We start from the raw sequence: 57671 nt of genomic DNA, 5'->3' as shown, positions 1-57671 counted from the left end.
GCCCCAAACATTTAAAATCTTGGAGTTTAATACTTCTGCATATTGAAAACAGGCCGATACGGGAATTCCCTCTTGCTTAGTTGATGCTATATGGATTCCTTGCCCGTAAAACTCCTTTACAATAACATTATTCACGTGTGCTTGGTTTTTATCGTAAATAAGCAGCGCAGCAGACCAATCCGCTTTGTTGATTTTTGGATGAGTATTGCTAAAAGGTACATTTTTTCCAATAAGCGTGATGTTTCTGATTTTGAATATACTTATAGAATTTTCAAACAAATAGCCACGGGCAACCAGAATGTCTGTTAAAGAACTTGAAACAAATGTAGGGTTGGTTTTATTCCGTTGTTCACCAATTATTTCCTTGATACCCTCAACGTAATTCAATACCAAAGCCTTATGCAATTTGTATTGACCATAAGGGACAACTACCTTAGCGTTTAAGCTTTTCACGGCTACGTCAAAACATTTTTGTATGGCTTCCGTATCATCAGCAATACCATCACCTTTAGCGCCAAAACTTTTAATATTATATGTTTTGATGTTTTGCGTTTGTGCACATCCTAAGTGGGTGATATTAAAAATAAAAAAAATGATAAAAAAGCTCTTTAGCATACATAATCATTATCAAAGTTTAAATTCAAGCACCATTAGCGATTTTTGTCTTTAGTAAGGTACATCAAATCGGCAAGCGATTTTGCCAAACGCGACCGCAATGTTTGCTTAAATGGTACCGTAATTCTGGTCACGGCATATCGTTCAAATCTATAAAAATTAACCATCGCCTTTAGTTTCTGCGTAGCAGGTATATCATAATTTGCCAATTCCCCATAACACATACAGGTGTTAATCGGGCTATTCTTTCTTACTTTAAAAATATTAGCAGTTAATCCCTCTGGCTGATATTCGCACATATAAATATTTTTGTTGATATATCGAAGATTATATTTTTCCAACCGATTAAAGAAGAGGGCTTCAGGACAGAATTTTTCTCCTAAGGTTTCCGGAAAAGGATATTTTTCAAAAATGGATGTTCTGATAATCTCGGCTTTATCTCCTTTTTCGTTATATTTATACCTAAAATCTAAAGTGCTACAGTCCATTTGTGTATACTGCGGATTTCCGTTAGCATTACCATCTAAGGTACACTTATTAAATACAATGCCACCCATAGCCGGATTCTTATCAATTTCCGCCCAGTGTGTTTTTATCGTTTCCACGGCATCTATCGTAAGATAGTCATCAGAGTCTACAATAAAAAAAAGAGGGGTTTGAGCTAGTTTTACTCCTTCGTTTATCGCAATATGTTTCCCCGCATTTTCTTTCTTATGATACACAAGTTTAAAAGGCAGTGTTAACTTTCGCAAGTCATCAAAAAACAAATCCGTGCCATCTGTACTTCCATCGTCCACAACAACCCATTCGAACTGATGGTTTGTCTGTTCCAAGAGACTTTTGTACAATCTTTCAATCAATTGCCTGCGATTATAGGCAGGGGTAAAAATAGTTACGTACATGTTAGTTGATAGTTTTGCGCATAATGGTCTTAAAAACAAGTGCTAAGATACTGCCATAAATACTGAATCTATGTTGCAAAAGGAGCTTTATCTTGGTATACAAATTACCAGATGTTGCAAATGCAAAGTATGCTCTGTACAAATTCTTTTGCTCTTCATTAAGTTTATCTTGATAGGTTGCGTAGAAAGACCTAGTTGCCTCGAAATGTTTGCGGTCAATTACTGGTATCTCACTTTTAAATAGTGATTTTATTTTTGCAACCTTATCATAATTTATATTTGAAGTAGCTTTATTACTATGAAACTGCCTATATAGCATTAAAGACTTTTCTACACTTTCTAATTTCGCAAAGGTGATGGCACCGAGTGTAATAAAATGATCATGCATCACAATTTCTGCTGGTATATGTTCAAGTTTTCTTCTTAGTTGTTGGTTAAACATCAAAGAACACCCCTGTATTCCTCCATTAAGGAACAATTGCTCCCTTAGGTTTTTCGGGTATGAGTTAGTAATCCTGTCTGCAATTATTCCTCGATCATGCGTGTAAGCATAACCATTGGCAAAGCAGGCCATCGGATCACTTACCCCTTGAAATTTAGCCACTAACAAGGAAAGTTTATTTTCAAACCAGATATCGTCCTGATCGCAAAAAATAGTCAGATCAGCAGTTGACAGTTTAAATAAATGTATAAAGTTGGCGGCAGCCCCACCGCAAACGATGCCATCTTCTATTAAAAAGATACGCTCATCTAAGCTCATGTACCTTTTTATAATGGTTATTGTATTGTCGCTAGAACCATCGTCATGAATCTTCAGTTTCCAATCTCTGAAGGTCTGACCAATAAGCGACAATAGTTGGTTTTCTAAGTATTGACCTCCATTGTAGGTTGCCATTAAAATATCTAATTGTGCCATAAAAATCAAAAATAAGGACGAATAAGTGCTGGATCAATTAGTTTAATACCATAATACAGAAAGAATACAAGAAAAATGATGTGTAGGGTAAAGTAGTAGTATCGTTTTTCTCCTGTTTGAAGCGTAGACAACATATTTGGCAAAAGTAAAATGCCAAACTGGAATAAGAGATATGAAAACCTTTGTAATATTGATGTTTGGTAAAAGAATAAACTTAGCGCCAAACCGGATGCAAAAATCCTGTAATACAGCGAATAACTTAAATCTTTATTCCCATTCAAATAGCTAGAGTTTATGAAATAAACTGCCATAATTAAAAATCCCAACGCAGCCACTGCTAGTCCGCCTCCACTTTCCTCTTCTAAATAAATTTGCATATGCTCCGGTATCCCGCCCAACGTTAATACCACCGAGAAGAAATTATAAAATATACCAACAACAGATATTACAACCAATATTGGATAAAAGTATTTATTCTTCACAGAAAAGCAAAGGATTAGTACAGGTATCAATATAAATGCACTATTATGAAAAAGTAGTGAAGTGGCAAATAAAAGCAAAGCCTTGAAGTATTTAAACTGCGCGAGAGCATGTATACACCAAAAAACTAATGCACAACTTAGACCATATCTAATTTGTGTAAAATCACGATAAAGCAAAAAGAAACTTAAATAAAACAACAATGATGTAAAAGGAAAATTGGAATTTTTATAAAAAAAAGTGTAATTTAAAATGCCTGTTGCAGATGCTACTAAAATAAACAGTATCCTTTCATCACCACCCAAAACGAGAATAAGCTTATTGAGTAACATATACCCTCGTTCGGTATTTTCTGAATAGTCTCCTTTAAAAATTTCCAAAAACGTATAGTTATCTGCCTGTTTTAACATCTCTACGTAGTTTATACTATCGTTATCTAGTCCTATAGCTCTAAAGCCTACTAATGTTATGAGGGACAGGCAAAATAGAACATAAATACTCACTTTTAAATAAACTTTATCTGTAAAGTCTAAGGCACAAAAAAGAAAAGACAAGACAAATACCAGATAGTATATTAACATAATACTGTGTATTTAAAAATAACTGCATTTACAACAGGTAAAACCTTTCCCAAAAACGTACAATCCCTACTACAGGAATGAATGCATCCTACTTTAACGTCGAATTTTACTTTTTCCCATTCGAGCAAAAACCATTTTGCGTTATAAAAACCTAAATTTTTTAACATAATAGAATATTACTAAAAAAATAACAGTTTCTACAGTTAACATGCTATAAATAGCTCCGTTTATCTGGTAATAAAAAATAGCTAAAACACTGCATGGGACACTTAAAAATCCGGTAATTAAATAAATTGAAGAGAATTTCCTTTTATGCATTTCATTACCTAATGCCAGCAAGCCTAGTTGCCCACCTACACCACCTAAAGCAATTGGAAAAATCATGGTCATGAAGAGTAGTAACAAATAACTTGCATTACGATCAAATCCGATTAAAAATTTGGAGACAATCCAACTTTCAAAGAAAATGAAGCTCAAAAATGACACTGTCATTATCACGGTAACGCCGAGTAATACCATTTTAAATATCTTTTTTGCTTTTGCAAAATCTGTTTGTTTCAATCTCGCCAGTAAGGGGAAACATGCTTGATTAATGGGGCCTAGTACGCCAAAACAAATAACCCTCACAATACGTTCAATTGCCGCGAAAAGACCGACATTATAGGGCGTGGAGAAAAAACCTAAAAGTAATGTTAGACTATTAGTATATAAACTTATTGCAGAATTAGATAGAAATATTGGCCATGATCCTTTTATTTCATCCATATAATTGCGTGGATGTGTCGAAAAAGAAAAATTTATAAAATAGTATCTATAATTTTTATATACATAAGCTATAGAGATTAAGCCCGCTAGCAGAATAGCTAACGACTGAATAAAAATAGCCATTCCTGAATCTTCTTTGTCCTTAACCAAAATAAATATTAAAGGATACGATAACAGTTTAGAGCATGCATTGATTAAGCTCAGGGCTTTCATCTTATTCAATCCCTGAAACCACCAGATGGGAAACAAAACAGTGCCTAAAACCATGGTCAAAGAAATCCAAATACCTTCTCGGTATTCAAATAGTTTATCTATAAATAAGGTAGCGATAATGGTAACCAGTGCAGCCATCAAGAAGAAAACAAATTTGATTATCAATATATTCCAAAAAATATCCTTTACTTGATGCTCATTATCAACATTTTCTGCTATCTTTTTTGTAGCAGTTAAGTTAAACCCAAAATCAACAAATAATATTATAAATTGCGAAAATGCGAATGCGTAACTATACTTACCAAATGACTCCGTGGAAAGGGTAAGCAATAAGTAGGGGAGTGTTAATAGAGGCAAAAGATAATTTAATCCTTGGATCAAATATAAATAAAGGGAATTACCAAGAATAATTTTGAGCTCGCTCTTCATCAATCATTTTCGTCTAATTATACCTATCTGACAATAATTTAACCAGAAAATTCTGTCGTCTTTAAATTTCATCATGCCTAGCACTGAATATTCGGTCGTGGTTTTACCTAACAGCATCCAAATAAATTTTCCTAATTATTAAAATTATAAAAGCTAAAACTCCAAATAGCACGCCCGTAATAATTGCACATTTCGCTTTACTTGTCTTTTCAATTTCTAATGGTAATGTTGGTGTATCTATCAGTTGAATGAGTGGCGTTTCCTTTAACAAGGTCATTTTTGTAATCTCTAAGTTTTTAACCATTTCACTAAGTACTGCTTTATTTGTTTCTGCAGAAAACTGCGCCTTTTGCGCAGGTGCGGCGCGCTGCACCTGTCTGGTAGGGTTTAAGTTGGGGGTAGCATCGGCAACTTGAACTGCTGCATAAATGGCACCATTCATAACCGCCCTTACCGAGTCTGTTTTATGTTGCAAAACAGCAACATTCCCTGCGGATCTCTTGGTTTTAGTTTTCACATAAAAGTCGTTCACAGCAGCAACAAGCTGTTCTGAAAAAGCCTTAGCAAAAAGCTCGTCACGGCATTTAACCTCTACCTTAATTTTGCTTAGCTTTTTATCGGGCTTTCCAACACTCAAATAGTTTTCATTAATATTTTTAACCACTTCTCTGAGAATACTATCTTTTAGAACAGAAGGCTGGTTAAAAGAATTAAAATTAACCTTTGACCAATCTGTTTGCTTCCATTTCGATTTTAAGCTATTTATTGCTATAAACTGATCTATCAACAAAACCGGTTTACCGCTTACGTCAACGGACGTTAACAATGCTTTTTGAATCATCAATCGGGACTTATATAGCTCAATGATATTATCACCCTGAAAAACCCCTCCGCCGCCACCAATGTCAATACCTGCAATCGAGGCTAGGCTACCTAAATTTGCTAATCCGCCTGTTTTCTCACCATCTTCTAACACAAACGTGGTTGCAGCAGTGTATATTGGTTTTTTATAGAATGCATAAGCTAAACCAAGGGTAGCACCCAACAAACAGAAAACTAAGATGATAACCCATTTTGAAAATAGGTAAATTTTCCATTCTCGCATGATAATAATGAGCTCTCTTAAAGATACCTTACTATTTGCTATTTGCATTTTCTGACTTTCTGTTGTCATTTCTATGTTGTTAGTTTTTCTTTGCCTATTTAACATATTATGTGATCACGACTATTGCCTACACTTTTACACGGATTTCTATTCGTTTATCCAGAAGGGAATCTTCAAGCTTACGTATATTATTCTAGTCCAGAAAATAATATACGTGCTAAGTCTCCTCTACTATCAATTACAAACTAGGTGTTATCGTAATAAACTAACTACAACAGCTGCCAAAGACGCAACGGCTGTTCCAATCCCGATCCAGCTTTGTGCAGTCATACGTTCTCTTTCTGCTCTTTTTGGAACTAATATCTCTGCACCAGGCTTGACAACAGGATAATTGCTGAAAAACAAAAATTTGCTCACTGCTGCCGCAGAGCCGTTGGCATATTTAATATAGGTTCCACCTTTTCTGGCATTCGAGGTAAAGCCACCCGCACCATTGATATATTGCCTCAAACTCTTTCCAGGCAGATAAACAATGCTATTGGGATTGAGTACTTCACCAGTAATCCGCACAGTTTGCAAGGTACGTGGAACACGGATAACATCGCCGTCCTCCACAATAAGGTCGTATTTCCCCAATGGTTTTTCCATTATACGCTCCAGATTGATACCCACCAGATCACTTTGAATCAGTTTCTGCTCCACTTCTGCTGCCAGCGTATCTTTAGCACCGGCTTCCTGTGCGCGTTTTAAGCTGAGGTATTTTTTCTCCTCTTCTTCTTTATTGTTAATTGCATTCTTATCTGCCGGATTTACTTTTTCAGCGCCAGGTCGTTTCAAACTTGCCCCCTCGGTATAGGCATAAGAAGTGAGCCCCCCTGCCCTTTTGATTACATCAGAAATACGTTCATTTTTATTGGTGATGGTATATACACCAGGATAAAGAACCTCTCCCTCCAACTTCACCTGTTTCTGAATGGAATAACCCTCCGAATTTCTGATCGAAACAATATCAAAAGGCTGCAAAACAAAAGTAGGACCCTCAATTTTCAGGTTCTGGTCAACCGAAAGGGTGAATACTTCAGCCGTCCGCGAGGTTTTACCTACTGTATCTGCACTTTTAACTCTCCTGGAGATTTCGATCCGGCTGGGTGTAGCACCTTCTTTGAAACCGCCCGCCATTTGGATCAAAGCTTCCACACTCATGTTATCCGCATAATCAAATGTGCCTGGCTGCCTAACCTCTCCCTGGATACTAAGCTTATATTCATCTCTCAAGTCAAACAAAGACGATATTGTTACCTTGTCTTCTCTTTGAAGCGGAATGTCAGCCTGCACGCCAGACATGATCTTAGCCACATCAAAAGAAATCAAACTGGCGGTATTGTCGAAATTCAAGCGGTTAATATAACCTCTATTTAAAAAAGCATCTTCTTTCAAACCGTCGGCTTTGGTAATCAAGCCTTTCAAAGTGGTGCCATCTTCTAGCGAATACATCCCAGGACGGAAAACAGCTCCATCAATTTCCACCTTATTGGCAAAACGGTCTAAAATCGTATCCACAATAAACTTATCTCCATTCTGGGGAGTATAGCTATTGAATTGCGTGCTGGAAACATCAATGATCTTCCGTTCTCTATTGGTATTTTGCAATACTTTAATATTAGAACTATAAGCCTCCGTAGAAAAACCACCTGCAAAGCGCAGAAGATCGGCAAGACTTTCACCAGACACCACTTCAAATAGTGCCGGCCTTTTAACCTCTCCTGACATTTCTACCCGCTTTTCATAAACCGGAATGTTTATCACATCCTGATCTTGTAATCGGATATTACCTTTTTGAACGCCATTTAGCAGGAAGTTATACACATCAATAGTAGATACGATAGTGTTTCCCCTGATTACCTGTATTTTACGGAATGATCCGTTTTCATTCGGTCCTCCAGAAGCGTTTAATGCATTAAACACAGTAGAAAGGGAAGAAAGGGAATAGGAGCCTGGTTTTACTACCTCTCCAACAAGCGTAATTTTAATCGTACGGATATTGCCCAGGTTTACAGCTACCGTAGTTCTGCCCGTTCTTAGTGAAGGATAAGTGGATGCAAGACCCGACCGGATTTTACTGATGGCCTGCTCAATGGTCAGACCACCTACTGCTATATTTCCAACGTACTGTAAACGTATTAAGCCATCAGGGCTAACTTTTAGTTTATAACTGGCTTCATTATCTCCACTTAAATCTACCAAAAGTTCATCATCCGGCCCAATTACATATCCTTTTGGAGTAGCCATTCGGAGATTGGGTTCAAATGTGAGGCTACTGCTGGCAAAAAGTTCTTTTCCAAAAATTTTGGGTTTCAAACCCTCGAAAATATTGATTTCAGTTTGTGGGTCTTTATTGTTTGTCTTTTTATTGTTTATATTTTTACTATCTGATTTTTTTGTTGAATCCTGGTTGATCTTAACTGCTGTCCTTGACCGATCATCGCTTTCTTCTCCATCTCTATTCAGCGTATTATTGTTCTGTGAGCTAGTGCCACTGGTTGTCCCATCCTGCTTTCGGATTTTCTCTACTCTTAGTCTAAGTTTTTGAATTTCTTCAGCTTTCATGCCTTGTGCAGCAGCCATCTGCTCCAACTGTGCATCGTTATAACCGATAGATTCCGCACGCTGGATTAATTGCCTGATCTGGGTATCAGTTAGGTCGTCGACCCTCACATTTGCATAATTGGTCTGAGCCATTAACTTTTGAAATGCAGTGAGCATGACCAAAAATAGTAGGATTGTAAATATGTTTTTCAACTTCATAGGTATAGGAAGTATTATTTAATTATGTTTTATGATTACTCGAAGTAATTCAATGTGCTGAATCCGCCTTCTTTTAAATACTGATCTTTTTTCATTACTTGCAGATCTGAATGCACCATCTCTTTTACCAGCGCAGCCAGATCATATTTAGGAACCCAGCCTAACTGTGTTTTTGATTTTGTAGGATCGCCAAGAAGCAGATCAACTTCCGTTGGCCTGAAATATTTGGCATCCACCTGAACCACCGTCTGACCCGGCTTTAGTGCATCGGCATTTAGTCCAAAATTGCCCAACAGTTCCTGGTCAACATCTATAATTACCCCTCTTTCATACTCATCTTTTCCACTGAATTCAATTTCAATCCCCAGCTCTGCAAAACTCATTCTAACGAAATCTCTAACCGTTGTGGTCACCCCTGTTGCAATCACATAATCTTCGGCTTTTTCCTGTTGCAGGATCAACCACATCGCTTCAATGTAATCTTTGGCATGTCCCCAATCCCTTTGTGCTGAGAGATTACCCAAATAAAGGCATTCCTGCAAGCCAAGTGCAATTTTAGCCGCCGCTCTGGTAATCTTGCGTGTCACGAAAGTTTCTCCCCGTAAAGGGCTTTCGTGGTTAAATAGAATACCATTGCAGGCAAATAATCCATAGGCTTCCCGGTAATTAACGGTAATCCAGTAGGCGTACATCTTCGCAACAGCGTATGGCGATCTAGGATAAAAAGGCGTGGTTTCACTCTGCGGAACGGCTTGTACAAGTCCGTAAAGTTCAGACGTAGAAGCCTGATATATTTTAGTCTTGGTTAGCCCAAGGATTCTGATGGCCTCTAGTAACCTCAGCGTACCTATTCCGTCGGCATTGGCCGTATATTCGGGCATCTCGAAGCTCACATGAACATGGCTCATTGCTGCGAGGTTATAAATTTCATCAGGTTGAGTCTCCTGGATGATGCGGATCAGGTTTGTAGAATCTGTTAGGTCACCAAAATGAAGTTTGAAATTAACATTGTTCTCATGTTGATCCTGATATAAGTGATCGATGCGGTCAGTATTGAATAGCGACGACCTTCTCTTTAAACCGTGAACCATATAGCCTTTCTTCAGAAGAAATTCTGCCAGATATGCTCCGTCCTGGCCCGTAACACCTGTTATTAGCGCAACTTTCATAAACTATTTTGATAACTTTTTAAGCGAGCAAACATACATAATTTTTTCTAGCTTAAGGATAGGAAGCCCCTGCTCATTTGCCAGTAGTATGAAATTATCGTATTTTACTACCTCACCAATCACGATTGATGTTCTCAAAAATATAAATGCCTATCAATGATCTACATCTGGGAAATATCTTTATTTTTGAAGTTGATATCCTGATCAAATGAAAAAAATTATACTCCTGTTGGCGGTACTAGCGCTATCATTACCTACATTTTCCCAAACAAGTGCAGATTACAACTTCTCCTTAGGCTTAAAAGCGTACAGCATCATGCAGCTTCCTAAGATATTGAACCAAACAAATTACCAGGATTTCAACCATACTTACGCAAATGCACTGTTCATGAAATTCAATGACAATCAAATCAGTTACCGTATCGGTGGAAATTTTTACAGAAAGAGTATCACTTTCCCTAATACCTGTGCCAGTTGTGAGATTGCGGAAGGAACACTGACTGATTTTTCATTTAAAGTTGGCTTTGAAAAGAATTTCACATACTCCCGTGTTCAACCTTATTTTGGGATAGACCTGGGTTACCGCTCTAACAGATTTAGTGGCAATACCTATCCGGGCAATACCATGTTTGTGGGTACAGCCAGATATGCAGAATCATCGAAAAATGGATTGGTCATTTCGCCCATTATAGGCATCAAGCTCAACTTAATACCGCTTATGGATCTATTTGCGGAAAGCAGTCTCGACTATTTTTATTCTTACGAACGCCAGGAATCAACAGAGCCAAATGGAACATCAAGATCGGTTAATACCTATCAAAAAGCAGAGTTCTTACTTAACCTTTTTTCAGCAGGAATCCAATTTAACATTAGTAGGAGAAATTAATCCCAAAACAGCTATTGCATATTATGGCGGATCTCCAAGAAGAGCACCGACCGGATAAAACTTGGTTTGTTAAGCAATGATAAATACTAGCTATAATCTACCGTCAACTAAATCACGCGCAATGAACGACTTGGTATCGAAAATAACGGCTCCGACTTTTCTAAAGCTGGAATAATCAACGTTCAAAAACTGGTAATGGGAGACCGCCAGAATCACAGCATCATATTGATATCCAAACTGTTCCAACAACCCAAAACCATATTCTTTTTCCACTTCCTGCGAATTGGCCCAGGGATCAAACACATCAACATCCAAACCAAACGATATCAGTTCCCTATAAATATCAATCGCACGGGTATTGCGAATGTCAGGACAATTTTCCTTGAAGGCAAATCCCAGGATTAATGCTTTCGCCCCGTTTATCGATTTGTCCCTGGCAATCATCATTTTAATGACCTTATTTGCAACAAACATGCCCATATTGTCATTAACGCGCCTGCCGGATAGGATCACTTCAGGTTTATACCCCAGAGATTCAGATTTATGCGCCAGATAGTAAGGATCAACACCGATACAATGCCCGCCAACCAGCCCCGGTTTATAGTTTAAGAAATTCCATTTGGTAGATGCAGCGGCCAGTACATCTGTTGTATCTATCTCCATCCTATCAAAAATTAAGGCCAGCTCATTCACAAATGAAATGTTCACATCTCGCTGCGCATTTTCGATTGCTTTTGAAGCTTCCGCAACTTTTATGCTTGGCGCTAAATGGGTTCCCGCGGTAATAATAGAAGCGTAGAGTTGATTAATTTCAACAGCAATTGCAGGTGTAGAGCCCGAGGTAACCTTTTTAATCTTGGTAAGTGTATTGATTTTGTCTCCCGGATTAATCCTTTCTGGCGAGTAGCCGCAGAAAAAATCGACATTATATATTAAACCCGAAATCTTTTCTAAAACAGGTACACAATCTTCCTCCGTACAACCGGGATAAACGGTCGATTCATAAATGACAATGTCGCCTGCTTTTAATACAATACCCAACATTTTACTGGCCGAAAGCAAGGGTTGCAGATCTGGCCGTTTAAGGTGATCGATTGGTGTAGGTACGGTAACAATGTAAATGGTGCAGGCTGCCAGTTCGGCTAAACTGGCACTGAGGGTTAAACCCGGTTCAGATGCAGAAAGCACAGATTCCAGATCCTCCAAATTGGCTTCGTTTGTCCGGTCCTGTAATTGATTTAATTCCGCCACACGACCCTCATTCGTATCAAAACCAATTACTTTATATTGTTTGGCAAATTCGATCGCCAATGGCAGCCCAACATACCCCAGACCAATAACGGCAATCTGCTTTTTTGTATTCATTTTTCTTTTGGTAATTGGCCAAAGATAAGATAAATCAAGAAAGCTTTAATCCAATTTCATTAGCACCCGAGGGTTTTCAACCACAAAGGGCACAGAGAAAAAAGCATAAAGCACAATGTTGGGGGATTTTAACATTTAAATGAACTTACATCACTTATATGGTAAAGTGCAAAAAATTTGCCAGGATCCTTTGCGGTACTCCGGGATAACAAAAAGCTAAAAAAGAAATCTCCAATCAACACCATCGTATCAATTGGAGATTTATTATAAAGAGCTTCTAAACTTCTTACTTAATCTGTTTCAAAAGGTAACTTCCATACCCGCTTTTAACCAGTGGAGTAGCGATAGCCTTAAGCTGCACTGCATCGATAAAGCCCATGCGATAAGCAATCTCTTCGATACATCCGATTTTTAAACCTTGCCGTTCTTCGATAATCTGAACAAATTGACCAGCCTGCATTAAAGAAGTAAAAGTTCCGGTATCTAACCAGGCAGTACCCCGGCTCAATACACCTACTTTTAATTTACCGCGCTTTAAGTAGATACGGTTTACATCAGTAATTTCATATTCACCACGGGGAGAAGGTTTAATGTTCTTGGCAATTTCCACTACTTCATTATCATAAAAATACAAGCCAGGCACCGCATAATCTGATTTCGGCTGAACAGGTTTTTCTTCGATAGAGATGGCCTTTTTATCTGCGTCAAACTCCACTACACCATAACGTTCAGGATCAGCAACCTGGTAGGCAAATACCACACCACCATCAGGATCAGAACTTGCCTGTAATAATTTAGCCATACCATCACCATGGAAAATATTATCACCCAATACCAGGGCTACTTTATCTTTACCTATAAATTCTTCTCCAATAACAAAAGCCTGTGCTAAACCATTGGGCTCTGCCTGCACCGCATAACTAAATTTACAGCCAAGAGAAGCACCATCTCCCAACAATTTCTCGAAATTTGGGAGATCGTGTGGGGTAGAAATGATCAGTATTTCCTTTATCCCAGCCAACATTAGAGTTGATAGCGGATAATAGATCATCGGTTTATCGTAAACCGGCATCATCTGTTTACTACAGGCAAGGGTTAATGGATGTAAACGTGTTCCGCTACCACCAGCTAAGATTATACCTTTCATATTAGATTTGAGATTTGAAACATTAGATTGGAGGGAATAGCCAACTTAATGCGCTATGTTTTTTTATCTGTTACTATCAATTTGTTTTATACAAGAGATCAAACTATCTCTCCAGTAGGGAATTTCGATATTAAATGTTTCTTTAATCTTGGTTTTATCCATTACCGAAAATGCCGGCCGCACAGCCTTTGTTGGATAGGCTGATCCTGGAATAGGATTGACTTTAACCACAGTTTCGCTGATATCAAAAATAGCCTTTGCAAAATCGAACCACGAGGTTACGCCCTCATTGCTATAATGGTATATGCCATATGCTGTTGATGATGATGCAATAATATCAAAAATAGCATTTGCCAGATCGATCGCATAAGTAGGCGTACCCACCTGATCGGCAATGATATTCAGTTCATCCCGTTCGGCACCAAGTTTTAACATGGTTTTCACGAAATTGTTTGCAAACTCCGAATACAACCAACTGGTGCGGATAATAAAATGTGCTGGTAATTTTGCAGCAACTGCCTTTTCTCCATCCAATTTGGTTACACCATACACATTAATGGGTTTAGCTTCATCCTCTTCTTTTAACAATTTCACTTCATTTCCTTCGAAAACGAAATCGGTAGACACATGTACCAAAGTGGCTCCATTTGTTGAACAGGCAGAAGCCAGATAGGCCGCTCCCGTTTCATTAATTGCTTTAGCCAGATCAGTTTCATCTTCCGCTTTATCAACAGCGGTATAGGCCGCACAGTTAATTACAAAGGCGGGCTGTGTTGTAGCCAAAAGTGTATTGAGGCCATCTTCGTTCAAAATATTGGCATCCTGTTCTGCAGGAAAAACAATTTCCGTAATGCCTCTACGCTCAGCAACAGTTTTTAAACATTGGCCCAATTGCCCACCAGCACCAATTACTAATATTTTGTTCATATGTACTGTAAAGCTGAAAACGGGTTTAAAAGTAGATCTTTGTCGGATATGGCTTGATCTTCTTCCGGGATCAACCAATCGATATTTAAATCCGTATCATTATAAATTACCCCGGTTTCTGAGGCTTTGTTAAAGAAGTTATCGCATTTGTATAAAAACTCTGCCGTTTCGCTTAACACCGAAAAGCCATGTACAAATCCCCTGGGGATATACAACTGAAGTTTATTCTCTGCACTTAAACGTACCGAGATATGTTTACCATAAGTAGTCGAACTTGGCCGTACATCTACCGCAACATCCAATACCTCACCTTTAGTAACACGAACCAGCTTGGCCTGTGCAAATTCACCGGTTTGTGCGTGTAGGCCACGGATAACGCCATAAGAAGAGTAAGACTGATTATCCTGAACAAATCTGCCAGACAAACCCGTTTTCTCTTCAAAGGTGTTTTGGTTAAAGCTTTCAAAAAAATAACCTCTGGGGTCTTCAAATACCCTTGGTTTAATAATTAAGCAGTCTTTTAATCCCGTTTGTTCAATTTCCATTATTTATGGCTGTACTGTTGTTCGTAATACGATTGATAATTGCCCGATGTTACATTGTTTAACCAGTCTTCATTTTGCAGGTACCAGTCTACCGTTTTCGCCAAACCTTCTTCAAACTGTAAGCTTGGTACCCAGTCCAGTTGATTTTGCAGTTTGCTCGAATCAATGGCATAACGTAAATCATGCCCGGCACGGTCGGTTACATAGGTAATCAGTTTAGCCGATTCCCCTGCTTCACGACCTAACTTTTGATCCATGATCGTACAAAGCAGATTAATCAGATCGATATTTTTCCATTCGTTATGCCCACCGATATTATAGGTGTCGCCTGTTTTCGAATGGTGAAAAATTACATCGATTGCTCTGGCATGGTCTTCTACCCATAACCAATCGCGTACGTTTTCACCTTTACCATAAACCGGTACAGCTTTGTTATTTTTAATATTATTAATGGCCAATGGAATCAGTTTCTCCGGAAAATGATGCGAACCATAGTTATTTGAGCAATTGGATATTACACAGTCCATTCCATAAGTATCGTGGTAAGCCCTTACAAAATGGTCTGAACTTGCTTTTGATGCCGAATATGGGCTATGTGGATCGTAGGCAGTAGTTTCGGTAAACATACCTTCTTCGCCCAAAGCACCATATACCTCATCGGTACTCACATGATAGAAACGTTTTTTGTCGTAATCACCTTTCCAATATTCGCGGGCAGCATTTAATAAATTTACGGTTCCGATTACATTGGTAATTACAAAAGCGGTTGGATCTGAAATAGAACGGTCTACATGGCTTTCCGCCGCAAGATGGATCACTGCATCAAAGTTTTCTGTTTTAAACAGATCGAACATTGCTGTAGCATCTGTGATATCCTCTTTTACAAATCTATAATTCGGTTTATTTTCAATATCGGTTAAATTAGCAAGATTACCTGCATAGGTGAGCTTATCCAAGTTAACAATCTCATACTGAGGATAGTTGTTCACAAAACGGCGGACTACATGAGAGCCTATAAAGCCCGCACCACCAGTGATTAATATTTTTTTCACAGTGTCTAGATGATTTTCAATTCCGCTAAAGTAAGCTAGATTTAACTGAAATACAACTTATTTTAAATTTTGGTGACGGTATTTCCCAGATGTCAATTAATAAACAAAAATGATAAGACGATAATATTAATATTTATTTTTCTCAGGTGATATTAGCAGATCATATGATGTTAGTTGTGGACATTGAGAATGGTTATCTCCCACGTCGGGCAATTCCCGGTTCAGATTCGCTTATATTAACAGACATTTTTTTTGAAGGGGCTGGTGTTGATATATTATTCCGGCTCTCGCCCTTTTTATAAAAAATGATCTCATCACCTTGAATATATCCTTCTGGACAATCCAATTCCTTAGTGAGCGTGATTAAATCTATAATTTCTTTTCCATCATGCACCCGGTTAGTATGGTGGTTGATTACGGTAAATCCAACTATACTTCTTCCTTCACTATGATAAATAATATCTGCTTCAAGTTTCTCCTTTAGCAGGACACCAAGATCAGACCTGTAGTTTTGTCTGAGATAAGAATGCCAGAAAGAAGGGTGACGAACCGGCTTACCGGAAACAACCTTTAAAAACAGCTCAATAACCCGCCTAAGTGCGTTATTCGCAATGGGGCTGGGCCGATACTGCCGTATACAAAACTCGATAATATTTAATTCTATGGAGTGAAGTGTCCTAGAATGTTTTACCATATGAACCGCAGAATCTTTGACATAACCGGAATAGCCCATATTTTTCAAAAGAACGAGAAACTGCCCTAAACTTGTAAAACCATAGCGAAGTGCTTTTCCCGCATCCATCTTGGCCTGGGCAACAGGATCAAACCCGATCAGCTCATGTAATGCCACAGATGCCCTGAATTTTTCATAACGCGAAGGAACGGACTTCCTGTTCTTACATACCCTTACCGAAACAATATGCACATGATTGTTTGGATTGTCGCTATGGAAATAAATCAGATATGGGTTATCTCCATAACCCATCTTTTTTAACCATTGATGGGCAATATCAGTCAGTTCATTTTTATCACGCGAGTGCCCCTTGGCCATAATACTGACATGAAGCTGCTTGTTTTTAACCTTTGGATTGAGTGAGGCAATCATCTGCAGATACGACTTAAAATCTGCAGCCCTGGGTTTGGATATTATTGTGAGGGCCTGAAAGTTCCTGACAGACATCAGTTCTGCCGTTCCACAGGATAATTTGTCGCTGTTATACTTTATTGCCGCAAACTGGCTATTAGAAGAGAGAAACTGGACTATCATTCCTATTATCAGATAATGCACTCAGTATTTAATTATTATTGATCATTTTAATAAGTTTTCTCATACATCGGCCTATATTGTGTTGGGACGAAATACATTCACCAACTAAGTTCATCAGCTCATCCACACGATAACGATTAAGTGTACCTTCAAATGTATTTTGTGTGAAGCGGTGGATTGCCAGGGTCGAGGATTGCGATTCAACGGCGACCCGGTCGAGCCAATTGACGAGTTGGGCTGAATCAATTAAAAGATGGGCTCTTTTATCAAACAATATCCGTCTGAGATATTCCGACATGGTAACACCGAGTTTTGTAATATCCTTCCTTATCTCCCTATATTCATCATCGGTGAGGCAACAGATCGCCTTTCGATTTCGTAATTCATTCTCTTTATATTTTTTTTTCATAGCAGCAGATTTCATGGCATATTCAGCAAGGGAAAAATATTCCCAAGCCTACATCAGCAAAAATCTATATGAATTGAGTAATTTATTGACAGTCCTGTAACAGCACCCAACGATTTTCTATGTCGATCGCCATAAGGAGGCCCCGATTGGGTATCCAAGCTCAAGATCCACGGAAGGAAGTCTTAAAACCATTTCCCAACAAAGAAAATTCGATTTTCCACTCGAAGAGCGAGGGGTCCGGGTAACTGGAGATTATTTTATTTATTCAAATTTCATGCTAATTTAAATGCCACAATCAGCATTTCCAATGCGATAAGGCAGATTTCCACGCAGCATAACTGTCAGGAGAGCAGCGTCAGCATAAGATTTTTTGCTCATTCATTGACAGTCCTGTAACAATACCCAGCGATTTTTTGAATACCCGTATTCCATCTGCAGATTACTTTTTAACTTCAAGGTTTAACCAACAGAGAATAAATTTATCTAAGTATATGGATACAAAAATCCGCTGCATATTAACTACCTGCACTACCACATGCTCTTTGAGCACGGCAAAAACAAGATGTTGTTATTAAAAAATCCATAGTCCATGTGAAAACAACTGCCCCCTGGATTGCATCCAATAAGATCATGTGGAAAATTTGAATAGCGCGCAAATGCTATAAAGATCCGGTACATTGGCGAAACCCGTGACATAAAATAAAGACCAAATTGAGGAGCTGACAGGCGGATGTCCTCCTGATTACATTGATGCTACAGAACTTTCTAATTCTTTATACCAGTCTTCACCATACTTACGGATCAGCGGTCCTTTTAAAAAGCTATAAACAGGTACTTTAAGTTCGCGCCCAAAAGTACAGGCATCATGGCAGATGTGCCAGCGGTCGTAATTTAATACCTCAAATTCAGGATATTTGGTAATCCGGATAGGGTATAGGTGACAGGAAATCGGCTTTTGCCAATCTACAATGCCCTGTTCATACGCTTTTTCAATCGCACATTTTGTAATGCCGCCTTCAAAAAGTACATAAGCACATTCCTTATTTTTATCTACACAAGGAGTGGTCAGATCGCCATCTTCATCTACAACATAAACACCTTGTTCTTCAATGGCTTTAATCCCCTTTTCATTCAACAGGTGTTTAATTTTTGGATAAATCTCCTCCAGTACAGCCTTTTCATCATTATCCAATGGTGCACCCGAATCGCCTTCCACGCAACAGATCCCTTTGCACTTGCTTAAATTGCAAACAAAGTTTTCTTTCAATACATCTTCGTGCACCAGCACCTGTTCAACTTCTATCATCATTATTCTTTTGCTAAAGCATATTTCAACCCATCGGCCGATTTTAATTCCATGGTTACCGCACCCACCAATATTTCTACCTGGGCCTTTACCGGCACCCGGTTTCCATCGTCAGTTACCCAAAGGTATAACCGGCTATCTTTTTTAAAGATCCTGCCTGGTTTAATGGATGGACTAAATTTTAAACAACGGATATTTCCTAATTTACTTTTGATCGTTTCCTTGCCCACATACTCGACCTCTAATGCCGAAATCTCATCCCCCAAAAAATAGTTCAGCTTAAACTTATCGCCAACCTTAATTTTACCAATATCAAGACTCCTTGCAAAGTAATACGCCGAAACAAGGTCAAAGGTCTGGTTGGTCGGTGTAGTAAAAGTCCCTCTGTTCGAAACCACTTTTTTCGCATCCTGTGTAAAACGTGCCTTATCCTGGCGTCTGTAACTCGCCTCTCGGATGTTTTCCTGATAGAAGTAAGGCAAGAGGTCAGTTTTATCAATGTACGAATCGTAGTGGTCCCTTATCTTGTAAAAAACATCAAAGGTACCTGATGTCTGCGCATCAACGGTAAGTTTATAGGTAGGCTTATTATCAAATTTTAAGTCAGAGTTTGCTACTTTAATGGTAGCCTCAGCTGCTGTGATAAATCCATACCTTAATTTATATTGTAAAACTTCTCCTTCCTGAAAAACAGCTTCCTTTTTTAGGGGAAGTTCCTGCGCCACCGCGAAAAGGCTGCATAAGCCCGCCGTAAGGGTTATCATTAATTTCTTCATTGCTCTTGTATTCATTTGTGTGTGTTTGGGAAAAGCGGCCTCAAAAACCTGGTCAAATTCTTTCCCCTATGAAGATATACAAAAAGCAAACCAAAATTTAATCTTTTCGCTTATATACCGGAACGGTAGAGCATGGCTCGCCGAACATAATGCTCTTCACCACCGGTGTAAGCAGGTTGGTTACTTCTACATAAGCCGCAACCGGCACATCAATATCGCCACATCCTTTTACCACCACACGCTCGTTGGCATAATCCTGGGGATTAATTTTAGCCAGTGCTTTGGCAAATAAAACAGCTTCTAAAGTATCAAGTCCACCAAAAACCACTTCGTTGGCATAAGGCTGCAACCTGTTGGCCAGTAACATATAGGCCCAGGTAGGCACAATGGCATCTGCCGAGCAGATAATGGCCACGTTTTTATCCTGGTACTGCGCCCAATCATGATTTTTGATGAATTCCCTAAAATCTTTCTCCTTCAGCATTAAGCCATGAAAAAGATTATCTACAATATCATACAGTACTCTTTCGCCCTTAGGGTAAAAATCCTCGAGGTTTAAGGTAATTAAACCGCTATTGGCTACTTTATTAATGATGTTTTCCTGAATTTCCATGGCCTTAAATAAAAAAACCGTTCCAACTAAACATCGGAACGGTTACAAAATTACGGAATTTCTAATTAATAGAATTTCACACGATTGTCTTTTATCTTGGCATTTTCTTGTAAAGCCTGGAAAGCCGATCCTAATGAACGCTGACCTAAACTTAACAACATGCTTTCTTTTTGTTTAAACATGTTTGCAATTGGTGCCGGACTTGTAAATCCATCAACTGAAAATACATACACACCACGTTCACCTTGAACAGGTGCAGATACTTTACCTGGCTGTGAACCAAAAACGCTACCTACCAGGGCATTTTCTTGCGCTACACCTGGAATTACAGGGTTAGCAAATACTACGTTCTGCACTGGGTTAACCGGACGGGCAACTTTAGCAGCAACCTGATCGATATTTGCTTTGCCTGCATTGGCCAATTTCTCTTTCAATAATTTTGCCTTAACTGCATTAAGCACCATTGGTTCGATTTCTTTCTTCACATCAGCCAATGCTAAAATGCCTTTCGGACTGATTGCAGTTAAGTGTGCTACCACGTAAGCGTTGCTCATGGTATAGATTTCAGGTAAAACATCACCCTTTTCTGCTGCATAAGCATCCTGGATTAATTTACGTGGATTATCTAATCCGGCCGCAAAACCCTGGGTTGGTGCCACTTTATCAGCTACAGCAACTTTTAAGCCTTTCTGTGCCGCAAATTTGCTAAAATCGTTACCTTTTACATCGGTTAAGAAAGTGCTCGCTGCCTTGTAAGCTGCTGCCTGGGTTTTGCTACTTGCGCCCAATGCTTTTTCTACATAAGCCAGTTTAGCCACTTTAGACGAACCGATCTGTTTTTCGATTTTAAGGATATGGTAACCAAACTGAGATTTTACAACTTTAAGATCTCCGGCTTTACCGTCGAATGCAGCATTTTCGAATTCAGGAACCATTTGTCCGCGTGCAAAAGTTGGCAATTCGCCACCTTTGTCTTTTGAACCATCTACACTATAGTTTTTAGCTAGTTCAGCAAAGTTACCGCCTTTTAAAATTAACCCTTTTAACGAGTCAGCTAATTTAACCGCTTTATCTTCACCACCAACTTTAGCCGGATCGATTAAGATATGGCTTGCCTTTACCGAATCAGGAGAGATGCGGGTAGATACCACTTTAATGATTTTATAGGAGTTACCGGTTAATTTTGGACCGTAAAAACTGCCTGCAGGTAAAGCAAATACTGCAGAATCAACCGCTGGATCTAACTTACCTTTGGTGATATAAGTAAAAGGAACTTTAACATCTGAATTGATCGCCGCGAAAAGTGAATCATTTTTAGCTACCTGGAAATCAGCAGCGATTTTATCAACCTGCGTTTTAATCGCTAACGAATCTGCCTTGTTCGGGCTGATGCTAAAAGTAACATATTCGAAAGCACGTGTTTCCTGTGGATTGTTAAAACGCGCTTTGTTCTGATCATAATAGTCAGAATAATCACCATCAGTTAATTTAACCGATTTGTCTGGAATAGAAGTATAATCTAAACTAACATATTTGAAGTTAGCCAGTTTGTTGCGGTTGTTATACTCGTCTGTAGCTTCTAATGAAGTTACATAAACCGAATTACGGATTAGATTAGAATATTTGGTCTGTAATGCCTGGTTTTTAATTTCCTCCTGCAACATGTTCGACTGTTGTATCGCCTGAGGTTCTTTCGATTTTAGAAAGTTCATCAACGTAGCGCGGTCTATTTGTCCGGTTTGAGGATTAGAGAAATATTGTTTGATCAGTGGGCTAGGGTTCTGGCCTTGTAATAAATCCAACAGCTCATCTTCCGATACTGTTAAACCTAAACGGTCATATTCTTTTGTTAACAAAACTTTAGCTAATTCTGCATTCCAGGCCTGATCTACAGCCATGGCAGTCATTTGTGCATTTGCACTCCCACCATATTGTTGTTTCATCTGGTTTACACCCTGCTCAACTTTTGGTCCGAACTCATCGATATTGATATCGTTTCCATCAATAGACCCTACAACTTTTTGATTTGCCGACCAAAAAGGTTTACCCACGTTAATTGCATCACCTACTAAAAATGCAACAATTGCAAAACCGATTGCAAAGACCAGGATATAGCCCGCACGGTTACGCAAAAATGTCATTAATCCCATATTATACTTTATAAATTTATTTAGTTCTTTTTTAAGAGGGCGCAAGATACAAATTTGCCTTAAAAAAGAAAACACAAAATTTTATTTATCAAGTGTTTAATTATTAAGGGAATGGAAGATGTAATTTGGCATATGGAAGATGGGAGTTTAGCGGGCTAAATCATGCCTTTGATTGTTGAATTTTAAGAGATTTAACACCTTATCCGTCCCACATCACCCATCTTATATGTAATCTACGGTGCTACACCTTCTTTCATGTTCAGTTCACCATTGCCACTGTCCATCTCATAGGTACTAAAATCCTGCGGGGCCTTAAAGTTGATTCCTTCGCCAACACTACCATCCACACCCTTTACATATACCCGTTGGTTGGAGTAAAAGTATTTTTTCGATTCATCCCAGATCAGTTCCTGAGAAGAAAAGGTATCGCCCTTACTGTTTTTTACCACCACGTTTTTCCTGAATTCGGTTTTAAGCTCGGTATCTTTCCTTATTGCATATTCGCAAACCAGGTTTCCATCAATGGTTCCATTCGGATTATAAAAATCGATATTTACACCTTTAACCATCTCCTGGTAAGAACCTCCGTTAGAAGGTGTAACCTTATCTAATATCGGCGCCGAACCCTTGGCTTTTACCCGGGCTGAATCGCTGTAAATAATGTCAACACCAATGGTGCGGTCTCTGGTGAGCGTTACCTTGCTTGACGAAACTGCATTTGCATTTTTTAGATCGTCGTCTCCACAGGAAGCCAAAAACAAAGGCAACACCAGAAACAGACCATATAAAAATGTTTTGCAGTTCATTAATCTACACGGTACTTACGGAACCAGGTATCATTCAAAGTAAAGCCTAAGTGGAAATTGATATATTTTTCTTTAACAAGATTATTGTCAAGCGTTCCTCTTTGCCCAACCTCGGTTGTGAAGTTAATTTTATAAAATGCAGTACCACCTGTTGCTGTTGGCAATGGAAAGCCAAAACCTAACGATGCACCCATTTGTTTAATATCCTGGTTGTTGATCTGAATATAGGTTTTATCGTAGCTCACCCCCAAACGGTAATCTATGCGTTTCATGTAACTGTTGTAAGAAAAGGCATCTGGCGTCCATTGTCCACCTAGTGATGCGCCCCAGCTATCCTGCAAACCCTGGTTCACATTGTTGATACTTGTTGCCGACCATTTGCTCATTCTAAAATCGGCACCAATCAACCATTTATCATTCTGTTGAATCGCGATTCCAAAATTATGCGTCAAAGGTAGTGTAAGGCTAGATTTTCCATTGTTCACCGTATTTAGTGTATCTGCCGCAGTACTTTCATTCCCATCCTGGTCTCTTGTGTACAACGTGGCATAAGAAGTTAGTGTTGAATTTACTTTTCCCGAAGTACTTCCTGAGTAACCTAAAGTTACAATAGTCTTTTTGCCCAGATTAAAATCGTACTGGATACCATATGAATAGTTTAAACCACCAACGCTGTTTTTGGTTTGAAGTTTGGCATTGTAAGAACCTACACTATTAAATTCAGTAGCCCTGCTGGTTTGAAGGTTGCCGAAAATATATTCGATGTTACCACCAATCCTTAAGTGGTCGCCAAAACGGTAGCCATAGCCCAAATACGCTTTTGATAAACCACCTTCTCCCTCATAAAGTTGATTTAATGTTGTGGTATCTACTTTTACCGTGTTCCTGTAATTATAACCCAGATCAGAATAAGGTAAAATACCAAAACTCAATGCCGATCTTCTGGTAACCGGGGCAGCAAATGCCAGGTGACTGAAAGTAGAGTTGAAACTCGATTCGCTCAAACTGTTACGTGTTAAGCTGGTTACGCTAGCACTCATACCAATATCAATCGTTGTGAGGTTGATGCCGGCATAGGATGCAGGGTTCTGCATATTGATGTTATTGAAACCGGTAACCTTACCTACAGCAGTAGAAATTCCACCCATTGCCCTAAATTGTGGCAATAAAGATCCTTTTATATTTCCAAGGCCATATCTTGAATATGGAGATGATGTGGTAACCTGCGCCTGGGCACTAAAACCACAAACTAAAACGAGTATGGCTGTAATATAATTTATTCTTTTGTACATTTTAATCTGCAATAGCTTCATTTAATCCTTTTAATACCAAGTAGGGATCTTTTATAATTTGAGGCGCAAAGATGCTGTTTTGTAATTGCTTATACAAAAAATTAGCATCGCCCCCCGTTATAATCACCTTTAAGGCACTTTCTTTTTTATTGTTTAAGGCAATAAAGCCTTCAATTTCATTTATTATACCCTGCAACACACCGTTCTTGATTGCCGATAGGGTATCAGTTCCCTCTACAATATCCTCTTTTGCATCCCACTCAACCAAAGGCAAACGACCGGTATATTGGTGCACAGCCTTAAAACGCATGTTAATACCAGGGCTTATGCTTCCACCAAAATATTCCTTCGATCCGCTTAAAACATCATAAGTGATACAGGTTCCGGCATCTACCACCAAACTTGCACTTGCCGGATACAATCCATTTGCACCCAAAACCGCTGCCCATCTATCCAATCCTAAAGTAACGGGTGTTTTATATCTGTTTTGCACGCCGTTAGTCAACAAGGTCGAAAACCGGATATACTCGGTATGCTTTTTTAAAAATACTTCCAGTGGTCCAACTTCCTGGTTAACACTGCTGATAATTGATTTTGCCGGAGAAAATTTCTCGATCAATTGCGCCAGATCAAGTATCCCAAGTTTATTGAAACGCTGATGGTGAACAATCTCTTTTTTTGCAAAAACCGCAACCTTGGCAGAAGAGTTTCCAATATCAATGCTTAACCTGCGCATTTAAAATCTCCCTCTGCAAATAATATGTTCTTTAGAAATTCCAATGACTCCATTTTTATCAATCCAATCAAAACCTAAAAAGGCTTTAATTCTAAAATCATGCACAAAGCTATTAATCTTTGTCAAGTTTCGTTCTAGTTATTTGTTAAAAAAGGTTAAACAAACAGAAAATACTGTACCGAAAGCACAAATAAAAGGAACAATGTCTCGTAAAACCAACGTTTTTTAGCATTGCTAAAATAGTAGGCCAACAGTACCGATCCAGGGGGCACACACAGCAGAAAATGCCAGGTTCTGAAATCGGGTTTCAGGTAAAAACTCGCTGCCGAAATAATAAACATGAAAAACAACAGCTGAAAACTTTTCCGTGTACTGATAAAACTCCTGAAGAAATTTTCGCGGAGCTGCAGCGAGGCCAATATAATAATGATGGCTACCGGAATCAGCACCAGATAATCGTTATAATTGATTTTAAAAACAGAAGGAAACTTATTGCCCAATGGCTTCCAGATCTGATAAAAGGAGCTTAAATTATCGTTCCAGTAGTAAAATACGGCGAGGAAAAAGAATACCGTAATAAAGCCGATCAATCCGGCCACCCACTCGCGCCAGTTAAACGATCTAAACAGCAACAAGGCCAGAAAGATCATCAGCAACATGGCCATAAAAGGGAAATAAATCAATGTTCCCACCGCAATAATCATCCCGATATCAAACACAGTGGTAATGGAATTGGCACTTTTGCCCAGTTTTAAAAATTTATCGATAATCCAGATCAACAGAAAATTACAGATCAATGCCGGAGACAGGATCATGAAAGGCATAAACAAACTCGTCCCCGTAACAAACATTAAACCCGGAAGGAAACTGGGTTTAGCCAATAAATTATGGTTGTTCACCACCCGGTTAAAAATCAGTGCCTGGATATAAACCAAAACTGCTGCAATAAAAATATTGGTAGAAGGACTAAACGCATTATCTAAATCAATATTGATCAGCAGCCTGGCAAAAGGTTCTAAAAAATCGAAGTTTAACTGCGCAGGGATCTCATAAAAGATAGCCATACGCAAAAAAAACGTGTAGGCCAGCAATAATACGAGGTTAATTGGACTTAGCTTTCTAAACTGATTAATCATGCCTTTTTAAAGAGTAGGCAAAGTAAAGAAAATAATTTAAGAGTAGGGGAAGAAAGATGAAGAGCGGAGGGTTAGGCGATGAGCGGAAAGATCAGGGCTTAAAGAGGAGTTTTATTATTTTTAGAAAAGCAGGTCTGTTCTTTTCGGTTACGGTAGTCCTGCCATCCGCTTTATCCCGATGAAAAAATCGGGATGTCCGCTCCTGTCAGGTTTAGATTACGCAATACCCTGCCAAGGATCAGCATAATCCGAAACACCAAAGCGGATAGCCGATAGCGGAAAGGCAACAATAGGTAACGGATGTAACTAACCATCCCCAAAAGTGTTGCTGTATATTAATAAACCCGGGAGTAGCGGCAGCCCCGATCCTTCATCGGGCTATAGCGAATAACGGGACCGTGCAGGCCAAAAGCTACTGACATTCATTTCCAAAATCAAACAGGTAACCCTTAGTGATTAATCCATCCCGAGCTCCTTCGATTACGCTCAGGATGACCATCCGAGGGTAATCGGCTTTGGACTCCAGACTAAAGACTACCGACTCAGGACTAAACCCTCGCGTATTTTTTCACCATATCATCAATAATCTGCGCCGTTTCATCCGGGAAATGGAATTCATGCTGTTGAGGGTTTTCTATCCAGTTTTTGATAATTGGCAACCAGTTTCTTGTGCTGCCCCAGATTACGGGCAAACCAAATTGTTTCAGGGCGTAGGCATTACATTGTTGTTCAAACTGGAAACGCATCGGCGCTACCAAAAGCTTTTTCTTTAAATAAAGTGCTTCTGCCGGTCCTTCAAAACCACCGCCAGTAAACAGACCTTCGCAGGTGGCCAAACTCTTATTAAACTTTTCATTGTTAACCGGCTCTACAAAAACATTCGCTTCCTGATAAGCCACTTTAGTATGTTTGGAGAAAACCTGCCATTTTACATTTGGTAACTGCGTAAACAACTTTACCAATCGTTTATCATCAATGGCGGGAAGATATACCGTATAATGACCAAGGTTTTGGCTTTTCATTTGGCGTATCTCTGCCCTGATTACCGGGGTGTGGATAAAGGTATCGTAGCGATCGAAGTGGAAACCGATATGGTATTTAGTAGGGGCATAACGGCTCAAAATCAGTTTTCCCCAATCTAAGGTTCTCGGCCGCGGTACCTTTTTAGATTTAAAGGCCGCCTGATGGCTCAATGAAACGCAGGCTATGCCCTGCAGTTTACAGGCCCAGGCGCTTACCGGTTCAAAGTCGTTAACAATTAAATTGTATTCTTTAAGCGGCAGTTGTTTCATGTCTTTCCTAAAACGGAAAAGATTCATGTTCAGCCAGGTTTTAAAATGATCTACCCCGCCTTTTTTACCAAAGATGAAACTGAAACCATGCAGCTGGTATTTTACGGGCTGACTGAGTTTTACATCGGCCTGTGTTCCACTTACCAAAATATCCAATTCGCCATATTGCTGTAACAAAGGAATAATTTCCCTTGCCCTGCTGATATGACCGTTACCTGTTCCCTGTATTGCGTAAAGTATCTTCATTTATGCCCGAATATCTAAAATTATTGGGCAATTTCATATTTTATATTCTGTAAAAGAATATTTATATCCAGTTTGCTTTTTAAATCTTCGGCGTCAGAAAGCAATCCTTCATCGAGTTCATCTTTTGTAAAGTGCTGGTGCTCATACTTAAATACCGTCCAGGCCTGGTTATCATATTCTAAGGCGGTTAAACTTTCTACCCAATCGCCACTGTTCAGGTAAACCACCCTTCCTTCTTCAGTTGAAATTTCGCGTTGCTCTGCCTGGTGAATGTGCCCACAAACCACATATTGATAGCCTTTTTCAATTGCCAGTTCTGCCGCTGTTTGCTCAAAACTATTGATGAATTTAACGGCATCCTTAAACTTTGCCTTTATTTTTTTCGAAAAGCTCATCTTTTCCCTGCCAAATGCGGTAAGTACCCAGTTTACAAAACTATTGATCAGGATCAGGGTATCGTAACCCACCGCACCCAGCTTGGCCAGCCATTTCGAGTGTTGCATGGTTACATCAAAAACATCGCCATGGAAAAACCAAGCTTTTTTACCATCTAACTCTAAAATTAACTTATTCTGAAGATGGAAAGTCCCCATTTCCATGCCGTCGAATTTGCGTAGCATTTCATCATGGTTTCCGGTCAAATAATGCACCTGAACACCCTCCGAAACAAATTTCATCAGTTTACGGATTACCTTCATGTGCGATTCGGGCCAATAACTTTTGCTAAACTGCCAGATATCGATGATATCGCCGTTTAAAATTAATGTTTTGGGTTTAATGCTTTTCAGATACTTTAAAAGCTCTTTTGCATGGCAGCCATAGGTGCCCAAATGTACATCGGAGATCACGACTACATCGACGTTTCTTTTATCCATAAACGGGAAATTTTAGGGGGAAGAGTTTTGTTACCGCTTGCTTTAAGCAGTTTAGAGATAAATTAGCTGTGTTACCACTCTTCTTCCTCATCGAGTTTTACCTCAAAGGGGCTAAAGAAATAAAGTACAACAATTAACAAACACACGGCAAAGAATGACTCTAACATATTACCTGATTTAACATTACAAAGGTAAGACACTGGATATCAAACAAATGTTACTAGATTGTTAAATTATTATTCACCCTGTTAAAATGACTTTCAGAGGTTCATTTGTTCAACTGGTGATTGCTTCATTACCCCCCGTTGTCATTGCAGGGGCAAAATGAAACATGATGCAAAAGAAGTCGACCGAGGACTAAAAAACAAAACCCCACAGGATCGCAATCCTGTGGGGTATAAATCCATATCGGAAAAATACTAAGCTTTAGCTGCTTTCTTTTTCTTCTTTTCCTCTGAATAAAATCCGAAACCCAAACCTGCCAATAACAGGATCGATCCGGCCAAAGAGATTTTTTCACCTGCGTAATAAGCGGTAGGGTGGAAAATAAATTCCAGTTTATGGTTTCCTGCCTCTAACTGTGCAGCCCGTAAAACGTAATCAGCCCTGAAATATGGCTTCTCTACACCATCAATGTACATTTTCCAGCCTTTGTTATAATAGATCTCTGAGAACACTGCAATGGCATCTTTCGCGGTAGAGTATTCGTAGGTTAAATGATCCGGATTATAGGTGGTTAATTTAATAAAACCTTCCTGGCCTGTGCCCAAGCGTTTCGTATCAATCAAAGTTTTATAACTTTCATCCACAATGGCTTCTTTCTTCGCATCGAAACTGCTGATGGCTTTCATTTCTTCATCCGAATTTCTGGCAAACTGCACACTTTGTACAAACCAGGCATTACCTGCAGCAGTTGCATTACGCTGCATCTTAAACGATCCGTTCTGGGGATCCTGTGTAATGATGTATTTGGTATTTAACATGTCCAGTACATCCTGATTGATGCTTTTGGTTAACTGGTTATCAACCAGTTCCTGAAAACGTTTTAACCTTGCCGAGTGGAAACCACCAACGGTTTTATGGAAATAAGAAGTTTCTGCACTTTTAAACGGATCGCCCAACGACATATCGAACACCCTAAAGTTTGGATCCTTATCTGCAGAAATAAAATTGTCTACATCCCTTGGCTGATAATGGTTGTTCAGGTCGCTTTTGCTTACAAAGTTTTGGTTATTCATATAACGGCGGTCTACCTGCCATAAATCGATCAGAACAAACAATGCCAATAAACCAAAGGCCAGTTGCATGTTCATCTTTTTGGTGATGAAAGCCCAGGTAATACCAAAACCAATGGCAATAAACAATAAGGTACGTAAAGCATCAGCGCGTGCCAAAGCCACACGGTCTGCAACAATACCATTTAAAATTTCCATTGCCGCACCGCGGTTATTCTGCAGGGTTTGCGTTAAAGCATCTAAAACCTGTGCCTGATTGGCCTGCGTAAAACTGAAGAAAGCGGTAGGGATAACGGCGATAATTAAAGCAAAACCACCGGTAATACCTGCAGACCAGGTTAAGCGCTGCACCAAATATTTTTGATCGTATTTACCTTCCTGTGCTTCTTTAATGGCCAAAATAGCCAACAAAGGCACCAATAAGCCGACTACTGAAAGGATTGATTCTACTGCCCTAAACTTGTTGTAACCTGGAAGGTAATCGAAAAAGATATCCGAAATAAAAGGCAGGTTTTGTCCGAACGAAAGAAACAGCAATAAAACACTCGATCCCAGTATCCACCATTTCCAGCGGTGTTTTACAATAAACAGTCCGAAAACAAAAAGGAAACAGATAATAGCGCCAAAATAATATGGTCCGGATGTACCGGGTTTATTGCCCCAGTATTGGTTGGTACCCAGGTTCTGCGCTACATATCCGATAGCCTGTTTAGGATCTACCCCCTGAAGGTTTTTTTCAACTGCCTTATAGGTATTGCTCTCAGGTTTAATAATCTCATCAATGCTGCTTGCACCACCATAAATATTCGGGATCAGAAAAGAGAAACTCTCGCCAACACCCTGGCTCCATTGGTAGGCATATTCTTTATCTAAACCGTTTGCAGGCTCAGCTTTGTCGGTAGTTAAGTTAGATTTACCACGGATGGTTTCCTTGCCATACTCGTAAGTGGTCCACAAGGTACCTGCGTTCACAAGCACTGATAAGAAAATACCGGCAGCAATATAAGCTACAGATTTACCAAAGGCCGGAAGCTGTTTGGCTTTAAAGGCATGGTAAAGTTCTATACAGCCCAGAATAAATAAGGCGATAAATAAATAATAGGTCATCTGGATGTGGTTGGAGCGGATCTCCAAAGCCATAAATAGTGCGAGCAAACTCCCACCAACCAGATACCTGCCCCTAAGGGTGAGGATAATGGCGGCCAGGATAGGCGCAAAGAAACCAATGGCCAAAGCCTTGTTGCTGTGCCCTGCGGCAATAATGATAAAGTTATAAGAGGTAAATGCAAAGGCAATGGCACCAGCCGCAGCAAGCCATGGATTTATTTTTAATACGCAGAATAATAAATAAGCACCTAAAAGGTATAGTAAAACGGTGCCTACTGGATCAGGGAATGCCCCTTTGATTAAATCGATACCATAGGTGGTAATATTTAAAGGATACTGTACCCAGATCTGGTAAGCTGGCATACCACCGAACATCTGGTTGGTCCAAAGTGGTCCTTTACCATCTTTCTCCTTGATGTCCATAATTTCTTTCTGCATGGCCTTTGCCTGCAAAACATCGCCCTGCTGTGGAGCTTTACCCTGTAAAACAGGACTGAAGTAGGCAAAAGTGATGACTACAAAAAATGCAATAATGGCCAGGTGCAGGCCATTTTTATTAAACCAGTTATTCATTAAGGTTTGTTTAAGTTTAAACGAACGTCAAAAATAAAAATTTGAGCGGTATAAAAAAGGAATTAATTAAATGCATGCTGAATAAAAATTTAGATTTGTAGGAGAGAATAAAAATTCAACCCATTTAATATGAGAAAGTTTGTTGTCGCCCTGGCACTCACCTCCCTATCTTTTGCATCCTTCGCACAGCTCGTAAGTTTAAGCGCCAGCGAAATCAAAACACTAAAAACGCAACTCAAAAACAATGAAGAAACCAAAAAGCTATACCAGGGCTTTGAAAAATCGGCTTTAAGTTACCTGAACGATCAGCCTAAGCCCATCGATACCATCAGAACCGAGGGTTTGCTAAAAGGAAACCCGAAGAAAGTGAAAACCCAGCAAGCCCTGTCAGACATGGGTAAAATGTTCGCGCTGGCTTTACAGTACCGGTTGAGTAGCGATCAGAAATATTTAAACAAATGTGTAGAATTTCTTGCTGCCTGGGCGAAAACCAACCGCCCCAACGGCGATCCTATTGACGATACCAACCTTGATGAGGCAGTTGAAGCTTACGACCTGATTAAAACAGACCTCCCTGCTGCCGATAAAAAGCAGATCGAACAATGGCTCAGCGAAACTGCCTGGGCAGAGATCAACAGCAAACGGATGAAAACAGGGCGTGCCACTGCTATTAATAACTGGAATGCGCACCGCTTAAAAGTAGTTGGCGAAATTGGTTATGCCCTAAATATGCCCCAACTGATCAACTGGACGATCGAAAACCTTAAAAGTCATATCAACATCAATCTCTATCCGGATGGTACCAGTCTCGATTTTAAAGAACGTGATGCCATGCATTACCACATTTACGACCTGGAACCGATGCTGAAACTGGCCATTATCATCAACAGGGCAAAGGGGCCGAACTTTTACACCTACGAATCGCCAAAGGGATCATCAATCAAAAAATCTGTAAGCTGGTTAATTCCATACATCAATGGCGAAAAGCAGCATGAGGAATATGTAAACACCACGGTTAAATTCGATCACGACCGGGCAAAAAACAACGAACCGGGTTTTGCTTCCGGAACGATGTTTAAACCCGAACTGGCTCTGCCGGTATTAAAACTGGCCGTTTATTTCGATCCTGCACAGACCGACTTGTTAAACCGCGTAAACAACAAGGAAAACAACTGGCAGATGGTGCTTAATGAAATTAAGCGGGGCAGGCGCAACATTCAGAATAAATAAAGTTTCAATAATTTTTGAAAGTTTAAAAATAACCTTATATTTGTGTATGGAATTAGCAGCAGCAAAATTAAAATTTATAGAGGCCTGGGGCAAGCTGGGCTCGGAATGGGGAATTAACCGCACCATGGCGCAAGTACATGCGCTGTTGCTGATTTCGGCCGAAGCGCTCACTACCGAAGAGATTATGGAGCAGCTCAGCATCTCAAGGGGCAATGCCAACATGACCCTCCGCGATTTAATCGGTTGGGGCCTGATCGAAAAGCAACATAAAGCCGGCGAACGTAAAGAATACTTTTTTGCCGATAAAGATGTTTGGAATATCGCCCGTCAGGTAGCCAAAGAACGTAAAAAAAGAGAACTTGAACCTGTTTTGAAAGTGCTCAATGAACTCTCTACCGTTACAGGCGATGAAAAAGACCCTGAGTTTACCACCTTTAAAAAATCGATCAAAGACATTAATAAGCTGGCCGTGAATGTAGATAAAACTTTAGAAACCATGCTGAAGGCTGAAGAAAGCTGGTTCTGGGGTTCGGTGCTGAAGGTGTTTAAGTAGAAGGGAGATTTGAGAGGTGAGATTTGAAATGTGAGATGTGAGAGTAAAGTAGTAAGTATCGAGTAGCAAACATGTACCCCATAAACGCTAAGCCCTAAACGCCATGCGCTAACCGCTAAGCCTTACACGAAGTTTGGCTTAATTTTTTAATCACAACTTTCATTTTTTACTGAAAGTATTAAAATTTAAATAAAATGAAAACGCTAAACCACCATGTGATTTTATTCGACAATGAATGCCCGATGTGTGATGCTTACACCAAAGCCTTTGTAAAAACCGGTATGCTGGCCGAGGAGGGTCGCGAGGCTTACCAGAAAATGCCCGAAAATATTTGTCCGCTGGTCGACCGGCAAAGGGCAGTCAATGAGATTGCGCTCGTAAATACTGAAAATGGCGAAGTAACCTACGGTATCCAGAGTTTATTTAAAATTCTTGCACATGCCATGCCCTTCTTTAAACCGCTGTTTTTATTCGGGCCTTTTGTGTACCTGATGCGGAAATTTTACGCTTTTATTTCTTACAACCGCAAGGTGATTATCCCGGCAGTAGTTAAGGCGAGCAGCATACAGCCCAGCTTTAAACTGCATTACCGCCTGGCTTATCTGCTTTTTACCTGGCTGCTAACCGCCTATATTTTAACAACCTATGCTCACCTGCTTACCAAATTTGTGCCACTCGGCAGTCCATACCGCGAATACCTCATCTGTGGCGGGCAGATAATCTTTCAGGGTATTATTATTGTTTGCTATAAAAGAGAGAAACTTTGGGACTACCTGGGCAATATGATGACGATTTCTTTCGCCGGTGCGCTCCTGCTCTTACCAGCTTTGGTTATTGCGAAATACCTCAGCATCCCAGGTATATTTTTTATCCTTTATTTTTTAATGGTGGCCGGCCTGATGTTTCTGGAACATCTCCGCAGAAGCAAGCTGTTGCAACTCGGCTGGACAATGAGTATCACCTGGGCGCTTTACCGTTTAATTGTTTTAGGTTTAATCTTTAGTGTATAGCAATCATGAAATATAGAAAAATTGTACTCGCAGGTGGAAACGGTTACTTAGGTACTGTACTGGCCAAACATTTTAGGCCTTTAGCAGATCAGGTGATCATTCTCGCCAGAAAACCGCAGCCTACAACAGGCAATATCAAAACACTGGTATGGGATGGTCAAACCACAGGCGACTGGACAACAAGCCTTCAAGATGCCGATTTACTCGTTAACCTCTGTGGCAAAAATGTAAACTGCAGGTACACCAAAAAAAACAAAAAGGAAATTTTCGATTCAAGATTGATCCCTACACGTTTACTGAGCAAGGTCATCAACAGCCTTACAAATCCTCCAAAACTTTGGATCAACATTACTTCTGCCACCATTTACCGCCATGCGGAAGACCGCCCTCAGGATGAACTGACAGGAGAAATCGGTGATGGTTTTTCTATCGAGGTCTGCAAAGCCTGGGAGGCCAGTTTCTTTGAAAACGAAACCCCTAAAACCAGAAAAGTAGCACTAAGGATGGGTATCGTTTTGGGACTAAAAGATGGGGCATTCCCCCGCCTGCTTAACCTGGTTAAACTGGGCATGGGTGGCAAACAAGGCAATGGTAAACAGTATGTAAGCTGGGTGCACGAACATGATGCAGTGAGAAGCATAGAATGGCTGCTTAATCACCCAGAAATTGAAGGCGTATTAAACTGCACCGCACCTGGGGCGATAAAAAATCAGGTATTTATGCGCAGTATCAGAAAAGCTTATGGCATTGACTTTGGTTTACCCGCTCCTGCCTGGCTTTTAGCTATTGGCGCGAAAATTATCGGGACAGAAACCGAACTGATTTTAAAAAGCAGGTGGGTTAAACCCGCTGTGTTATTAGAGAATGGATTTGAGTTTAAATATGGAGAGATCGATGGAGCGGTGGGGGCTTTAAAGGCGGAGGGTTAGAAGGCGGGAGGGCTGAAGATATTTGGTAGGTAGTTGATTAGTCTTGAGTTGGGAGATTGGAGTTGGAGTAAATTAATCAGCATTGCACTTAGGGCCGGGCGTTTGGCGTTTTTAACCGATTGATCAGTCTGGTGGAAGGCGCTGAATGTTCGGAACGCTGGGTTAAAGTGGAAAATGTTAGATGGACGATGGAATGGGTTCAGCGTAAATCTGCGCGATCAGGAGATTATTGGCAGTTGATTCACGCAGATCAAAGAAGATCACGCAGATTAAATAATCAGTTAGCTTTGCGAGAGCGTGGGGGGGAGAGCGGGACGTCGGAAAGACAAAAGCATAAAAACTAAAGCAAAAGCTTAGGCGGCAAGACCCATTGTTCGCCTGGCGGAATAAATAAATCTAAAACATGTCAATCCTGATTTTAAAAACAATGATGAATGCGCCGATTGAGCGCTGTTTCGATCTGGCACGAAATATCGATCTTCATGTAAAGTCGATGGAACGCTCGGGTGAGCAGGCCATCGCCGGGAGGAGAAATGGATTGATCGGCCTAAATGAATCGGTTACCTGGCGTGCGAAACATTTTGGCATCTATTTCAATATGACGAGCAAGATTACCGCCATGGAACGGCCAAACTTCTTTATTGACGACATGGTTGAAGGTCCGTTTAAAAAACTTCATCACCAACACTGCTTTAAAACCATGGGTACACAAACCGAAATGACCGATATCTTCGAATTTGGAGCGCCATTTGGTATTTTAGGAAGGCTGGCAGAAAAAATATTCCTTGAAAAATATATGCGGCAATTGCTTGTTGAAAGAAACAAAGTAATCGTACGCTTTAGTCGAGCGTAAAATTAACGCTTAGGGTATATTTCATTTTAACAAGTCCGATGGTATGTGCCTCACGATCATCGCCCTTGTTTAAACGCTGTAAAATTGTTAAGGATTGATTGGGTTGAAGTTTAGTTTCTCTTTTAATTTCATAACAATTGCGCCCCCCTTTATCTAAACTATCCCTAAGATTAAAAGAAACTTCTGATATGACCTGTTTGGTTATATTCTTGATGGTAATTTTAGCAAACTTGTTAAAGTTAGCATCATGTGTATATTTTATTTCCTTAACATATCCATTATGCTGGCGGTTTGTGTTATCCTCACTCATGGATGCTAACAAATGAATATCCGGAGACAAGGAGGCTTTCGCTGGTCTTTTCTCCGGTGCAGGTTTGAGGGCCATATTCCAAAGCCCGAAACAACATCCCATTAATATTCCTATTTCCTTTGTAGACATAACTGAGCGGTTTAATCTGTATCCCTAAGCTATTCATTTTTTATGAAAACAGCTTGATCTGCGAGGAATATTATTTTTTCAGTGTCGGGCCGTGCACAACCAGCTTGCCGTCCTTAGTCACTTCCATTTTATCGATAAACACCAGCCGCTGATGCCCCGTAGCCTCAGTACGGCCATGATATACACAGAGCATCTGTTTACCGTCTGCCGAATAGGTAACGCTGTTGTGGCCTGTTCCGGTTACCGCCCCCTTCTTCTGTAAAACCGGATTATTCTCTGCTTTTTTGAAGGGCCCCAAAGGGCTTTTTGATGTGGCATAACCGATCGCATAATTTTGTCCGTCGAAGTTATTGGCCGAATACATCATATAATACAGTCCGTTTTTTTTAAAGATATAAGAACCCTCTGTCCACCGCCTGTTTACTTCTTTGCTCGTTACCGAACGGCTTTCCCATTCAGCTTTCATATCCTTCATCTTAACCGGCGGACGCAGCAACAGCACAGGCTGACCAATCACCCCTGAAAAATCAGGCTTTAGTTCTACGCCATATACCCAGCTTTCTTCCACTTCCTGGTACCAGCCTTTTTTTCTGGCCCATTGCGCTACCTCGCTTTCTACCGGGTGCTTGTAACAGCATCTGGAATAGTACAGATAGGTCTTGCCATTCTCAACCAGGAGGTTGGCATCGATCACCGGATACCCGGGATCAAAAACAGGGCGGTCGTTCAGGTCGGTGAAGGGGCCTGTTGGTGCATCCGATACGGCTACGCCGATCTTAAAATTCTCCTTTTCATTACCCGGATTATGTTTCCATTGAGCGCTGTAAAACATATAATACTTACCGTTTTTCTTATACACTTCTGGTGCCCAAAAAGAATGTATGCCCCAGCCATTGGGATTATCGTGGTGGTAAACCTGCCCCTCAAACTTCCAGTCTTTTAAATTAGTGGACGAATAGGCGCCGAATCCGTTTTTCACATCGCCCCCGGTTCCGTACATATAATATTTGCCCTGATCCTGCAGCACATACGGATCGCCAAATGGGATGGGCAGGGGGTTGCCGGTAGATTGGGCTTTTAGTCCAATAACCGACAAAACAAGACATAAACAGCAAAAAGTAAACTTGATCATAATCCTATTTGATGAAACATTCATAATTGCAATTTCAGGGTTTTCTCCGGATTTTAAAAACGCTTGTTCTCTAATCATGGGCAACAGAGTCTAATCCAGAGAAAGGCAAGCTATTGACCCTGGGTTAAACAAGTCCATCCCAAGGTCAACAGCAAATGAGGATCCTATTTTCCTAACAGCGCGGCTGCACACCAGAGATAGGGCGCCTGGCCGTGAAAATCGCCCGCATTGCGGGGACGGTCGCGGTAATGCAGTTTATCATTCTTTTTACCTGTACCCACACAAACTTCTGTTACATTGTCGCGTTCGTCAACATAAGTGGCCATAGCTGTCCAGGCTTTCTTTGCCGCCGGGCCATATTGCGCAGCATCAAGCCATCCCTGTTGCACGCCCACGATAAATCCATAGGTAAACATAGCAGTACCCGAGCTTTCAACCCAAAAATCTGGTTCATCGATCAGCTGGTTCCACATGCCTCCTAGCCTTTGGTATTCTTTTAAGCTTTGCATCATCTTCAGGTAACCTTCCATAATACGGGGGCGGTCTTTGTGGTCTTTTGGTAACGAAAGTAAAAGATTGGGCATGCCCACAGCCATCCAGCCATCGCCCCTGCCCCAATAGTAAGGAACATCCGGCGCATGATAGAAAAGTCCGTTAGGCCGTTGCAGCTCGTTGAGGTAAAGAACCATTTCTTTTGCCGCGCGGTCGATATATTTTGGGTCGCCGGTTACCTTATAGGCTTCATTCTGCACCACGGTGATCATGTACATATCATCAATCCACAGACGCGTTTGCCAGGAGTAACCCTTATCGGCCCACGATTTTTCTTCCTTCTTTGCATTTCCGGGCAGTTCCCACTGTGCATCGGCATAGGCCAAACCGATTTGCTTATAGCGCTCATCTTTGGTAATCTGGTAAAGTTTAAGCGCAAGGCTACCGAACATGTTGTAATCCACATGGTTCATCGGTGGCAACAGCGGTTTCTCCCTGGTAAAAAAGGGTTCAAATTTATCCTGTAATAACCTGATCAGCTTCTGGTCATTTGTTTTTACCGCATAATCAAGGGCACCGTTCCAGGTGCAAACCTCCGCATAATGGATATAGCTGCCGGCATAGAGTTCATGCCTTTCGTTCACAAAGTGATAGGCCAAACGCCTGCCGATCTCTTTGGGTGATGATGTTTTAGGAAAGCCCGTGAGGTCTTTGTTCTGGGCAAACAGCAATTGAAATGAAAGTACCGCAAACAGCGATAAGATCAGTGTCTTGTACATATAGATTGTTCTTTATTTAAAATTATATTCCCGTTAATCAGTAGAATTCCTTTCTGGCAGGGTTACCAGAAAGGAAAAAACTTTATTGATTTTTATCTTCGTCCGCTACGGCATCCTGCCACTTGGTCCACATCTCAATACCCGCGCTGTAACCGCTATAGCCCTGATTCTGGCGTAACTTTCCATACAGGTTGGAGTTAATGGCCGTTTGGGGAATAGGCCAATAAATGTTATAGGGCATAATGGTATAGTTTCTGTTCTTTACGCTCACCTTATTTTTATTGTAATAATCATTGTAGTGCTGAATGCGCTGATACCAGTAACTGTTGTTTTCGAGGGTATTGGCATTGTAGGTATTTCCCCATTCATCAGTTTTACCGCTTAAAGCCAGACTGTAGGATATCCTGCTGAGCTCCATGTGCCGCCATTCTTCCATATACAGCTCGCGGGCACGTTCGTTAACAATGTCGCCAATGTTTACGCTGGTATAAAGCTGGGCACATTTGGCCCTTCTTCTTACCACGTTCACGTCTTCAGTAGCCGCGGAGATATTGCCTTTATAAAATTGCGCTTCCGCCCGTAACAGATAGGTTTCGGCCAAACGGTAGCAATACCAATCAGCTGCTCCGCCATCATTCCGGTTAGAGGTAGGCGTGGCCAGAAAAACAGGATCATCAATATAGATTTTATAGTGTGGCCAGTTAAACCAGCTTCTGATGGTATCGGTACACAAAATCGTATTGCCGTTGTACAACCTCAGGTTCTGTCCATAATAGGGATCGGTGGGATCGTTGTATTTCAGCATCTCCATTTTTGCCCAGTTCCCTACCGTGCTGCTGTGGCGCAGATCGGTTGCATCATCCGTGCCGTTAACCGCCCAAAGGCCAAACTGTGCAAAGTGGGTAGGCCTGATCACTGCTATCCCTCTGCCTACCGAACCGTTGATATCATATTCCGCCCTATATTTAGGGTCAGTTCTTCCCACTGATAACAATACCTTTCCACCTGGCGATTTTAATGCGTTCTGGTTCCACATCGGCCCCCAGTTGCGCATCGATTTATACCTGATGGTGGCATCCGTACCCTCGCGGTTGGGCATCACCAGGATGGCTTCCTTATTGGCGGCGATGGCTTTGTTGGATGGCCGGTGCAAGTCCCATATTACGTTACGGGTAATTGGCCAGGCCACGGGCGATGGGTTTTCGAATGTACCGAAGTTATCATTCATCAGTGAATAACCCGATTGGTTGATCAGGATATCTGCCTGGGCAATCGCTTTGTCCCACTGGCCGGTAGCCAGGTAACATTTAATCAGCAACTGGCGGCAGGCCCCTTTGTTGATCATGCCGATATAGCTCATTTTCGATTGATCTGGCACCCAGGCCACGGCTTTCTCCATATCGGCGGTAATCATTTCCAGAATGGCCTCACGGCTGGTGGTTTTGTAGTTCTGCTTTGGCGAACTGAGGATTTTGGTTACCAGAGGTACATCCTTATACTGAAAACAGAGCGCCAGGTAACGGAACGACCGGTGAAAATAGGCCCTTCCGAGGAACTCCTGTTTGGTCGCCTCATCCAATCCGGGCACGTTATCGATAAAACTGGTAATCGTATTGGCATATTTGATCCCGTTGTAGGTTTCGCCCCAAAAGAAGGAAATCATGTTGACATCATTGTCGAACATGCCATCCGTTGGGGTAAGGCGTGTAGCCACATCGGCAAAGATGCTGCCATCGTCTGTTTTACTCGCCACCGCCAGATCGGAGAGCATATACTCCGTTCCGATGGGTACCGAAATATCCCTTGTTTGCAGGTGGCTCCAGTAGGTACGCAGGTGCCTGTCGAGCATTCCGGTGGTTGCCTCCAGTCCGGCTCGGCTCGAAAAGGTGAGTTCGGGCTCATAAAAAGAAAGCGGGTCGGGTTTTAAAAACTCCTTTTTGCAGCCTGAATTTAAAGCAATGGACAGTATGCCCATCACGAAAAGAACCGATTGATATATGTTATTCGTTTTCATTTTTAATTCGTTTAAAAAGTTAGGTTTGCCCCGAAGGTGAATATCCTTGGCGCCAGCTCACCGGTTTCAATATCCCAATACCGCCAGTTTTTGTCTTTATTCCAAACGGCTAGATTGCGCACCGAAGCAAAAACCTTTAATTTCTGAATGTTATAGGCAGAGGTAAGTTTTTTAGGCAGCGTATAACCCACGCTTACGTTATCCAGCCTGATAAAGGAGCGGTCGAATACCCGCTGAGGAGCGTTAAGTCCGGCAGGACCTTTAGACTCGAGGCGCGACCAGAACTGGCTTGGGTTTTCGATGGTCCAGTACGGTTTCTCATAGGTATTGGCCAAACCCTGACTAATGGTCGAAGTACCGTTATCCTGGTTCAGATAGGCACCACTCAGGCTCTTATGGCCCCAGTAGGAATAAATGTTTACCGAAAAATTAAAGTTTTTGTAGGTAAAATCGTTCCGTAACGACCACATGATAGGCGCCTGTGTTTGTCCTAGAAATTCCTTGTCGTTATCGTTATAAACCGGGGTAACAGTACCATTGGCATTCTTTACATCATCCGCGGTGTAGTTGTTGGCCACTTTCGGATCACCCGGGCGCTGACCGTAGCGGGCAGCTTCGTCTACTTCATTCGTCTGCCAGATGCCCGTTACCCGGTAATTCCAGATGGAGCTGATGGGCTGACCGATAAACCATTGGTTGCCGATATCGCTTACCTCTTCGCTCGATACAACGTTGCCATTGGCATCAAGCACATCTACATACTGGTAATACAGGTGTTTGATCTTGTTGCTGTATTTAGAAAATCCAAGGGAAGTGTTCCAGCTAAAGTTTTTGCCCACGATATTCTGCGAATTTACCGAGATCTCAAAGCCATTGTTCTGTACCTCACCTAAATTGGTGGTGATGCTGCTAAAGCCTGAGAAACCGGGCAGAGACTGGTTCATGATCATATCGGTGGTCGACATCTGATAATAATCGAGGGTGGTGCTCAGTCGGTTACCGAAAAAGCCCAGATCTAAACCCACGTTAAAAGAAGCTGTTTTTTCCCATTGCAGATCCTTATTGGCCATACGGTCGATCCGCAGGTACTGAAACTGCACATAATCGCCATTGGCATTGATATAACCCTGGGTGCCTACGCCATTGGCCAGATTGGCCAGCGCTACATAAGGGTTATCGAGCGAACGGTTACCGTTCTGCCCGTACGACAGGCGTAACTTTCCGTTGCTCAGCGGTTTCCAGTTGAAGAACTTTTCGTTGGTGAAAGTCCAGCCTACAGCCGCCGAGAGAAAGGTAGCACGGGGATTGGAAGTACCAAATGCCGAATAACCGTCGCGGCGTACCGAGGTGGTGAGCATATAGCGGTCGTCGTACGAATAAAACAGACGGGCCAGCATGCCATCCGCGGTCTGGCGGCTATCGTTACTGTCGAACTCACTTTGCAGTTTGTCGCCACCCTTTGTTTCATGTAAACCCAGTGCATCGGTAGGCGAGATATCCCAGGCCTGGATAAAGTCCATCCACGACTGGCGCTCTTCTGCTTCCTGTACCAGGGTAATGTTTACACGGTGTTTTTTGGCAAAGGTTTGCTCCCAGTTAATGGTATTGTTAAACGACCAGTCGAAACGTTTGCTGTTCTCGCGGTATACGCCTGCCTTTTTCGAACCTGGTTTCCAATCGGGATGTTCTGATGAGGTAAAATAGCGTTTATAAAACCACTGGTAACGCGGCGAATAGTTAAACGAATAATTGATGTTGAGGGGCAGTTTTACCTTAGCGGTAAGGATGGTATTTAAAACGTTATAGCCACTCTCCAGATCCTGGTACTGTCTGTTAAAATCGTAGTTATATCCCCTCACGTCGCCGGTTAGGGTCGATCCCTGCGGGTATACTTCCAGATCGCCGTTCGCATTTCTGTAAGAAGCAAAAGGACTGTTGAAAATGATGGCCCGGCCCCAGTCGGTAGCGATGTTACCATCTGAACGGTCCTGAAAGTTAACATTTGCGCCAATATTCAGCCAGTCGGTTACCTTGCCGTCCACTTTCAGGTTGGAGCGGATCGATCGGTAATTATCGCCCACCACAACGCCCTCGTTGGCCAGGTACCCGGCCGACATATAATAATTGATCTTATCGCTGGCACCCGAAACGCTGAGGTTATAATCCTGGTTAAAGCCCTTGCGGAAACTATGGTCGTACCAGTCGAAGGTATTTCCGGCCAGATAGTTGGTGAGTACGTTGTGCCCAAGTCCGAGGCGTTTTGCAAATATGCGGTCATCCGAATCGCCCGCTTCGTTTACCGAATAAGCCCTCCAGGCGGCCTCGGTGATGCCATATTTGGCAAACATATCCGCAGTCGGTTTTTCATAATAGCCCGGTTTGCCTTTTGATGAGGCATCACTGCCGCCCACATAGGCTTCATAGTTGCCCGTAACCGGGTTTTTGCCATAGGTATCGGTAAGGTACCAGTCTTCACGGTATTTCATATAACCTTCGGGGCCCCATACCGGCCTGTTGGCGCCCATGGTAGACATGCCCAGGTTGGAAGTAAAGTTGATGGTTGGCTTGCCCTGCTTTCCTTTCTTCGTGGTAATGATCAATACCCCGTTGGCCGACTGTGCCCCGTAAATGGCCGCAGCCGAAGCGTCTTTGAGTACGTCGATCTGTTCAATATCATCCGGACTGATCTCGGAAAGTTCTCCATAAAAGATCATCCCGTCGAGGATGAGCAAAGGCGAGTTGTGGTTACCTGCGGTATATACCGAACGCTGCCCGCGGATGTTGATGCTTCCGCCACTTTTTGCCGAGGCATCGAGCCCGATGGTGAGGCCGGGTGTGCCCCTCAGGATATCCTGTACGGTGCGCGGATTTTCATCGGCAATTTTATCCGGCTTAATCTGCGTAATGGCCCCGGTGAGGTCTTTCTTCCTTGCGGTTCCATAACCGATCACCACCACATCCGTCAGGTCGTTAATGGTTGGGGTTAACCGGATATTCCCCATATCGCGTGCGGGGTTAAGTTCCAGGTTCTGATAACCGACAAAGCTGACAGTGAGTTTATCCCCCTCATCCACATTGGGCAACAGGAAGGCTCCGTTCTGATCGGTCGCCACAGATTTGCCTTTTCCCTTTATCGCTACAATGGCACCAACCAGCGGCTGATCTTTCTCATCTACCACCTTGCCCCGTACATCCATAAGGCGTGCGTTGAGGGGCAGGTTATCGGGGAAGGAAGCAAAGGCCCTTTTCCTGATGGTTACATCTCTGTCGTTAATCACATAGGTAAAGGGAGTATCCTTTAAAACAGCCTGTAAGGCCTGCTCTACGGTAGCGTTATTCAGCTTTACATTTTTAAGTACATTATTGGAAATAATGCCGCCCTCATAATAAAAGTCGTAGCCGCTCTGCTTTCGGATTTGTTTAAAAACAGATTTTAAACTGATTTGGTTCTCTTCAATGGTGATCCGCTGGCCGAATGAAGCAGCACTGACGTGCATGAGGGATGCTATCAACATGACGGTGGTTAATCGCATAATTAGCCATATTTTAGGGTATAACGCAGAGGTTATACCTGATTTAGTATAAATTCGATACATTTGGTTAGTGTTGGTTCTTAGGCAGCCTGCCTCCGGCGGTCGAAAACTGTTGGCCTGCTGCGTTCAATTGTAATTCAATGAATGGTTCCACACGCAACCAGGAGTGCTTCACTTCTGGTTTGCTTCTTTATATCATCTTACTCCTGTAAATATTTCTTCATCGTTCTGGTTTTAATGGCCGCTGTACGCCTGAACAGCAATACAACAGGCCCGTTAAGGTTTATTAATCTTATTTATTTGATGTATATCCGAAAGTTTGCTCGTTTATCTGGCCACATACACTTTTCTTCCTGCGATTTTAAAATGTACCTGGCCTGATGATTCGATGTGTCTCAGCACCGCCGATAGGGTCCTGCTTCTCGAAATCCAGCCGCCCGATTTCATGTTCTGCGGCACAGAAGCCTCGTAAACCACATCCACATTATACCAGCGGGCGATTTTACGCATGGCTACCCTAAAATCCAGTTCATCCAGATTGAAATCGCCATCTTTCCAGTCGATTACATTATCCAGGTTGGCCGCACTGAGTTCAATGCTGTTGCCGTTGTTAATGGCCTGCTCTCCCGGTTTAATCACCTTCCGCAATTTGCCCGAAGTAACACTCACCGAGCCTTCGATCAGGGTAGTGGCCACGGCGCCTTCGTCGGGGTAGCTGTTGATGTTAAAGTGGGTACCCAATACCTCTACCTCCTGTTTATCGGTGGTGACCACAAAAGGATGGGCTTTGTCTTTGGCGATTTCAAAATAACCTTCGCCCTGAAGCTTCACCCTGCGTTTGCCGTTTTCCATCAGGCGCAAGGAATAGGTTAAACTGGAGGCCGAATTGAGCCATACATAAGAACCATCGGGAAGTTTTAGCTTATAGGTTTCGCCATTGGCGGTAGATAGGGTATTGCTTTTGCCCGGGTCGCCCGAATTGCTGTTCAGCACGTAGGTGACTTCCCCATTACCCGATTTGGTGATCATCACACCGGCCTCTTTGGCCACTTCCCCATTCTGCACATCACTCAGCCTGATTTTCTTGCCGTTGGAAAGGGTTAGGGTAGCGCCCGACATGCCCGGGGCAATATCATTTTTATACACCTGCTGATGGGCCGGCTGCTCCCTGATGTTGTTGTAATACAGTAAACCTGCTGCAAAAACAAGGGCCACAACCGCAGCGGCGGCAGCGATACGCGGCCATAAACGAAAGGTTCTGGCGGGCTGTGCCTTAGGGCTGCCCGCTACAATGGATTGAAATATGCGTTCTTTAGCCTCAGCACTCAGGCTGGTCAGCACCTTTGGCTGTTCGTAACTTTCGGAAATGAGCCCATCTAAAAATCCAGTATAATCGGGATCTTCCACATAGGTTAAAAATTCGAGCCGTTGTTGCTCGGTAATGTCTTTTGAGAGGTACTTATCGAAAAGTTCAGCAAGCCTTAATTGCCCCTTGGTCATGTGTTTTTTTGGTTAGCTATTGTTAAGGTGATTTCGCCTTATCGATTACACTGACACTTCAGAAAGCAAAGGGGGTAGCCGTTTTTAAAATTATTTTAAAAAAATAATCATCAGTGCGGGATAAAGCATGGCATGGCGTTTAAAATGTTCGCGGATGGTGGCCAATGCCCGTTTCATGTGGTAGTGTACGGTATCCGCCGAGATATTCAGCTGTGCTGCTGCTTCATCATATTTTAGGCCTTCAAAATGGCATAACGCATATACCCTGCGCTGCTGTTCGGGCAATTGGCGCACGATATCGTCGAGCAACTGTCTGGTTTCCTTATAATCGAGTTTTTGCTGGGTACCCAGGTCATTCTCTGTATTGTTCTGCCCCAATTCCGTTTTAACCCTGCTGATAATCGCCTCATGGCGCAAGAGGTTTAAGGCCTGGTTACGCACCAGCCGGTTGAGGTAAGCGCCAAAGTTTTCGATACCGGTTAAATGACCGCGGTTAAACCATACTTTTAAAAAGATATCCTGTACAATCTCCTCGGCATCCGAATTGGAACGGGTAATTTTCTGCGCAAAAGTAAAGGTCAACTGCTGATAGTGTTCAAAAACCGCCCTGAATGCAAGCTCATCTCCAGCAGCAATCCTTGCCAGTAGCTCAGTTTCATTCAAAAGGTTTTTATCCCCCATGTTATTTCTTCCTTTTCATTATGATGTAAACAAAAAAAACAGCATCAACGCTACAGAAAATTTCATCCGTATTAAAATTGTCTCGCGATAGGGTATGCGCCGGGCAGCTGAAATGTTTTTATTTATCAGGGGTTAAAACTATTCAATTTTTTCGAAAATACAGTGGGGAGCGGTTGGTTAGCCGCAGGAGTCGGGAGTCCGGAGTCGATTTATCCGCATCAACTTTGCGTAAAGAATGGAAGATGTAAAATGGATGATGGAATGGTTCAGCGTAAATCAGCATAATCCGCGGGAGTGGGGCTAGTTTGGAGTTGGAAGTGGTTAACCAGTTGACAGTTGTCTAAGGTTGTTATCGATCTATGAAAACACCCAATCATAATCAATCAAATGAGCTAAATTATCAGTAGCTTATCATCAGGATTAGAACGTAGAAATAGCAATCCCGATGCTCTAATTCCTCGGTTCAGAAAGATACACCCTTATCCTATGTGTTGGGATACTTGCCCCGTATGCGGTAGCTTCGTAATGATTAGAGATGGCCGTGTGCATTAACACATCAACCTGGCCACTATTCCATTTGTCGGTACGTGTTAAACCGCCCGATGTATCAATTTTAGTGAGATTGCTTAAATCACCCTTTGTAGTGCCAACGCCATATTTTTGGGTAAAAAGCTTTACTAGGCTATTATAGCGTTCAATTAAAGCTTTGTTAAAAGCAAGGGGTTTAACATTATGGTCTGATTTGTCAAAGTTCCGCACATCCCATTCGTATCCGATTTTACGGATGATTGAATCCTTTTCGCTAAAGATATATTGTACAATGAGGTTGGGGATATCTTTTTCTACCCTGATAAACCTAACCGGCATGGCCATGCCTCCGGCTATAATAATATCTTCATCGTTGGTGTAAATTTTACTTTTTAGCTGTTGTTCCTGTTTAATGGCAAAGGCTATTTTCTTCCCCAACAAGTCGGGGTTAATAGCTTGAGCGTAAGCAACTGCTGTAACAGCCAGGAAGGTGCTTAGGAGGAAAAGTTTTTTAAACATGTTGAGCGTTATTAATCCTCAATAATAATTATTATTTCAGGATATCCATTATCCTATAGCTGATCTGCTGAAATTTATCTTATGGCAAGGCTTACCGCAACTACTTCGCCAAAACATGCTTCCTTCCCCGCCACTCCCAGGGCGCTACCGCAGCTGCTTCCTGCCATAAACCTACTTTGTTTTTCCTGGCGGTATTTTCCAGTTGCGCATACAGCGGATCGCCGGAGTATTTTTTAAAATGCCAGGCCATGCCCTGTTTAATCATTTCCTGATTTACTATCTGTTTTTTACGGTTGATGACCACAGCGATTAAGCGTTTATAGCGGTCGTATTTTTGGCCCTGCACGGTTACCATTTGCCCGAAACAGAGATCGGACAGGGCTTGTTTGGCTTTGGTACCGAAAGGCTGGTGACCGCGTTTCTCGGGGCAATCGATATGCGCCAAACGGATTTTAAGGGGCTGGTTCTGGTACAGTACTTCCATGGTATCGCCATCGAGGATGCGGATCACTTTGGCGGTAAAAACAAGCTGACTGGAACTTAGGGTTTTGCTTTCGCCGGGCGGGATGAAACAGCTTTGCAGCGTGAACCATAAAACCAGTATACTTATTTTTCCTTTTCCCAGCCGCATAATGTTTTCCCGTCTTTTTTGGCTTTTTCGATATCCACTTTTATAATTTTGTACGAGCAATTACTTAAACCGCGGCAATTGGCACTCAGGTGGTATTTTTTAGCACCGGGACTGTTGCAAAGGTACACGCTTGTAGGTTCTGTACAGGTAATGTTGGTGAAGAAAAAAAGGATGAGGGAGAGCGTTTTCATGATTTTGGGATGGATTTAAAGTAAATATAATATTTAATACGCTGTATGTTAAATCGTTAATACTGCCGTTAGCTAATTATTTTTATAGGATAATTTTTTGGATTACAGGTGCCAAGTTGGTGGGCAGATCGGTTGTTTTCAAATAGAATTTCTTCACTTTCATGGCTTTCAGCCAATCTGTCCAGTATTGTTTAATCACATCTTCCTCATAGGGGCTTTGTTTTGATGGATTAATCCCCAACACCACCACTTCAAGGTTCTGCAGATTGTTGGTTGCCGGGATAAAACCCAGATTATTCTTTTTCATGATCGTTCTATAATCCGCGGCCGTAAGCTTTTTTTCCTTAATAAATTCGGGAGTGATGTAAGAACTTTTGCCATTGTCGAGAAACTTACTGTCTTGATGGTACATATAACCATCGGTAAGGATAACCAGTATATTTCGGTGCTGCTCTTTAATGCAATAATCCTGCACATTGTTTTTGAAAAACTTCCAGATATCGGAGCCTATATAATGGCCATACTTAATGGTATGCTGATAGATTTTTGAAGAGATCTGTGTATAAGCATTATCTACACTTAAGATGTCTTTTTTACTCGCTTTCTGATCAAAACTAACTTTGAGCTGTTGGCTCAGCAGGTTGATATTCGTGATTTTAGGAATGGGATCGAAGAAAACCTGCATCTGGTCTTTTAAGAGCATGATTTTTTTTCCTTTTACATGATTAACAAATGCCGTTTCTACCGTTTTGATGTAGCCGAGGTCTCTCTGGTAAAAATCAGGGTTCTTTTTAGGGTCGACCCGATCGGATAAATCGAGTAAAAAGCTGATGTTCAGGTTCTGATTCTGGTTTTGTTGGGCTTTAACCTCTTTGGTGAAGACACCGGTGATCAATAAGATCAGCAACAGGCTTAATAATTTTCTTTTCATGTTGCTAATTTTATAAGGTGGATACGTAAACGGAGTTTTGTGAATCTTCGCTGGCGCCTACGTTTTTAAGGTTTTCATCATAACAGGCCCTGCATTCGGTTTGAAGATCAAATTTTTCGTGTTGCGAGATGCGGAGTTTTTCGTTCACAAAGGTGATCCAGCCCTGCATGTACTCGGAGGCATAGAGCACATATTCTTTGGTGGGGATAATCACGGCATCAATGATCCTTTGCAGGCTAACAATGCGGCCCTGTGCTTCAAGCGAAAGTTTTTTGATGTCGCTCAGTTCGGCGACCAGTTTCTCCTTTTGGATTTCGATGTCCGCTATACGGTCCTGATGGATCTGGATGTCTTTTTTCCTGCGGAGCTGTTCATGTTTGATTTTGTCCTTTTCGCGGTGTTCTTTCATGATAAAATCGAACACCACGCCCCAGATGAGGTAGACTACAAAACCCGCGAAGATGATACCCCAGAACTGGATTTTGCCAAAGGCAATTGGGATATTAAAAGGAGGCGTATCGAAGGTTTTGGTCAGATCATAAATCTTTTCTTCAATTTGGTAAGCCAGTATAGCATCGAACACAAAGGTAGTGAGTAGTAGCAGTCCGATTTTAATGTAGTTCCCCACACTTTTCACCTCACCAAACATGTGGATCAAATAACCCAGGCCGAGGAACACAAAGGGAATAAAGGTAACGAAGGCACCTTCGAGCGATCCGTCCTGCCAGGCTTTTGAAAAAGCTTTCGAATCGAGCACATTCATGATGATGGTACTTGTGGCATCGAAGGGTTTGAAAAAGGCCGAATAAGAGGTGGAGATGTAAAAGGTAAACAGATACAGGCTTAAAGGCATGAGGATGATCAGTCCGATCCAGAATTTGGTTGAGGCACCTTTTGAAGCGCTGATGTGGTATTTTTCGGGATCCCTGGCCAGCTCATTGATTTCGAATTTTAACTCTTCGATATCATCTTTTACCTTTCTGATATTGCTTTCAGTTAAGCTGATCTGCTGTTTTTTGCTTTCTTCGCTGATGGCGAGGGTTTTGATTTCAGTTTCCTTGGTCCGCTGCTCATTGATGTAGGGTTCTTTTGCAAGTTGCTGTTTTTCTACCAGTTCTTTTTCTTCGTTTTGAAATTTGGCATAAATGGCATTCAGGCATATCGACAGCGCCAGTGGGCTACCGCTGTTCCGCGACCCGTCCCTAAAGCCGGCTTCGTGGTAGGTTCTTTTTCTGGCCTCTTCCGCTTCTTCAGTAACAGGCACTTTAAGCTCCACATTTTCATCCTGTGGGGCATCGGCTGTTTTGGGGTTAAAAAATTCTTCTATTTGGGCAATCATAACATGTAGTTTAGAGTTTGATTTATTATTTCAGGATTATAGTTCGCGCTTTGCCGAAACGATGCGGTCTCTGGTGTATGTTTTTTGAAGGGGCGGCAGCTCAACAGCTTTTTCTTCTTTTTTATCGGCTGCCTTTTTGGTATAAAAAGCGATCAATAAAAAGAGTATTCCGGTGATGATATCGATCGGGATCCAGATGCTTTTGCGGTGCAGGTAAATGGGGAAGAGCGGGTTAAAAAGAATGAGCACGAGTAGAAATACGACCGCTAAAGCGTAGTTTTTTTGTTTAGCCCAAACGTAAATCAGCAGCAAGGCACCCAACGAAACTATTGTTCTCAGAAAGGTATAGCATTCGATAGGCAGTTTTAATATGGCCAGGAAACAGCAGAGGGCACAGATAATGAATAGAGACTTTATAGCTTTCATTACACGCGCGCCAGAATTTCATTTTTCTTGCCATCGAATTCTTCCTGCGAAAGAATTCCATTTTCTAACAAGGCTTTTAATTTTTGCAAAACGGCAAAAGGATCTTCTTGTAGGGCAACGCTTTCATTTGGGGTAACCGGTGTGTTATTTACTACAATGCCGCCACCTGCCGCAGCTCTTTTATCTTCCAGTTCTTTTTGCCTTCTATATTCCCGCATTTCTTCCTCTTTCTCCTGAGCATATTGATAGAGCTTTCTCGCTTGATTTTTGGGCAGATAATCCATCATGTTATGGAAGTTTCTCACGGTTTTCATTGTAAATGTTGCGCCTAATATCCCTTCTTTAATGTGGCAATCTGCAACATCTTTCCAACTGTAATCCTGAAAATCCATCGACAAACCAAAGTTCTTTGGTTTACAAAATATTATTCGCCTGTTCGTTAAGGCAATACAATCTGGTGAAAAGTTTATTGCTGGTTTCTTTTGTACAGCAATATATTCTACTTGTTCGTTGGAAGTAAGCAGGCTATTAATCCGCTCTAAAATCTTTTCTACAGCTTTCGGATCTTGCTCTTCATTTAAGAACTTTTTTAAATCGTTGATCATAATCTTTTGTCTAGCGTTGTTTGTAATTTTCATATCAAAAGTATGAAAGCACCAACAGCTCCCCTTACGGGAAACCGTAAAGTGAAAAATTATTCTAGAAAATATACCTATTGATAAACAGCAAGTTATAATGAAATCCAAGAAGCCAGCATCCCTTATATTCTGCTAATTGGTTAGGATGTAATGATAGGTGTCAAACTTGAGACTTTCCCGTATCATTGACTGATTCGTCTTGATTAATCATTCTTCGGCTTTACATAGTTCTCTGATTTTTCTTTTTTCCACCAGTTGTTGTCGAGGCGTTTGATGGAGTAAAAGGTTCGGGTGATGCCGAGTTTCATGGTGGCGGTATCGAGGTGTTTGCCCCATACATGGATGATGGTATCGGCACCGATGCGCACCCACCAGAAGGTTTTGCCATATCGTTTGGTGCTGTATACTTCGCTGATGGTGCCTTTGATGGTAGTGGTGTTAAAACCGGGTTCCATGAGCTGATAGGTTTTTACTTTTTGTTGCTGTGCCCGGGCAATACCAATGGCGCATGTAAATAAGATTAGCGTAACTAAATGTTTCATGGCACTAAGGTATTCAGGCTAAAAACGGATTCCTTACGGATAACCCCAGCGAGGTTTATTTCACTGCAAAAGGCGCAGAGAGAAGGGTACGGAGTACGCAGAGTTGGGTATTTACTTGCCGAATTCCATCCGTAGTCGCATAGGAAGTAACATAGGTTGTTCATTAGTGGATAACACAGTGGGTTAAAGCAGGCCGGTTATTCATCTGCGTGATCTTCCTGGATCTGCGGGAACAAAGCAATCGCCCGGAGTCTCCCGCTGATTACGGGGATTTACGCTGAACCCATTCCACTTTACATCTTACCACCATTAAGCAGTTAAGCATATTAAGGTTTTACTAAAGCGCCTGCTGTTGGTTATTGTGAATTGAGTGTTGAAATTATCCCTACCACTGACGTTATTTTGTAATTATTTATTATAAGCAACTTAAAGGAATTTGCATTTCCTCCCAGCTAGGCCAAAGCACCTCATCCACGTTCAACTAAGACCCGGCCTAACAAATTTTTCGGGGCCCACTGACCAAGCGACTCTACTGGCTTCAAAAGAAAAATTTTCAGCCGACATTTTTTGTTTCTTTTTGATGTCAAAAAGAAAGAGCCCTTCGGCGGCGGCGAGCCGAGGCAAGACGGAGCAGCAGGGCAAAAAAAATAATTTATACGTCAATCATATTGATTTTTATGTAATAAATTGTCCCACAGGATGACACATCTCTGCTTATTGTTTTTCACCACCTTAAACAGCTTAGTTCAACTTAGTGGAATAAGGCCCCTTCATAGAGTTAAACTTAGATGGGCTGAGGTGACTGAAGTGGTTGATAAGGAGAGATACTTTGCTCCGACTACGCTCAGCACAAGCTCGCTAATATTGACAGAGTCTATGAGAGAGGTCGTCATTGCAATGACGATACTATGAGGGGAATTATCTCCATTAATATCTCCTGTCATTCCTATTGATTTTTATGCAATAAATTAACCCTCAGGATGACAAATGGCAGGAATGAAAATGAGGGATTGCCCTGTCCGCTACAACAAACGATGAAGCAAGCCCTGCATTTTTTGAGAATTGAGACGTTAACTAATAAAGATCTATGGTTTGGTGCAGCTGGCTCCGGTAATCGTAAAGTTCGTCCAGATTGAACACCTGTTTTTTCTCGCCGGCATCTTTTCCGTTCTGAAAGGTTTCGATGTATTTATTGGCCGTATTAAAGTGGAACCTGCAGATGGGTTTACGGTTATTATCGTCCAGGAGTACACCAAAGTAGGATTGGGTATCGCGCGCGGCAATGCGTGCTGACGGAATCTTTTCGCGTAAAATGGCCTTTACAATCTGGAAGGCTTCCAACTCTTCTTCGGTGGTTACAATTTTGGATTCATCAGGGCTTTCATCAATTGGGTTCACTTTACCTGTCTCTTTTTTATCGATTTTCTCGTTGATATTCAATGCCGATTTTAAACGGTCGCTGATGGATTCGTTGATCGAAATGGCGAGGGCTTTTTTGGTATATTCTTTAAAAGCAATCATCCGGTTTGCGGTGAGGGGTTTATCGAAAAAGCGGTTCACCAATAACTTCACGATTTCATCTGAAGGGCTATCGATCTCTTTTTCAAATTCCTTTCTGATGGCTTTGATGTATTTTAAGCCTTCGGCCGAATCGAGGATGCTTTCTAAATTGTATTCGTTTTTGGTAAAACTTTCGAGGATTTTAATGGCGTTATCCTTTAGGTCTTCGATATCGATGGTGAGAAAAGGTTTCTCGTCCATGATGTTCGGTTTTTCCAGGTCGGCGTAGAAGTTATACACCGTTCCATTGGTGAGTACACCAAAACGTGCTTTCGAAACATGGTAGTAGCGGTGCAGCTGCGAGTTATGGGCATCGGCACTTTCTTTCCAGTGTTTGCATTCGAAAATGAGGATGGGCTCGTTGTTTTTACGGATCACATAATCTACCTTTTCGCCTTTTTTGGTGCCGATATCGCAGATGTGTTCGGGTATCACCTCGGTTGGGTTAAAGATATCGTACCCGAGGATTTGGATAAAGGGCATTACAAATGCATTTTTGGTGGCCTCCTCGGTATTGATCTGGTCTTTTAATCCGACCACGCGCTGGTGAAGCTGTTCTAACTTTAGTTTAAGATCCATTTTGCCTGAGCTTTTTGTTTGTTGATCAAATGTAGCGCAAGGACATTGTTTAATTTTACGGGAAACCGTAGGTGGCTCATTAGTCAATAGTTCATTGATAAGGTGCTTAGTCGGTTAAGTGGTTATTACTTAAATCGGTTAATCGACACGTCCACTCCCAACGCTCAACTCCAAGCTCCCAGCTCAAAAGGTTAAATGTTTAAATCGGTTAATTGTACGCCAACGCCCAGTCCTAAACGCAAGGCTGGCTCCGTCATCCATTTTCCACCAACTTCCCCACCTCCACAATGTGCTTAAATGATCTTATATTTCTGATATGGTAAAATCTTGGCAAGCGACTATTTTTTCCCGCTTTCCGCTCTTCGCTCTCCGCTATACTCAAATTCCAGGCACTTCGGACTACGAACTAAATCACCTTATTCGCGATGCAATAAGCGATGAGCTGACCGTTATTGGTAATATTCAGCGCCGTTTTGATGTAATTTATCCGTTTTTCGATGCTGCTTAAACCGGATGGTTCCATCTTTTTTTCTTTTAAAATGCCCGCCATTTCTTTCTGGGTTTTACCATCTAAAATAAGCGATACAATGGTTTTATCGTAAGTGGTAAAATCGTGCAGGTACTCTTCTTTTTGCCGCAGGTTTGGCGAATGGTATTTTTTGTTTTTATAAATGCTTTCTAAAGCCAGCTTAAGGTCTTTCGCATCATGGCGTGCCTTAGGTACATAAGCATCGATATCATATTCTTTAAAGAGGGTATTGGCAATGAGCGCCCTGTTTTCTATCGAAAATACGAGGATCTTTAAGTCGGGCTGTATTTCTTTTAAAGCTTTGATCAGTTCTCTGCCGCCTGTTAATTTTTGTTTTGGATAATCTTCATCAAAAGAAAGATCGGTAATGATGAGTTCGTAAGGATCGCCATCACGAAGTGCTTTTTGTACGCGTGTAAATGCATCATCACAATAAAATACATAATCTTTGTCGGCTATGGTGATACCCAGATCGGTAAGTGCACTGCGGAGCGATTTACTTACAATTTCGTGGTCTTCGGCGATGAGTACGTTTTTGAACATATTTATATTTTTATAAGGTTGGAAATGAAAATTCAACACGAAGCCCTTCATCGGGCCTGGTATCAAAAGTAATATGGCCCGAAATACTTTCTATACGGGTTTCCGTATTTCTCCAACCATTTTTAGGGGTTAAAACCTCCATTCCTTTTCCATTATCAGCATACAATACCGTTATACGGTCGTTTTCCCGTTTAAAATGTATGGTCACCATCGCTGCACCGCTATGTTTTTTCATATTGGTCATCAGTTCCTGTAAAATACAAAACACTTCGGCCCTGGTATCGTTTTTAATATCTTCCCAAAGTTTTTCGCCCCCACCTTCCAATACAATGTTGGTTTTAGCCGAGGCGTAGGCATATAACATTTTCGATAACTCAACTGAAAAGCTTTCTTCGTGGTTGTGCTCTTTATTGTCGTAAGAAAGATCTCTCGATATTTTATAAATCACATCCAGTTTATCGGCCAGGTCATTCTTGTCTATTTCGTTCGTATTTTCAACTTCCGACATCACCTGGTATACCCTATTGGCCACACGGTCGTGGATTTTTTTCACATATTTGAGCTCTGTTTTTTTAACTTCTATTTCCTTTTCCTGTTGCAGGCTTTTTTTCCGTCTACGGTAGAGGAAATAACCCAATAACAAACAGAGGATCAAAGCAGCGATCCCGATATTTCTGATGAGGATATCTTTTTGTTTTTCGATGTTTTCAGCCTGGGCTTTTAGAAAATTGGCTTTGTTTTTCTCTGAATTGTAGCGGATCACTGCAAATTGATTCTTGGCAGCGCTACGTACCGTTTGTATGCTGTCGCTCAGGTTTTGATAGGTTTGGAAATATTGTTTGGTTGCAGAAGGCTGACTAATCCTGATCAGTTTTTGCAGGCCTTCCAATCGGTCGTCCGCCCGGTTGATCACCTGGGCAACCTGATATCGCTTATTTGCATAGAATAAAGCAGAATCGGGTTTGCTGTTGGTGTAGTAATCGGCAAGGTGGGCATAACTGGCATTGAGTTCTAACAAACGGTTATTTTTCTTTCTTATCGCCAATGCCTTTAATAATTCGGGAGCCGCCTTATATGCCGGGTTTTGAAGCCATTTGCTGAGGGCCAGGTTGGACAATACCTTTGCATAGGTTTCACTGTTGACTGATTGATTTAAAATACCCTGATAGATGGCGATTGCTTTTGGATACGCTTTTCTTTTTCTGTAAATATTTGCAATATTATTTTTAACAACGGCCTGGGGATCAACGCCCGTAGTGTAGTTTAATGCTTCTGTATAAAATGCAATGGCCTGGTTATAGTCTTTTAAGTTTTCGGAAGCGAGCCCCAGGTTATTGAGGTTCGATATGATAAAAATGTGCTGCTCTGCCAGTCTTTTATCAAAATATGGTGTTGCATTAATGGATAGCTCTTGCCCGCCAAAATAATCGCCGTTATCGGTTGAGATAATGGCCATATTTAAAAAGCACTTGGCAACACCCAAACTGTCTTTCTGTTGAAGAAAGAGGTCTTTCGCTTTATCGAAATAGTAGAAGGCACTATCGCTTTTCTGCTCTTCGGAATATTGATAAGCCTTATCGTATATCGGATTATTTTGTTTTTTGACTTTTACATCGGGGCTTTTCTCTGAGCAGGAGTACAGGAACAGGGTGGCGATGAGGGTAATGTTGAGGCGCTTCACTTTTTTAGATTTTAATCTAAATTAAAGAAATTTACTTTGGAATGCACCTATTGGTCTGTTTTTAAAAAGGTCAAATGCCAATGGCTTGAACATTTGACGATATTAAATCGAGTAGGAAGATAGGGATTAGTTCCCTATCTGTCCACTCACACCACTGTACGTACCGTT

The 57671-nt window shown here is 41.4% G+C and carries 50 protein-coding genes (1 of these 50 running past the window's edge); 6 read left to right on the top strand and 44 right to left on the bottom strand.

Annotated elements, in window-relative coordinates; all coding sequences use genetic code 11:
- From AC04Q1_RS23480 to gmd, 8 genes are all read right to left on the bottom strand, one after another.
- Positions 1-615, bottom strand: partial view of a glycosyl hydrolase family 28-related protein gene (locus AC04Q1_RS23480; protein ID WP_478366983.1) — the beginning only. It extends 648 nt beyond the left edge of the window; only the first 615 of its 1263 coding nucleotides appear in the window; it begins with the start codon at positions 613-615; its stop codon lies beyond the left edge, outside the window.
- 35 nt (positions 616-650) lie between these two features.
- Positions 651-1517 (bottom strand): glycosyltransferase family 2 protein, encoded by an 867-nt coding sequence (locus AC04Q1_RS23475; protein WP_478366982.1) that lies wholly within the window; start codon positions 1515-1517, stop codon positions 651-653.
- Between the two features lies 1 nt (position 1518).
- Positions 1519-2433, bottom strand: coding sequence for a glycosyltransferase (locus AC04Q1_RS23470; RefSeq protein WP_478366981.1), 915 nt, complete (start codon positions 2431-2433; stop codon positions 1519-1521).
- Between the two features lie 5 nt (positions 2434-2438).
- Complete coding sequence (locus AC04Q1_RS23465; RefSeq protein WP_478366980.1) at positions 2439-3494, bottom strand: EpsG family protein; 1056 nt, start codon at positions 3492-3494, stop codon at positions 2439-2441.
- Positions 3495-3635: 141 nt separating this feature from the next.
- The gene (locus tag AC04Q1_RS23460; RefSeq protein WP_478366979.1) at positions 3636-4901 is read right to left on the bottom strand and encodes an oligosaccharide flippase family protein; all 1266 of its coding nucleotides are present in this window, start codon (positions 4899-4901) and stop codon (positions 3636-3638) included.
- A gap of 103 nt (positions 4902-5004) precedes the next feature.
- Positions 5005-6075 (bottom strand): Wzz/FepE/Etk N-terminal domain-containing protein, encoded by a 1071-nt coding sequence (locus AC04Q1_RS23455; RefSeq protein ID WP_478366978.1) that lies wholly within the window; start codon positions 6073-6075, stop codon positions 5005-5007.
- Positions 6076-6258: 183 nt separating this feature from the next.
- Entirely contained in the window at positions 6259-8811 is a 2553-nt protein-coding gene (locus tag AC04Q1_RS23450; RefSeq protein WP_478366977.1) for an SLBB domain-containing protein, read from the bottom strand.
- A 35-nt stretch (positions 8812-8846) separates the two neighbouring features.
- Entirely contained in the window at positions 8847-9980 is a 1134-nt protein-coding gene (gene gmd / locus AC04Q1_RS23445) for a GDP-mannose 4,6-dehydratase (protein WP_478366976.1), read from the bottom strand.
- A gap of 208 nt (positions 9981-10188) precedes the next feature.
- Here gmd and AC04Q1_RS23440 point away from each other — a divergent pair, with 208 nt between their 5' ends.
- The gene (locus AC04Q1_RS23440; RefSeq protein WP_478366975.1) at positions 10189-10866 is read left to right on the top strand and encodes a hypothetical protein; all 678 of its coding nucleotides are present in this window, start codon (positions 10189-10191) and stop codon (positions 10864-10866) included.
- Positions 10867-10956: 90 nt separating this feature from the next.
- Here the strand turns inward: AC04Q1_RS23440 and AC04Q1_RS23435 are convergent, their stop codons facing one another.
- From AC04Q1_RS23435 to AC04Q1_RS23350, 18 genes are all read right to left on the bottom strand, one after another.
- On the bottom strand, positions 10957-12231 hold the full coding sequence (locus tag AC04Q1_RS23435; RefSeq protein WP_478366973.1) for a nucleotide sugar dehydrogenase: 1275 nt from the start codon (positions 12229-12231) through the stop codon (positions 10957-10959).
- A 286-nt stretch (positions 12232-12517) separates the two neighbouring features.
- Positions 12518-13378 carry a glucose-1-phosphate thymidylyltransferase RfbA gene (rfbA, locus tag AC04Q1_RS23430; protein WP_478366972.1) on the bottom strand — a complete coding sequence of 287 codons (861 nt, stop codon included), beginning with the start codon at positions 13376-13378 and terminating at the stop codon, positions 12518-12520.
- A 63-nt stretch (positions 13379-13441) separates the two neighbouring features.
- Positions 13442-14305, bottom strand: a complete 864-nt coding sequence (gene rfbD / locus AC04Q1_RS23425; RefSeq protein WP_478366971.1) for a dTDP-4-dehydrorhamnose reductase — start codon at positions 14303-14305, stop codon at positions 13442-13444.
- On the bottom strand, positions 14302-14850 hold the full coding sequence (rfbC, locus tag AC04Q1_RS23420) for a dTDP-4-dehydrorhamnose 3,5-epimerase (protein ID WP_478366970.1): 549 nt from the start codon (positions 14848-14850) through the stop codon (positions 14302-14304). The genes rfbD and rfbC overlap by 4 nt, the downstream gene beginning before the upstream one ends.
- Complete coding sequence (rfbB, locus tag AC04Q1_RS23415; protein WP_478366969.1) at positions 14850-15902, bottom strand: dTDP-glucose 4,6-dehydratase; 1053 nt, start codon at positions 15900-15902, stop codon at positions 14850-14852. The genes rfbC and rfbB overlap by 1 nt, the downstream gene beginning before the upstream one ends.
- 193 nt (positions 15903-16095) lie before the next feature.
- Positions 16096-17082 (bottom strand): relaxase/mobilization nuclease domain-containing protein, encoded by a 987-nt coding sequence (locus tag AC04Q1_RS23410; RefSeq protein WP_478367018.1) that lies wholly within the window; start codon positions 17080-17082, stop codon positions 16096-16098.
- 115 nt (positions 17083-17197) lie between these two features.
- Positions 17198-17578, bottom strand: coding sequence for a plasmid mobilization protein (locus AC04Q1_RS23405; RefSeq protein WP_478366968.1), 381 nt, complete (start codon positions 17576-17578; stop codon positions 17198-17200).
- Positions 17579-18320: 742 nt separating this feature from the next.
- Entirely contained in the window at positions 18321-18884 is a 564-nt protein-coding gene (locus AC04Q1_RS23400; protein WP_478367017.1) for a DUF3109 family protein, read from the bottom strand.
- Between the two features lie 2 nt (positions 18885-18886).
- On the bottom strand, positions 18887-19660 hold the full coding sequence (locus tag AC04Q1_RS23395) for a DUF3108 domain-containing protein (protein ID WP_478367016.1): 774 nt from the start codon (positions 19658-19660) through the stop codon (positions 18887-18889).
- A 97-nt stretch (positions 19661-19757) separates the two neighbouring features.
- Positions 19758-20273, bottom strand: a complete 516-nt coding sequence (locus AC04Q1_RS23390; RefSeq protein WP_478366967.1) for a DUF2480 family protein — start codon at positions 20271-20273, stop codon at positions 19758-19760.
- Between the two features lie 65 nt (positions 20274-20338).
- The gene (locus AC04Q1_RS23385; protein ID WP_478366966.1) at positions 20339-22414 is read right to left on the bottom strand and encodes a SurA N-terminal domain-containing protein; all 2076 of its coding nucleotides are present in this window, start codon (positions 22412-22414) and stop codon (positions 20339-20341) included.
- A 242-nt stretch (positions 22415-22656) separates the two neighbouring features.
- Positions 22657-23229 (bottom strand): hypothetical protein, encoded by a 573-nt coding sequence (locus tag AC04Q1_RS23380; protein ID WP_478366965.1) that lies wholly within the window; start codon positions 23227-23229, stop codon positions 22657-22659.
- A complete protein-coding gene (gene bamG / locus AC04Q1_RS23375; protein ID WP_478366964.1) occupies positions 23229-24542 on the bottom strand; it encodes a BamG family beta-barrel-assembly machinery protein in 1314 nt (437 codons plus the stop codon). The genes AC04Q1_RS23380 and bamG overlap by 1 nt, the downstream gene beginning before the upstream one ends.
- Entirely contained in the window at positions 24523-25257 is a 735-nt protein-coding gene (locus tag AC04Q1_RS23370; RefSeq protein WP_478366963.1) for a type III pantothenate kinase, read from the bottom strand. Before AC04Q1_RS23370 ends, bamG begins: the two co-directional genes overlap by 20 nt.
- A 155-nt stretch (positions 25258-25412) precedes the next feature.
- Positions 25413-26393, bottom strand: a complete 981-nt coding sequence (locus tag AC04Q1_RS23365; protein ID WP_478366962.1) for a DUF6427 family protein — start codon at positions 26391-26393, stop codon at positions 25413-25415.
- A 548-nt stretch (positions 26394-26941) separates the two neighbouring features.
- Positions 26942-27931 (bottom strand): glycosyltransferase family protein, encoded by a 990-nt coding sequence (locus tag AC04Q1_RS23360; RefSeq protein WP_478366961.1) that lies wholly within the window; start codon positions 27929-27931, stop codon positions 26942-26944.
- A 20-nt stretch (positions 27932-27951) separates the two neighbouring features.
- Positions 27952-28806 carry a UDP-2,3-diacylglucosamine diphosphatase gene (locus AC04Q1_RS23355; protein WP_478366960.1) on the bottom strand — a complete coding sequence of 285 codons (855 nt, stop codon included), beginning with the start codon at positions 28804-28806 and terminating at the stop codon, positions 27952-27954.
- A gap of 419 nt (positions 28807-29225) precedes the next feature.
- Positions 29226-31721, bottom strand: coding sequence for a YfhO family protein (locus AC04Q1_RS23350; RefSeq protein WP_478366959.1), 2496 nt, complete (start codon positions 31719-31721; stop codon positions 29226-29228).
- Between the two features lie 129 nt (positions 31722-31850).
- On the opposite strand from AC04Q1_RS23350, the gene AC04Q1_RS23345 reads away from it, so the two are divergent.
- The 5 genes from AC04Q1_RS23345 to AC04Q1_RS23325 all read left to right on the top strand — a co-directional run bounded on the left by AC04Q1_RS23345 (position 31851) and on the right by AC04Q1_RS23325 (position 36296).
- Positions 31851-32951 carry an alginate lyase family protein gene (locus tag AC04Q1_RS23345; protein WP_478366958.1) on the top strand — a complete coding sequence of 367 codons (1101 nt, stop codon included), beginning with the start codon at positions 31851-31853 and terminating at the stop codon, positions 32949-32951.
- A 46-nt stretch (positions 32952-32997) separates the two neighbouring features.
- Positions 32998-33504: a GbsR/MarR family transcriptional regulator gene (locus AC04Q1_RS23340; RefSeq protein ID WP_478366957.1), complete on the top strand. Its 507-nt coding sequence runs from the start codon at positions 32998-33000 to the stop codon at positions 33502-33504.
- Positions 33505-33698: 194 nt separating this feature from the next.
- A complete protein-coding gene (locus tag AC04Q1_RS23335) occupies positions 33699-34514 on the top strand; it encodes a thiol-disulfide oxidoreductase DCC family protein (protein WP_478366956.1) in 816 nt (271 codons plus the stop codon).
- A gap of 5 nt (positions 34515-34519) precedes the next feature.
- Positions 34520-35443: a TIGR01777 family oxidoreductase gene (locus AC04Q1_RS23330; protein ID WP_478366955.1), complete on the top strand. Its 924-nt coding sequence runs from the start codon at positions 34520-34522 to the stop codon at positions 35441-35443.
- A 403-nt stretch (positions 35444-35846) separates the two neighbouring features.
- A complete protein-coding gene (locus AC04Q1_RS23325; RefSeq protein ID WP_478366954.1) occupies positions 35847-36296 on the top strand; it encodes an SRPBCC family protein in 450 nt (149 codons plus the stop codon).
- Here AC04Q1_RS23325 and AC04Q1_RS23320 read toward each other — a convergent pair.
- From AC04Q1_RS23320 to AC04Q1_RS23235, 18 genes are all read right to left on the bottom strand, one after another.
- Positions 36283-36735, bottom strand: coding sequence for a hypothetical protein (locus AC04Q1_RS23320; protein WP_478366953.1), 453 nt, complete (start codon positions 36733-36735; stop codon positions 36283-36285). The two genes, AC04Q1_RS23325 and AC04Q1_RS23320, sit on opposite strands and share 14 nt — an antisense overlap.
- Before the next feature lie 70 nt (positions 36736-36805).
- The gene (locus AC04Q1_RS23315) at positions 36806-37945 is read right to left on the bottom strand and encodes a glycoside hydrolase family 43 protein (protein ID WP_478366952.1); all 1140 of its coding nucleotides are present in this window, start codon (positions 37943-37945) and stop codon (positions 36806-36808) included.
- Between the two features lie 86 nt (positions 37946-38031).
- Complete coding sequence (locus AC04Q1_RS23310) at positions 38032-39138, bottom strand: glycoside hydrolase family 88/105 protein (protein ID WP_478366951.1); 1107 nt, start codon at positions 39136-39138, stop codon at positions 38032-38034.
- Positions 39139-39220: 82 nt separating this feature from the next.
- Positions 39221-41152, bottom strand: a complete 1932-nt coding sequence (locus AC04Q1_RS23305; protein WP_478366950.1) for a RagB/SusD family nutrient uptake outer membrane protein — start codon at positions 41150-41152, stop codon at positions 39221-39223.
- 11 nt (positions 41153-41163) lie between these two features.
- On the bottom strand, positions 41164-44667 hold the full coding sequence (locus AC04Q1_RS23300) for a SusC/RagA family TonB-linked outer membrane protein (protein WP_478366949.1): 3504 nt from the start codon (positions 44665-44667) through the stop codon (positions 41164-41166).
- Positions 44668-45012: 345 nt separating this feature from the next.
- Complete coding sequence (locus tag AC04Q1_RS23295) at positions 45013-46185, bottom strand: FecR family protein (RefSeq protein WP_478366948.1); 1173 nt, start codon at positions 46183-46185, stop codon at positions 45013-45015.
- A gap of 90 nt (positions 46186-46275) precedes the next feature.
- Positions 46276-46866, bottom strand: a complete 591-nt coding sequence (locus AC04Q1_RS23290) for an RNA polymerase sigma factor (RefSeq protein WP_478366947.1) — start codon at positions 46864-46866, stop codon at positions 46276-46278.
- Between the two features lie 450 nt (positions 46867-47316).
- Positions 47317-47913 carry a hypothetical protein gene (locus tag AC04Q1_RS23285; protein WP_478366946.1) on the bottom strand — a complete coding sequence of 199 codons (597 nt, stop codon included), beginning with the start codon at positions 47911-47913 and terminating at the stop codon, positions 47317-47319.
- A 100-nt stretch (positions 47914-48013) separates the two neighbouring features.
- Positions 48014-48544, bottom strand: coding sequence for a thermonuclease family protein (locus AC04Q1_RS23280; RefSeq protein ID WP_478366945.1), 531 nt, complete (start codon positions 48542-48544; stop codon positions 48014-48016).
- On the bottom strand, positions 48520-48735 hold the full coding sequence (locus tag AC04Q1_RS23275; protein ID WP_478366944.1) for a hypothetical protein: 216 nt from the start codon (positions 48733-48735) through the stop codon (positions 48520-48522). The genes AC04Q1_RS23280 and AC04Q1_RS23275 overlap by 25 nt, the downstream gene beginning before the upstream one ends.
- A gap of 82 nt (positions 48736-48817) precedes the next feature.
- On the bottom strand, positions 48818-49666 hold the full coding sequence (locus AC04Q1_RS23270) for a hypothetical protein (protein WP_478366943.1): 849 nt from the start codon (positions 49664-49666) through the stop codon (positions 48818-48820).
- 10 nt (positions 49667-49676) lie between these two features.
- Positions 49677-51005 carry a hypothetical protein gene (locus AC04Q1_RS23265; protein ID WP_478366942.1) on the bottom strand — a complete coding sequence of 443 codons (1329 nt, stop codon included), beginning with the start codon at positions 51003-51005 and terminating at the stop codon, positions 49677-49679.
- 36 nt (positions 51006-51041) lie between these two features.
- Positions 51042-51431 (bottom strand): DUF6804 family protein, encoded by a 390-nt coding sequence (locus AC04Q1_RS23260; protein WP_478366941.1) that lies wholly within the window; start codon positions 51429-51431, stop codon positions 51042-51044.
- The gene (locus AC04Q1_RS23255; protein WP_478366940.1) at positions 51431-52177 is read right to left on the bottom strand and encodes a PH domain-containing protein; all 747 of its coding nucleotides are present in this window, start codon (positions 52175-52177) and stop codon (positions 51431-51433) included. The genes AC04Q1_RS23260 and AC04Q1_RS23255 overlap by 1 nt, the downstream gene beginning before the upstream one ends.
- A 95-nt stretch (positions 52178-52272) precedes the next feature.
- The gene (locus tag AC04Q1_RS23250) at positions 52273-52611 is read right to left on the bottom strand and encodes a hypothetical protein (RefSeq protein WP_478366939.1); all 339 of its coding nucleotides are present in this window, start codon (positions 52609-52611) and stop codon (positions 52273-52275) included.
- Between the two features lie 1074 nt (positions 52612-53685).
- The gene (locus AC04Q1_RS23245; protein WP_478366938.1) at positions 53686-54750 is read right to left on the bottom strand and encodes a type I restriction endonuclease; all 1065 of its coding nucleotides are present in this window, start codon (positions 54748-54750) and stop codon (positions 53686-53688) included.
- A 406-nt stretch (positions 54751-55156) separates the two neighbouring features.
- A complete protein-coding gene (locus AC04Q1_RS23240; protein WP_478366937.1) occupies positions 55157-55822 on the bottom strand; it encodes a DNA-binding response regulator in 666 nt (221 codons plus the stop codon).
- Positions 55823-55832: 10 nt separating this feature from the next.
- Positions 55833-57503 (bottom strand): tetratricopeptide repeat-containing sensor histidine kinase, encoded by a 1671-nt coding sequence (locus tag AC04Q1_RS23235; protein ID WP_478366936.1) that lies wholly within the window; start codon positions 57501-57503, stop codon positions 55833-55835.
- Between the last annotated feature and the right edge of the window lie 168 nt (positions 57504-57671).

The organism is Pedobacter humicola (genome assembly GCF_056490705.1).
This window is presented reverse-complemented; position numbering and strand designations above follow the sequence as displayed.

Coding starts and splice junctions, on each gene's coding strand:
- AC04Q1_RS23475 (WP_478366982.1), bottom strand. CDS start 1,517: ATGTACGTAACTATTTTTACCCCTGCCTATAATCGCAGGCAATTGATT.
- AC04Q1_RS23470 (WP_478366981.1), bottom strand. CDS start 2,433: ATGGCACAATTAGATATTTTAATGGCAACCTACAATGGAGGTCAATAC.
- AC04Q1_RS23465 (WP_478366980.1), bottom strand. CDS start 3,494: ATGTTAATATACTATCTGGTATTTGTCTTGTCTTTTCTTTTTTGTGCC.
- AC04Q1_RS23460 (WP_478366979.1), bottom strand. CDS start 4,901: ATGAAGAGCGAGCTCAAAATTATTCTTGGTAATTCCCTTTATTTATAT.
- AC04Q1_RS23455 (WP_478366978.1), bottom strand. CDS start 6,075: ATGACAACAGAAAGTCAGAAAATGCAAATAGCAAATAGTAAGGTATCT.
- AC04Q1_RS23450 (WP_478366977.1), bottom strand. CDS start 8,811: ATGAAGTTGAAAAACATATTTACAATCCTACTATTTTTGGTCATGCTC.
- gmd (WP_478366976.1), bottom strand. CDS start 9,980: ATGAAAGTTGCGCTAATAACAGGTGTTACGGGCCAGGACGGAGCATAT.
- AC04Q1_RS23440 (WP_478366975.1), top strand. CDS start 10,189: ATGAAAAAAATTATACTCCTGTTGGCGGTACTAGCGCTATCATTACCT.
- AC04Q1_RS23435 (WP_478366973.1), bottom strand. CDS start 12,231: ATGAATACAAAAAAGCAGATTGCCGTTATTGGTCTGGGGTATGTTGGG.
- rfbA (WP_478366972.1), bottom strand. CDS start 13,378: ATGAAAGGTATAATCTTAGCTGGTGGTAGCGGAACACGTTTACATCCA.
- rfbD (WP_478366971.1), bottom strand. CDS start 14,305: ATGAACAAAATATTAGTAATTGGTGCTGGTGGGCAATTGGGCCAATGT.
- rfbC (WP_478366970.1), bottom strand. CDS start 14,850: ATGGAAATTGAACAAACGGGATTAAAAGACTGCTTAATTATTAAACCA.
- AC04Q1_RS23410 (WP_478367018.1), bottom strand. CDS start 17,082: ATGTCTGTCAGGAACTTTCAGGCCCTCACAATAATATCCAAACCCAGG.
- AC04Q1_RS23405 (WP_478366968.1), bottom strand. CDS start 17,578: ATGAAAAAAAAATATAAAGAGAATGAATTACGAAATCGAAAGGCGATC.
- AC04Q1_RS23400 (WP_478367017.1), bottom strand. CDS start 18,884: ATGATAGAAGTTGAACAGGTGCTGGTGCACGAAGATGTATTGAAAGAA.
- AC04Q1_RS23395 (WP_478367016.1), bottom strand. CDS start 19,660: ATGAAGAAATTAATGATAACCCTTACGGCGGGCTTATGCAGCCTTTTC.
- AC04Q1_RS23390 (WP_478366967.1), bottom strand. CDS start 20,273: ATGGAAATTCAGGAAAACATCATTAATAAAGTAGCCAATAGCGGTTTA.
- AC04Q1_RS23385 (WP_478366966.1), bottom strand. CDS start 22,414: ATGACATTTTTGCGTAACCGTGCGGGCTATATCCTGGTCTTTGCAATC.
- AC04Q1_RS23380 (WP_478366965.1), bottom strand. CDS start 23,229: ATGAACTGCAAAACATTTTTATATGGTCTGTTTCTGGTGTTGCCTTTG.
- bamG (WP_478366964.1), bottom strand. CDS start 24,542: ATGAAGCTATTGCAGATTAAAATGTACAAAAGAATAAATTATATTACA.
- AC04Q1_RS23370 (WP_478366963.1), bottom strand. CDS start 25,257: ATGCGCAGGTTAAGCATTGATATTGGAAACTCTTCTGCCAAGGTTGCG.
- AC04Q1_RS23365 (WP_478366962.1), bottom strand. CDS start 26,393: ATGATTAATCAGTTTAGAAAGCTAAGTCCAATTAACCTCGTATTATTG.
- AC04Q1_RS23360 (WP_478366961.1), bottom strand. CDS start 27,931: ATGAAGATACTTTACGCAATACAGGGAACAGGTAACGGTCATATCAGC.
- AC04Q1_RS23355 (WP_478366960.1), bottom strand. CDS start 28,806: ATGGATAAAAGAAACGTCGATGTAGTCGTGATCTCCGATGTACATTTG.
- AC04Q1_RS23350 (WP_478366959.1), bottom strand. CDS start 31,721: ATGAATAACTGGTTTAATAAAAATGGCCTGCACCTGGCCATTATTGCA.
- AC04Q1_RS23345 (WP_478366958.1), top strand. CDS start 31,851: ATGAGAAAGTTTGTTGTCGCCCTGGCACTCACCTCCCTATCTTTTGCA.
- AC04Q1_RS23340 (WP_478366957.1), top strand. CDS start 32,998: ATGGAATTAGCAGCAGCAAAATTAAAATTTATAGAGGCCTGGGGCAAG.
- AC04Q1_RS23335 (WP_478366956.1), top strand. CDS start 33,699: ATGAAAACGCTAAACCACCATGTGATTTTATTCGACAATGAATGCCCG.
- AC04Q1_RS23330 (WP_478366955.1), top strand. CDS start 34,520: ATGAAATATAGAAAAATTGTACTCGCAGGTGGAAACGGTTACTTAGGT.
- AC04Q1_RS23325 (WP_478366954.1), top strand. CDS start 35,847: ATGTCAATCCTGATTTTAAAAACAATGATGAATGCGCCGATTGAGCGC.
- AC04Q1_RS23320 (WP_478366953.1), bottom strand. CDS start 36,735: ATGTCTACAAAGGAAATAGGAATATTAATGGGATGTTGTTTCGGGCTT.
- AC04Q1_RS23315 (WP_478366952.1), bottom strand. CDS start 37,945: ATGATTAGAGAACAAGCGTTTTTAAAATCCGGAGAAAACCCTGAAATT.
- AC04Q1_RS23310 (WP_478366951.1), bottom strand. CDS start 39,138: ATGTACAAGACACTGATCTTATCGCTGTTTGCGGTACTTTCATTTCAA.
- AC04Q1_RS23305 (WP_478366950.1), bottom strand. CDS start 41,152: ATGAAAACGAATAACATATATCAATCGGTTCTTTTCGTGATGGGCATA.
- AC04Q1_RS23300 (WP_478366949.1), bottom strand. CDS start 44,667: ATGTTGATAGCATCCCTCATGCACGTCAGTGCTGCTTCATTCGGCCAG.
- AC04Q1_RS23295 (WP_478366948.1), bottom strand. CDS start 46,185: ATGACCAAGGGGCAATTAAGGCTTGCTGAACTTTTCGATAAGTACCTC.
- AC04Q1_RS23290 (WP_478366947.1), bottom strand. CDS start 46,866: ATGGGGGATAAAAACCTTTTGAATGAAACTGAGCTACTGGCAAGGATT.
- AC04Q1_RS23285 (WP_478366946.1), bottom strand. CDS start 47,913: ATGTTTAAAAAACTTTTCCTCCTAAGCACCTTCCTGGCTGTTACAGCA.
- AC04Q1_RS23280 (WP_478366945.1), bottom strand. CDS start 48,544: ATGCGGCTGGGAAAAGGAAAAATAAGTATACTGGTTTTATGGTTCACG.
- AC04Q1_RS23275 (WP_478366944.1), bottom strand. CDS start 48,735: ATGAAAACGCTCTCCCTCATCCTTTTTTTCTTCACCAACATTACCTGT.
- AC04Q1_RS23270 (WP_478366943.1), bottom strand. CDS start 49,666: ATGAAAAGAAAATTATTAAGCCTGTTGCTGATCTTATTGATCACCGGT.
- AC04Q1_RS23265 (WP_478366942.1), bottom strand. CDS start 51,005: ATGATTGCCCAAATAGAAGAATTTTTTAACCCCAAAACAGCCGATGCC.
- AC04Q1_RS23260 (WP_478366941.1), bottom strand. CDS start 51,431: ATGAAAGCTATAAAGTCTCTATTCATTATCTGTGCCCTCTGCTGTTTC.
- AC04Q1_RS23250 (WP_478366939.1), bottom strand. CDS start 52,611: ATGAAACATTTAGTTACGCTAATCTTATTTACATGCGCCATTGGTATT.
- AC04Q1_RS23245 (WP_478366938.1), bottom strand. CDS start 54,750: ATGGATCTTAAACTAAAGTTAGAACAGCTTCACCAGCGCGTGGTCGGA.
- AC04Q1_RS23240 (WP_478366937.1), bottom strand. CDS start 55,822: ATGTTCAAAAACGTACTCATCGCCGAAGACCACGAAATTGTAAGTAAA.